Source organism: Stenotrophomonas sp. YJH_SMC_27 (assembly GCF_059369815.1).
Window position 1 is genome coordinate 165,538 of sequence record NZ_JCAFTA010000009.1, and the last position, 54,702, is coordinate 220,239.

Below are 54,702 nucleotides of genomic sequence, written 5' to 3' on the forward strand. Positions count from 1 at the left end.
GGCCGACAGCCCCTACCTGTCCCGTGACGATATCAAGGCGCTTTGCCGCACACCGCGGCGGAAGGGCCAGGCCGAGTTTCTGCGCAACAACGGGATCCGGCACTATCTGGACGCCCACGGGTGGCCAGTGGTGCTGTGGTCCGCGATCGAGGGCAAGCCGGAGCCGAAGACGCCGCCGGCGACCGATTGGAAACCGAACAAGGCCGCATGATGGGAAGGAAGCCGACAAAGCCCGGGGCGATCCCCCGGTTCCGCAAGCGCAAGCAGAAATCCGGCGTGGTGCACTACTACTACGACCACGGCGGCAAGCCGCGCAAGGAAACTGCGCTGGGCAGCGACTACGGCCTGGCCATCCAGAAATGGGCCGAGTTCGAGCGCGCGGCGGTGATCCCTCCCGACGCGAAGCTGACGTTCCGGCAGGCCGCCGAGCGCTACCGCGTCGAAGTGATCCCGACGAAGTCCGAGGGTACACAGCGGAACAACAACCGCGAGCTCGACTCGCTGATCCAGTTCTTCGACGACCCGCCGGGTCCGCTCGACGCGATCCGCCCGACGCACGTTTTCAACTACCTGCAGTGGCGCCGCAGTGCGCCGGTGGCTGCGAACCGTGAGAAGTCGCTGCTCTCCCACCTGTGGAACTGGTGCCGGCAGAAGGGCTACACAGACCTACCGAACCCATGCGCGGGCGTGAACCGATTCCGGGAGGACGGCCGCGACGTGTACGTGGAGGACGACATTCTGCAGCGGGTGTACGACGCCGCCGACCAGGTGCTGAAAGATGCGATGGACCTTGCCTACCTCACCGGCCAGCGGCCGACCGACATGCGCGAGCTGGACCGCCGCAACATCAAGGACGGGACGCTGGTGCTGCGCCAGGGCAAGACCAAGACGCCGGTGCGCATCGCGATCACCGGCGAGCTGAAGGTGCTGATCGATCGCCTGCTGTCGGTGAAGCGCCCGGATGATGCACCTATCAGCACGCGTCTGCTGCTGGGCGAGGACTGGCTGCCGATCGGCAAGGACGCTCTGCGTTACCGTTTCGATAAGGCCCGCGAGCGCGCCGGCATCCCGAAGAAGGAATTCCAGTTCCGCGACCTGCGCGCAAAGGCAGGCACGGACAAGGCAGACTCGGCCGGCGACATTCGCCAGGCGCAGCAGCAGCTGGGCCACAAGTCGGTGACCACAACCGAGATCTATGTGCGGAAGCGCCGCGGTGCGCTGACCAGCCCGACGAAGTGAATTGCGGAGCGGCCGATATTTTGCGGAGCGGGGGGTAAGGGCTGAAACCCTTGGTGCATATGGTGGGCCGTGAAGGATTCGAACCTTCGACCAAAAGATTAAAAGTCTTCTGCTCTACCGACTGAGCTAACGGCCCATTGCACTGCCCCAGCCTTTCGGCGGGGTGGGCATTCTACCCTACTTTGCCGGGCCGGGTGAAACCCTGCTGCGTCGAGGTTGCCGGCCAGCGGCCAGCACTACCCGATCTGGCGAGCCCGCTTAAACCTTCCGGGCCTCACGCGCATCCCAGCTGTGATTCCCGCCCGGAGCCACGGATGCGCCTGCCCTTCTGCCTCATTGCCGCCCTTCTGCTGCCCTGCAAGGCACTGGCCGCCCCGCCCCAGGTCGTCACCGACGACATCGGCCGCTTCTGGGCCACCTATGACGCGGTGCGCGCCGAGCCCGACGTTGAACGCCAGGTCGCACTCGTGCAGGAACGCTACATCGATCCAGGCAGCCCCGGCCTGCATGCGCTGATGCAGGTGCGCCGCTACACTGCCCGCGAATACGCCGAGGCCATGCGCGCGTGGCCGCGCTTCTGGACGTCGGTACGCCCATTGACCGCCAACGCGCAGCAGGCCAGCGCCACTCTGGAGCGGGACCTGGCCGCCTTCCGCACGCTCTACCCCGCCCTGCGTCCGGCCACCATCACCTACGCAGTCGGTGTGCTGCGCACCGGCGGCACCACGCTGGGTGACAAGGTGCTGATCGGTGCCGAGATGGCGCTGGGCGATGAGCGCGTGGACGTGAGCGAACTGCCCGAAAAGATGCGCGACCGGCTACGGATCTTCTACGACAGCCGTCCGGGGGCGAACAACGCGCAGAACAACCTGCACGAGTACGTGCATACCCAGCAGCGCGAGACCACCGGCAGCCTGGCGCAGTACGTGGTGCGCGAGGGTGTGGCCGAGCGGCTGAGCGGGCGTCGGCCGGCATTGCCGCTGTATGCCTACGGGCCCGCGCACGAGCCGGAAATCCGCACGCGCTTCATTGCCGAGATGGACGGGGGTAACCTCGACAACTGGCTCTACAACAGCGCCCGCAATCCATTCGGGGTGAGTGATGTGGGGTACTACGCTGGGTATCGCATCGCGCAGGAGTACATGCGCCAGCAGGCCGACGAGAAGGCCGGTATCGCGCGGATGATCGAGTTGGACTATGCCGATCCGAAGGCGGTGCGGGCGTTCATCGAGGCGTCGGGGTGGTTGCCTGATGAGGCTGCCGGCCAGCGGCCGGCACTACCAGACTCCAGCCGCCGGTAGCGCCGGGACAGAGAGTGCGAACCAACGGTTCGCACCCACCATTGGGGCATCAGCCCCATCACCTCAGACGTACAGCGTGGGGTCCGGCACGCCGGCTTCGGCGAAACCCTGCGCGCGCAGGCGGCAGGCATCGCAGTGGCCGCAGGCGGCGCCGTTGGCGTCGGCGTTGTAGCAGGACACGGTCAGGCCGAAGTCCACGCCCAGGCGCACGCCTTCGCTGACGATCTGGCCCTTGCTGAGGAACTGCAGCGGCGCGTGTACCTTGATGCCCGCACCTTCCACGCCCGACTTGGTGGCCAGGTTGGCCAGCGCCTGGAACGCGGCCACGAACTCGGGGCGGCAGTCCGGATAGCCGGAATAATCCACGGCGTTGACGCCGCAGAAGATGTCGTTGGCACCGAGCACTTCGGCCCAGCCGAGGGCCAGCGACAGCATGATGGTGTTGCGCGCCGGTACGTAGGTGACCGGAATGCCGGCACCGCCGGCCTCGGGCACGTCGATGTCATCGGTGAGCGCCGAGCCACCGATGCTGCGCAGGTCCACGTCCACGGTCTTGTGCGCGACCACGCTCTGGGCCTTGGCCACGCGGGCGGCGGCATCCAGTTCGGAGGTATGGCGCTGGCCATAGCGCACGCTCAGGGCATGCACGGCAAAGCCCTGTTCCTGGGCCATGGCGATGACGGCGGCTGAATCCATGCCGCCGGAGAGAAGCACGACTGCCTTCTTCATGGGTAAAACATCCGGTTGGGAGGGGAAAGCCAGCACGCTGTCCCGCGCCGGAGTTACATCAGGGAACGTTGCCTGGGCTCATCGGCCCGGCTCGTCGTTCCACAGGATTTTATGCAACTGCATCTGGAAGCGCACCGGCAGGCGGTCTTCGACGATCCAGTCGGCCAGCTGGCGCGCGGTGATCTCGCCCTTGCTGGGCGAGAAGAACACGGTGCAGCGCTTCACCAGCTCGTGCTCGGCGACCAGGGCCTTGGCCCAGTCGTAGTCCTCGCGGCTGCAGATGACGAACTTGATCTGGTCGCGTGCGGTCAGCAGCGGCAGGTTCTCCCAGCGGTTGCGCGCCACTTCGGCCGACCCCGGGGTCTTGATGTCGACCACGCGCGATACACGCGGGTCCACCGCGCTGACGTCCAGCGCGCCGGAGGTTTCCAGCGAGACGTCCATGCCGGCGTCGCACAGCTTCTGCAGCAGCACCAGGCAGCGTTTCTGCGCCAGCGGCTCGCCGCCGGTCACGCAGACGTGGCGCACGCCCTGGGCCAGCACCTCGGCCACGATGTCGTCGATGTCCCACCAGGTGCCGCCATGGAAGGCATAGGCCGTATCGCAGTACTGGCAGCGCAGCGGGCAGCCGGTCAGGCGCACGAACACGGTCGGCCAGCCGGCGGTATCGGCTTCGCCCTGCAGCGAGGTGAAGATCTCGGTGATCTTCAGGCGTGGCAGGGGCGACTGCACAATCTCACTGGGCGTGGCGGCGGCGCTGGACGGGGTAACGGCGGTCATGGCGGGCACTTCTTGGTGGGACACGTGGCGGGTGGGCTACCGTGGCCGGTAACGAAAGCAGCCGAGCATGGCTCGGCTCTACAACAGCAACCGGGCGGGTTTGCCGGTCCGGAAACGAAAGCAGCCGAGCATGGGCTCGGCTCTACAGGGCACACATTGTACGCCCGGTCAGCGGATCAGCGGATCTGCTTGCCCAGGCGGATGGACTGCAGACGGTCCTGCGCGGTGCGCGCGGCGTCCGAGCCGGGGTACTGCGCCACGACGGTCTCCAGCGTCTGCTGGGCCTGGTCGACCTTTCCCTCGCCGTACTGCGACAGGCCGATCTTGAGCAGGCCGCCCGCGGCCTTGTCGTGGGTCGGATAGCGCGAGAGCAGCTCTCGGAACTGGGTCTCGGCCATCGGGAAATTGCGGGTGGCGTAGTAGCTCTCGCCCAGCCAGTACAGCGCGTTCGGCGCGTAGACGCCGTTCGGGTACAACTCCAGGAAGCTCAGGAACAGCTGCGCCGAATCGTCGTACCTGCCGGCCTTCAAGGCATCGAAGGCAACGTTGTAGGAGGTGCGCTCGTCACCGGTGGCGGCGAGGCTGCCGGCATCACCATGGACGGAAGGCGGCCGCTCGGAAGTGGCCGCCACTGCGGGTTTTGCCGGGGCCGGTGCGGCCTTGGGCGCGCTCGCCGGAACGGGCGGCAGGGCCGGGGCGGCGTTGCCCCCTTCCAACCGGTTCAGGCGGCTGTCCAGATCCAGGTACTGGTCCTGGGCGGACTGCTTGAGCTGGGCGTTGTCGTGCTGCAACTGCTCGATCGAGGCCTGCAGGCTGGTGACCTGCTGCCGCAGCTGATTGATCTGGTTCAACAGGTCCTGGTTGGCACTGTTGTTGTACATCTGCTGCTCGAGCGCGCCGACACGGTCAGCCAGGCTCTGTCGCTGTGCGTGCGCCGGTGCGGCAGCCACGAGGGCTGCCGCAACGACCAGCATCAGTTTGATGCCAATGCGCATGGATTACTGCGCGGTGTAGACGATTTCGACGCGACGGTTCTGCGACCAGCAGGACTCGTTCGACTCGGTGCAGACCGGACGCTCTTCACCGTAGGACACGACGGTCAGCTGCGAAGCCGAACCACCGTTGGCCTGCAGGGCCGAGCTGACGCCGTTGCCACGACGCTCACCCAGGGCCTGGTTGTACGCGCGCGAACCGCGCTCGTCGGTGTGGCCCTGCAGGGTGATGCGCGAGGACGGACGGTCACGCAGGTACTTGGCGTGGCACGCCATGATGGCCTGGAATTCCGGCTTCACGTCTTCCTTGTCCAGGTCGAAGTAGACCACGCGCTGGCGCAGGCAAGCGTCGGTGTCCAGGTCGCCCGGGCCGTACAGGCCGGAGGTCGACGGACCGGTCGGGGTGGTGGTCGAGGTGCCGGTGTCGACCGGGGCTGCCGGCTCTTCCTTCACCTTCTTCGAGCAACCGGCCAGGACGGCCACAGACAGCAGGGAAACAAGCAGAACGCGGGTGGACTTGTTCATGGCGATACCTTTGTGGCTCCTAAGCCGATGAGGGGTTCAAGACAACGAAAATATTAACACTCTTTTAGCGCTGGGTACGGTATGGGGACCATGCCGGTTCGCGCACATCACCGTCAGCCAGGACCAGGCGCTGGCGAACCCGCGCATCGGCCGACACGGCATACAACACACCACGGCCACCTTCGCGGGCGGCGTACAGCACCATGCTTGCGTTGGGCGCAAAGCTCGGCGATTCATCCAGCGAACCCGGGGACAGCGTGCTCCAGCGCGGCGAGCCCAGCGAGCTGTCCATCATCGCGATCTTGTAGCTGTTGCCCGAGCCCTGGGCGACGGCGATCTTCTTGCCATCGTAGGACACCGACGGCTTGGCATTGTAGTTGCCCTGGAAGGTCACGCGCTCGGCGCTGCCGCCGCCGGCACCGACCTTGTAGACCTGCGGACGGCCGCCGCGATCGGAGGTGAAGTACACCGCGCTGCCGTCCGGTGCCCAGGTCGGCTCGGTATCGATGGCGAAGTGGTTGGTCAGCTGGGTCAGCTGCTTGCTGCCCAGGTCCATCACGTAGATTTCCGGGTTACCTGAGCGCGACAGGGTCAGGGCCAGCTTGCGGCCGTCCGGCGAGAACGCCGGGGCGCTGTTGATGCCGCGGAAGCTGGTGACCAGCTCGCGCGCACCGGTACCGATGTTCTGGATGTAGATGGCCGAATTGCCACGCTCGAAGCTGACGTAGGCCAGCTTGCTGCCATCCGGACTCCACGACGGCGACAGCAGCGGCTCGGCCGAACGCACGATGGTCTGCGGGTTGAAGCCGTCGGAGTCGGCCACCATCAGCGCATAGCGCATGGCGTCGCCCTTGCCGCTGGCAGTCACGTAGGCGATGCGGGTCCAGAAGGCGCCGCGGATGCCGGTGATCTTCTCGTAGATGGCGTCGGCCATCTGGTGGGCGACGTCGCGCATGGCGTTGCCGCGGGCAGTCATCGCCAGGCCCAGCAGGCGCTCGCCCTTGGGCACGTCGAACAGTTCGTATTCGACGCGGTAGGCACCGGCACCGGCGTCGAGTACGCGACCGACCACGATGTAGTTCTGCTTCAGCGCGCGCCAGGTGGCGAACTGGATGTCGCCGCCACGCACCGGCTTTTCGACGATCTGCGCTTCCGGCAGCGTGCGGAACTGGCCCGAACGCTCCAGGTCGGCACGGACCACGCCGGCGACGTCGGTCTGCGGAGCGGCCGACGAACCCTGGTAGGGCATCGGCACGATGGTGATCGGCAGCGCGGAGGCATTGCCGCCGATGATGTCGATATCCAGCCCCTTCTGCTGCGCGACGGCAGCAAAGGGCAGCAACAGGGCCGCAAACACGGCAAGCCAGCGAGGCATCTTTTTCATGGAGCGCTCAATAGGGGAAACCGGAACGAGGGATAGCAAAGCAGGAGTGAACCGCTTCGCAATCATGAACCAAGGGTACGTGAATTCCGGGTCAGTTCCAGCCCGTCCTCTCACGCACCGTTAACGTCGTGGCTAACATCGCACCTGCCTGCCCCGGTCACTCCGCCCAGCGGGGCGGTGTTCGACAGAAGCCTAAAGCCTGCCCGGCCGAAACCGAGCACACCAGAGGCAAGCGCGACATCCATGGGCAGGAGTGGCCCGAGCCCCCCCCCCTGCCCTGCCCGCCTCAGCGATCCTGGGCGGTAAAAGTGAAGTTGAGCGTGCGCGCGAACACCGACTCGAAGCCGCGGTACGGCAACGGCTGCGCATTGAGCACGGCGGCCTCGATCGAACGCTTGCCGGCCTCGTCGTACGGGCAGTTCGGGCTGACCTTGGCCTGCATCACTGTGCCACCCGGAATCTGGGTGATGGTGATCTGGCAGCGCTGGCCCAACGGCACCGTATCCGGACGCACCCACTGCGACAGCACCTTGGCCTGGATCGCGGCAGCGTACTTGGCCGATAGATCGTCGCTGTTACCGCCACCACCGGCGGCTGGCTGGGATGCACCGCTGGAACCGGCGGCGGCACTGCCGGCAGCATTGCGCGCGGCGGCGACCTCGCGCAGCTTCCGCTCGGCCAGCTTGGCTTCCTTCTCGGCCTGCTCGCGGCGGGCACGGATCTCGGCGATCTTCTTCTGCTTCTCGGCCTCGGCCTTGTCAGCCGCGACGCGCTCCTGCTCGGCCTGCTTCTTCTTCTCGTCCGCTTCCTGCTGCTTGGCCAGGCGCAGCTTCTGCTCCGCTTCTTCCTGGCGCTTGCGTTCGGTCAGGTCGATCTGCTCCTGGCGGCGCTTGGCTTCCTGTTCCTGCTTGGCCTTCTCCTGCGAGATGGCCAGTGCGCTCACCGCTTCCTGGTCCTTGGTGTCCGGCTGCGCGACGCGCTCCTGCGCCTGTTGCTGCTGGGGCGTGGGCGCGTCCTGCGGGCGCGGCTCGGGAATCGGCTGCGGCGGCGGAATGGTGTCTTCCGGCACCGGGATCGGCTCGGCCACCGGCGGCGGCAGGTCTTCCAGCTTTTCCGACTGGCGCAGGGCCTGGCGCGCGGCGGACGCCTCAGACGCGGACAGCGCCAGGCTGGCCTCCACCGAAGGGTCACCGGCAGCGGCATCGGTATTGCGCTCGGGCGACCAGAACCAGGCCACGATGAAGACCAGCGCGACCAGCAGGTGCACCAGCAGTGCCAGTGCCAGGGGCAGGCCCCAGCCGGGTTCGCGCTGCTGCGGAGGTGGCAGGGCGTCAGCGTGCATCGGTGGCCAGGCCTACCTTGTCTACCTTGGCGCGCTTGATCACATCCATCGCGGCGATGACCTTCTCATAGGCCACGGCACGGTCGGCGGCGACGATCACGCGCACGCCCTTGTCCTGGGCGGCAATGCCAGCCAGGCGGCCTTCCAGTTCCTCGGCCGACACGGCGGCCGGTTCCTTGGCGTCGGGCAGCTTCAGGCTGAGCTGGCCGTCCTGGCGCACCGAGACGATCACCGGGTCCTGCTTGCTTTCCAGCGCCTTGGCGTTGGATTGCGGCAGGTCGACGTCGAAGCTCAGGGTGAGCAGCGGCGCGGTGACCATGAAGATGATCAGCAGCACCAGCATGACGTCGATGTAGGGGACGACGTTGATTTCCGATTTCAGCTTGCGGCGCTTTCGGCGGCCGATGGCAGCGGACATGGCTTGGACTCCCGGGTCAGGCGCTTACTCGTCGCCAGCGCTCTGGCGCTGCAGGATGGAGCTGAACTCTTCGGCGAAGGTCTCGAACCGCACCGACATGCGCTCCACGCGGGTGGTGAAGCGGTTGTAGGCCCACACCGCCGGGATCGCCACGAACAGGCCGATGGCGGTGGCGAACAGCGCTTCGGAGATGCCCGGCGCGACGGCGGCGATACCGGCCTGCGCACCGCTGCTGATCATGTCGTGCATGGTCACCATGATGCCGAACACGGTACCGACCAGGCCCACGTACGGGGCAGTCGAACCGATGTTGGCCAGCAGTTCCAGGTTGCGCTCAAGCTGGTCCACTTCGCGGGTGTAGGTGGTACGCATGGCACGCTGCGCGCCTTCCAGCTGCGCACGGCCGTCCAGGCGGCGCTTGTCGCGCAGGCGGGTGTACTCGCGGAAACCGGCTTCGAAGATGGCTTCCAGGCCGGTCACGCTGCGGCTGCGGTCGGTGGCGGCGCTGTACAGCTTGCCCAGGTCGGCGCCGGACCAGAAGCGGTTCTCGAACTCGTCGGCTTCGCGGGTGGCCTGCTTGAACACGCGTGCCTTGCGGAAAATGATCACCCAGCTGACGAACGAGCCGACCAGCAGGAGCAGCACGATGATCTTCACCGGCAGGCTGGCCTTGGCCATCAGTTCGAGGTAGTTGATGCCGCCGCCGGTGGTGGCCTGGGCAAGGGTCTGTGTCGCGGCGTTGCTGACGTCGGCCGGCAGTGCCTCGGTGACCGTGGCCTGCAGGGCCAGGAGCGTTGCGATCATCCGTTGTTCCTCAGTGTTCAGATTCGGGGTGGAGGTGGGGTTGCAGCACGGCAAGGACGGCCTCGTCCATGCCACGCGGGCGGAAACTGGCCGCGTCCAGTGCGGCGATGCGGACCTGGGCCGACAGCAGCAACTCGCCGTCGCGCAGGATCTGCTGGTCGAAGACCATGCTGGCCTTCTTCAGCTGGACCAGACGGGCGCTCACCTGCAGGGTGTCATCCAGCCGTGCCGGCCTGATGAAATCCATCTGCATCGAGCGCACCGCGAAGACCATCCCATGCTCGGCGCGCATGCGCTCCTGGCCGTAGCCGAGCGCACGCATCCATTCGGTCCGGGCCCGTTCCATGAAGGCCACGTAGCGGGCGTGGTAGACCACGCCGCCTGCGTCGGTATCTTCCCAGTAAATGCGTGTCGGCCAACTGAATAGTGGCTCAACCAACATCGGGAACCTCCGCGAACAGGTCCTGCGGCGGGTTCTTCGGCTTCAGGCCCATGTGCCGGTAAGCCTTGTGGGTGGCCATGCGGCCACGCGCGGTACGCACCAGGAAGCCCTGCTGGATCAGGTAGGGCTCGACCACGTCTTCCAGCGTGCCACGCTCCTCGGACAGGGCCGCGGCCAGCGATTCGATGCCGACCGGGCCGCCATCGAAGTAGTCGACCATGGTCCTGAGCAGGCGCCGGTCGAGCTCATCAAAGCCCTCCGGGTCGACCTTCAGCATCTGCATCGCAGCCTGTGCCACGGCCTCGTCGATGTGGCCGCCCGCCTTTACCTGCGCGTAGTCGCGCACGCGGCGCAGCAGGCGGTTGGCGATACGCGGGGTGCCACGCGCGCGGCGCGCGATCTCCCCTGCCCCATCGGCGGTGCAGTCGATGGCCAGGATCGCCGCCGAACGGCGCACAATGCGGGTCAGCTCTTCGACGCTGTAGAACTCCAGCCGCTGGACGATGCCGAAGCGGTCACGCAGCGGTGCGGTCAACAGGCCGGCACGGGTGGTGGCACCGATCAGGGTGAACGGCGGCAGGTCGATCTTGATCGAGCGGGCAGCGGGGCCCTCGCCGATCATGATGTCGATCTGGAAATCTTCCATCGCCGGGTACAGCACTTCCTCCACCACCGGCGACAGGCGATGGATCTCGTCGATGAAAAGCACGTCGTGCGGCTGCAGGTTGGTCAGCAGCGCAGCCAGGTCGCCAGCCTTCTCGATCACCGGGCCGGAGGTCACGCGCAGGGCCACGCCCAGTTCGTTGGCAATGACGTGGCTGAGCGTGGTCTTTCCCAGGCCGGGCGGCCCGAAGATCAGCACGTGGTCGAGCGCGTCGCCGCGCCCCTTGGCCGCTTCGATGTAGATCTCCATCTGCTCGCGCACCGGGGCCTGGCCGAGATAGTCGGCCAGGCGCTTGGGGCGGATGCTGGCGTCGGCGGCGTCATCCTCGCGGGTGGCGCCGGCGCCGATGATGCGGTCGTCGGTCATGTGCTGATTATGCGGCAAAAGCGGGGTGATTCGGCCGGGCTGCGCCCGGCACCCGCAGAGGCAACGGCAACATCCAGAGCAACAGCCGAAGCGGGCTTCCTGGGGAATGGCGGGGTGGGTCCGGTTGCGGGGGACGCCGTAAATACGTCCATGTAGGCTCGGTCGCGCCATCCATGGCGCTCACGCACCCGCAACCGGACCCACCCCGCCTTCGACAGTTTCCTGCGGTCTGTCGGAACGGCGTTCTGCTTTGGCGGGGGCCGACCGTTGGTCCGCACGGTAGATCCACGCCATGCGTGGACGGATCTCTGGAGGAATCGACGGTGGAGATTAAATCTCCACCTGCGCGCCGAGTTCCACCAGCCGGTTACCCGGAATCCGGAAGAAGCCGGTCGCCGGCGCGGCATTCCGGTGCATCAGCGCGAACAGCTTGTCGCGCCAGATCGGCATGCCGCGGTTGGCGGTGGCCACGATGGTCTCGCGGCTGGCGAAGAAGGTGGTGTCCATCGGGTCGAAGTAGATGCCGCCGTGGTCGCACGAGCGCATCAGCGCCAGTGGGACGTCCGGGGTCTCCATGAAGCCGAAGCGCACATAGACCCGGTAGAACTCGTCGCCCACCGATTCGATCTTCAGCCGCTGCCCTTCCATCGCATACGGGATCGGCAGGGTTTCCACATGCAGGAACACGTTGCGTTCGTGCAGCACTTTGTTGTGCTTGAGGTTGTGCATCAGTGCGTGCGGGGCCACGGTCGGATCCGCAGTGAGGAACACGGCGGTGCCCGGCACGCGTACCGGCGGCGCCAGCATCAGGCCCGGCAGGAAGGTATCCAGGCGGATGCCGTCCTTGCGGATCTCATCGCGCAGCAGCTCGCGGCCCCGGCGCCAGGTACGCATCATGGTGAACAGGAAGATGCCCAGCACTACCGGGAACCAGGCGCCCTGCAGCAGCTTGGCGCCGTTGGCGATGACAAAGCCGAGGTCGATGATGAAGAACACCACGCACAGGGGCAGCAGCCAGGCGCGTGCCTTCGGCCACAACGAGCGGGCCACCAGGGCCAGCAGCAGGGTATCGATCAGCATGGTGGCCGACACCGAGATGCCGTAGGCCACGGCCAGGTTGGACGAGCTGCGGAAGGCCAGCACCAGGCCGATCACCATCACCGCGATGCCCCAGTTGATGCCCGGGATGTAGATCTGTCCGATGGTGTCATGCGAGGTGTGCTTGATGCGCATGCGCGGGATGTAGCCCAGCTGCATCGCCTGACGCGAGACCGAGAACGCACCGGTGATGACCGACTGCGAGGCAATCACCGCCGCCATGGTGGCCAGGATGATCATCGGGTACAGCGCCCACGACGGCACTGCCTCAAAGAACGGGTTCTTCAGCGCCTCGGGATGGTTGAGCACCAGTGCGCCCTGCCCCAGGTAGTTCAGCACCAGGCACGGCAGCACGAAGAAGTACCAGGCATGGCGGATCGGCTTGGCACCGAAGTGGCCCATGTCGGCGTACAGCGCTTCGCCGCCGGTCACCGCCAGTACCACCGCACCGAGAATGAAGATGCCATGCCAGCTGTGCTCCATGAAGAAGCGGATCGCCCACCACGGGTTGAAGGCTTTCAGCACTTCCGGCGCATCCACGATGTTGTAGATGCCGATCGCCGCCAGCGAAATGAACCAGACCGAGGTGATCGGGCCGAACGCCTTGCCGATCTTCTCGGTGCCGAAGCGCTGCGCCGCGAACACCATCAGCAGCACCACCACCGTGATCGGCACGATGAAGGCATGCAGGCCGGGCGCGGCCACCTCCAGGCCTTCGACCGCGCCAAGCACCGAGATCGCCGGGGTGATCACGCCGTCGCCGAAGAACAGCGAGGCGCCGAAGATGCCAAGGATGCCCACCACGTAGGCCGAGCGCGACCCGTTGCGCAGCGTGCGCTGGGTCAGCGCCATCAGCGCCATGATGCCGCCCTCGCCGTCATTGTCGGCGCGCATGATGATGGTCACGTACTTCAGCGTGACCACGATGTTCAGTGCCCAGAACGCCAGCGAGAGCACGCCCAGTACCGTGTCGTGGTCGCTGTTGAGCCCGTAGTGCGGCGAGAACGCCTCCTTCAGGGTGTACAGCGGGCTGGTACCGATATCACCGAAGACCACGCCGATCGCACCGATGATCAGCGCCAGGCCTCCGGCGGGAGGAGCGTGACCGTGGCCGCCGGGGGCAGCTGCGTGCGGGGTTTGACTGCTGGACATGGGACTCCTGGCGAGGCTCAGGCGGTTCGTTGAGAGAAAGGAAGCCGACTCAGCGCAGCGCGGACTGCAGCGCCTTGCGGATCACGGTGGCCACTTCATCGCCTTCAGTGAAGGCGTCGCGGGCCATGCGGGCCGCTTCAGCAGGCTTGTAGCCCAGCTGCTGCAGCGCCACGGTGGCATCGGAAAGCGGGTCGGCCGCGGCCGGGCCGCTGCCGGTGGGCAGCGCGCCGCCGGCACCGAACTGGGCGGCGCGGTCGCGCAGTTCCAGCACCATGCGCTCGGCGGTCTTCTTGCCGATGCCCGGAATGCGGGTCAGCGCGGTGATGTCACCGGCCTGGACCATGCGCGCGAATTCCTCGACGGTGACCCCGGACAGCACGGCCAGCGCGATCTTCGCGCCGATGCCACTGACCTTCTGCACGTCGCGGAACAGCCGCCGTTCGCCCTCGCGCAGGAAGCCGTACAGCGAGACGCTGTCTTCCTTCTGCGCGTAATGGGTGTACAGGGTGACCTCGCGGCCGAGTTCGGGCAGGTCATAGAAGGTGCTCATCGGCGCCTCCAGCTCGTAGCCCACTCCGTTCACGTCCACCACCAGCCACGGCGGCGCCTTGTAGGCGACGATGCCGCGCAGTCGACCGATCATTGCGTGCAGCTCCTCATTTGCGGCCCCACGCCTGGCGGGCACTGAGCCCCAGGCGGTTGGCCGTTGCCCTTACGTGGGCATGGGTGATCGCCACCGCCAACGCGTCGGCCGCGTCGGCCTGCAGCTTGGTTTTCAGGTTGAGCATGAGCCCGACCATGTGTTGAACCTGTTGCTTTTCGGCACCACCACGACCGACCACCGCCAGCTTGATCTCGCTGGCGGCATATTCATGCACCGGCAGGTCACGCAGCACAACGGCGGAAATCGCCGCGCCCCGGGCCTGGCCCAGCTTCAGCGCCGAATCGGGGTTGCGGGCCATGAACACGCGTTCGATGGCCACTTCCTGCGGCTGGAACTCGCGGCACAGGTCGGCCAGGCCGAGCACCAGCAGCTTCATGCGCTGCGGGAAATCGTCCGCGCCCAGCAGCACCAGCGGCTGGTGGTGCACGTAGGTGACGCGCCCGGCGGCGTCGACATCGATGATGCCGACCCCGGTCCGCTGTGAACCGGGGTCGATGCCGAGGATGCGGGTCATGCTGCGCTCCTGGCAGGGTGGAACGGGGTGCGCTGGCAGGCGTATGGGCTCATGACTGTCCGCGGTGACCGTTCAACGGCCCGCGCCCAGGCCGTCGAGGACGGCTCAGGCGTAGGCGTCGGCGCCCAGTTCGGCGTTGGAGTACACGTCCTGCACGTCGTCCAGATCTTCCAGCATGTCCAGCAGCTTCTTGACCTGCAGGGCGACCTCGCCCTCGACCTTGATGTCGTTGTCCGCGCGGAACGTGATTTCCGCGTGATCGGCGACATGGCCGGCGGCGGTCATCGCGTCCTTGACCGCGTTGAAGGCGTCAGGGCTGGTGACCACGTCGATCGAGCCGTCGTCCGGATAGACCACGATGTCATCGGCGCCGGCCTCGATGGCGGCTTCGGTGATGGCCTCCTCGTCGGCGCCCGGGGCGAAGCTGAGCACGCCCAGGCGCTTGAACATGAAGGCCACCGAGCCTTCGGTGCCCATGTTGCCGCCGCACTTGCTGAACGCATGGCGGACATCGGCCACGGTGCGCACGCGGTTGTCGGTCAGGCAGTCGACGATCACGGCCACGCCACCGGGGGCGTAGCCCTCGTAGCGGACTTCCTCGTAATCGACGCCTTCCAGTTCACCGGTGGCCTTCTTGATGGCGCGCTCGATCACGTCCTTGGACATGTTCACGGCCAGGCCCTTGTCCACCGCCACGCGCAGGCGCGGGTTGTTGTTGGGGTCGCCTCCACCGCCGCGCGCAGCGACGCCGATCTCGCGGATGATCTTGGTGAAAATCTTGCCGCGCTTCGCGTCGGACGCGTTCTTGCGGGCTTCGATGGAGGGGCCTCTACCCATGGGTGCTACCGTCTGGCTGCTTCAGGATCAAGGCGCGGATTCTACCTGATCGGGCGCTGCAACCGTGTCTAGGCCCGATGGATGCCGCTGCGCTCGCCGGGCATGGCCCGGCGCTACCGCTGGCGATCTGGTGGTGCTTTTCCCGGTAGCGCCGGGCCATGCCCGGCGAAGAGCGTGCGAACCAACGGTTCGCACCCACCCTGGTGCCGTTCGCACCCACCCTGGTGCCGTTCGCACCCACCCTGGCAGGCCGTTCGCTCCCACCAACTTACGCGGCGGCGGCGTCGCGGCTGTGGTCGAAACGGCCATGACGCAGGAAATGCGCGGTCTGCCGCGCGGCGTCGGGCGATACCACCAGGCCGCTGTGGCTGGTGCGCACCACGCAATGGTCGGCCAGCCCCGGCAGGCGGGTCTCGGCCAGTGCCACGGTGCCGTCGGAGGCATCGTCGATGGCACCCAGCAGGCTGCCCAGCCCATGCGGTACCGAGCCGGCGATCAGGCCAACCTCCGCCCGGCCCTGCCAGTCCGGCAGGCCATCGAGCAGCAGCTCGCTGCTGCGGCCCAGCGCCAGGCCCCAGCCGTGCTCGGACAACGAGCGTGCGGTACCACTGCCGCGCAGCGGCGAACCCAGGCAGACCACGCGCTGCACCGGCAGCTGCGGATTGCGCCGCAGCGCTTCCAGCGCCAGCAGCCCGCCCAGGCTGTGGCCGACCAAACTCAGCGGGCCGGCGTCGGCCAGCCGCTCCAGCAGCTGCGGTACGGCCACGTCCGGGCCACCGAACACCGAGGAATAACCAAACGCGTGCACCTGGAAGCCGCGCGCGCGCAGGCGCCAGGCCAGCGGCCCGACCCAGGCGCGGGCATTCCAGATGCCATGCAGCAGCAATACGGGGGGAGTCATGCAAACAGCCTGGCGGTCAGCGGGGCAGGAACGTACGGTGATTGAACACGCGCGCGCAGCAAGCGGCAGTGAACATCAGGCCGCGCGCGGTGCGCGGCGCAGGATGAATTCGAGATCGTTCGTGTCGCCCACCGGGAACAGGTATTCGCCGGCCTTCTCGAAACCGTAGCGGGCGTAGAAGCGCTGTGCGCCGAAGTTCTCCGACCACACGCCCAACCACAGGGTGCGCGGGCCCTCGTGTTCCAGCCAAGCCAGCGCGGTTTCCAGCAGGCGGCTGCCCCAGCCGCAGCTTTGCTGCGTCTTGATCAGGTACAGGCGCTTGAGTTCGCCGTCACCGGGCTTCACGTCCGGGTGCGGCAGGCCGCAGGGGCCGGCGGCGGCATGGCCGACCGCCTCCCCATCCAGTTCCAGCAGCCACACCGCGTAATCGGGGTGGGCCAGGATCACGCGCTGGCGCTCGACCGCGTAGGCCTCCTCCAGGAAGGCCTGCAGGTCCTGCGGCGGGTACAGATGGCCGAAGGTTTCAGTGAACGTGCGGGCGGCCAGCGCCGACAGGGTCGGCGCGTCGTCCACAGTGGCGCGGCGGATCGAATACATGCAGGAAGTTGACGCCAGGGCGAAGCAGGGGTCAAGCCTTTTCAGGCGACTCCGCTTCTTCTTCCCCGTCCTCTTCCTCGTACTCCTCTTCGTCCTCGTCCTCTTCTTCCTCGCCTTCCTCGTCCTCGTCGTACTCTTCCTCTTCGTCGTCCTCGTAATCCTCGACGCCGAAGTCTTCACCGTCCCAACGGCCTTCGCCGTCGGCGACGAAGGTCAGGGCCATCGCCGCCGGGTTGGTACCGACGCGGACCAGCCAACCACCGAACACCCGTGCACGCTCGGTGACCAGGTTGGCCTCGGAGCCTTCATTGCCCAGCTTTTCCCACTCCAGCGAAAACGCAAACTCGGTCATTGCCTGGATCTCCTGATCAGTTGGTCTTGGGGCGAACCTGGATGTGCACTTCGGCCAGCTGCGCGTCGACGATCGGCGACGGCGCGTCGGTCATCAGATCCTGTGCACCGGTAGTCTTCGGGAACGGGATGACGTCGCGGATCGATTCGGTGCCGGCCATCAGCGCGGCGATGCGGTCGATGCCGAAGGCGATGCCGCCGTGCGGCGGCGCGCCGTAGTTCAGCGCGTCGAGCAGGAAGCCGAACTTGGCGCGGGCCTCTTCGGCACCGATGCCGAGCAGCTCGAACACCGCGCTCTGCATGTCCGGACGGTGGATACGGATCGAACCACCGCCGATCTCATTGCCGTTGAGCACCATGTCGTAGCCGCGCGAAACGGCGGTACGGGCGTTGGCGCGCAGGTCGGCGATGTCGTCCACGGCCGGTGCGGTGAAGGGGTGATGCAGGGCGACGTAACGCTGTTCTTCCTCGTCCCATTCGAACATCGGGAAGTCGGTGACCCACAGCGGCGCCCAGCCGTCGGCGACCAGGCCGAAGTCCTTGCCGGCCTTCAGGCGCAGCGCGCCCATGAAGTCGGAGACCTTGTTGTAGCCACCGGCACCGAAGAACACGATGTCGCCGTTGCCGGCGCCAACATGGGCCACCAGCGCAGCGAAGGAGGCCTCGCTGAAGAACTTCTGGATCGGCGAGCTGATTTCGCCGTTGTCGGCGATCTTGATGTAGGCCAGGCCCTTGGCGCCGTACTTGGCGGCGTGCGCGGCGTACTCGTCGATCTGCTTGCGGCTCAGCGCTGCGCCGCCCGGGATCCGCAGCGCGGCGACGCGGCCTTCGGCATCGTTGGCCGGGCCGGTGAACACTGCGAACTCGCTGTCCTTGACCAGTTCAGCCACGTCGACCAGCTCCAGCGCGATGCGCAGGTCCGGCTTGTCCGAACCGTAGCGACGCATCGCCTCGGCCCAGGTCATGCGCGGGAAGCTGGCATCCAGCTGGACGTCGACCACTTCCTTGAAGATGGCGCGGATCATGTCTTCGACGAAGTCCTGCACGTCGCGCTCGCGCACGAAGGCGAATTCCATGTCCAGCTGGGTGAACTCCAGCTGGCGGTCGGCACGCAGTGCTTCATCGCGGAAGCAGCGCGCGATCTGGTAGTAACGGTCGAAGCCGGCCACCATCAGGATCTGCTTGAACAGCTGCGGGCTCTGCGGCAGGGCATAGAACTCGCCCGGGTGCATGCGCGCCGGCACCAGGAAGTCGCGCGCGCCTTCCGGGGTGGCCTTGGTCAGGATCGGGGTCTCGATGTCCTGGAAGCCCTTCTCGTCCAGGTGGCGGCGCAGGGCCTGCACCAGCTTGATGCGGGTGCGCTGCATGCGCTGCATTTCCGGACGGCGCAGGTCCAGGTAGCGGTACTTCAGGCGGGTTTCCTCGCCCGGGTTCTCGTGCGCGTGGAACGGCAGCGGCGCGGCCTTGTTCAGCACGGTGATGGCGGTGGCGATCACTTCCACCTTGCCGGTGCGCATCTTGTCGTTCACCGCGTGGCGTGCACGCACGACGCCTTCCACCTGCAGCACATCCTCATAGCCCAGCGACGCGGCCACGGCGAACACGTCGGCGTTGTCGACTTCCACGGTCACCTGCACGATGCCTTCATGATCGCGGAGATCGATGAAGCAGACGCCGCCCTGGTTACGGGCCACGTCGGTCCAGCCGGCGAGGGTGACAGTCTGGCCAATCAGGGTCTCATCGACCAGGCCGCAGAAGTGGGTACGCATGGGGGGAAGCTCCGCTGGAGAACGCCGGCACCGGATGGGGGCCGGAAAGCCTCGTATTCTGCGGCCGAGGCCCCGGCCGGGGCAAATCCGGCCAGTCACACCGGCTTGATCGCCTCCCTCCCTATAGTCGGGCACCTACCACCGTATGGGATGCCGCCATGAAACCGCTGTCCCTGGCCAGCCTGGCCGTAACCCTCAGCCTGGGTGCGCTGGGCACCCTGGCCCTGCCCACCCCTTCCGCGCATGCGCAGAGCGGCGTGGTCCGCTGCGAAAGCCAGAACAACCGCGAACGGGTCTGCAACACCGGCTGGCGCAATGCGCAGCTGGTCCGCCAGCTGTCCGGCAGCGCCTGCGACGAAGGCCGCACCTGGGGCAGCCGTAACGGCAGCATCTGGGTCAGCAACGGCTGCCGCGCGGAGTTCGTCGAGGCCCGTGGCGGCTGGGGCGGCGGCAACGGGGGCGGCTGGGGCGGCAACAACGGCCGGCCCGGCGAGACCATCCGCTGCGAGAGTCAGAACAACCGCGAGCGCAGCTGCCCGGTCGGCTGGCGCAATGCCCGCCTGGTCCGCCAGCTGTCCGGCAGCCCTTGCGACGAAGGTCGTACCTGGGGCGTGCGCAATGGCGCGGTGTGGGTCAGCAACGGCTGCCGTGCCGAATTCGCCGAGGCGCGCGGCTGGGGCGGTGGCGGCTGGGGCGGCGGCAACAGCAACTATTCCGTCACCTGCAGCAGCAACAACAACCGCTCGCAGACCTGCGACTGGGATGAGCGCCAGGGCCGGCCGGTGCTGCAGCAGCAGTTGTCGGGCAGCGCCTGCCAGGAAGGCCGCAGCTGGGGTTACTCGCGTGGCCAGGTGTGGGTGAGCAACGGCTGCCGGGCGCGTTTCGGCACGCGGTGAGGGGTAGCGCCGGGCCATGCCCGGCGAGCGCAGTGGCGCGGTCAACTGCAGAAAACCCGCCGGGCACGGCCCGGCGCTACCGGGCTGGCTGCGCGGCCTCATCACCCCAAGGTGGCGGTGGCAGGTCGACCGGCCTGCTCAGGTCGAACTGCACGCGGAAGCGGCGGCCGTCCGGGCGCGTCAGTTCGTAGACGAACGTCTGGTCCGGATCGATCTCCATCGCCCAGGTGTTGTGGGTCGACGCCAGCATGTCGGCGCGGCGGAACATCGCCACCGAATCGGCATCGGCCGGGAACTGCTGGCGCTCGGCGGTACCGGGCGGCGTGCTGTCGCCACCGTAGAGGGTGATCGCGTCGGGGCTGCCATCTTCGTGGCGGTGGTCGTGCTTCAGCCGCAGCCCGTTCGGCGTGCGGGTCAGCACCCAGGTCCGCGAGTGGTCATCACCCACGTGGAACGGGATGCGCAGCTCATGCGCCGGGTCGGCGCAGCCACGCACATGCATGACCAGGCGCTGCCCGGCGAACGGATCCTTGCCGGTCGGTGCCGGCGAGTCCTCCACCACCTTGCCGGCGTAGGCCTGGCCGCAATGTGCAGCGATGGCGGCCATGAAGGCGTCGGCAGGTGCGGTCGCCAGATCATGGGCGACCGTATCGGAGCGCTGCGTGCACGCAGCGAGGCTGAGCAGGAGGGCGGCGGTAGTGGCAACGGCAATCGATCTCATGCCCCAACCCTAACGGCCATGGACGATGGGCGCAAACCGCGCGCCAGTCCCGCTCAGCGCTCGGCAGACGGTGCTGTCGGCAGTGCTTCGATCGCCGCCACCGGTGCGGCCTCGCCCTGACCGGCCGGCTCCTGCTCCACCGGATCAACGTCAAACGGGGTACGGAACACCAGCGAAGGCAGCAGCGTAGTCAGCGCCGCGTACAGCAACAGCGCACCGAACAGCACCGCCGGGATCTGGAAGCGCTCGCGCATGATCGCCGCCAGCACCAGGGTGAAGATCAGCGTCGGTGCCAGCGCCAGCGAGACCCGCAGGCTGCTGCGGAAGCTCTCGCCGAACATCACCCGGCGCTGCAGCCAGACCACGCCGATGCGCAGCGGCAGCACCACCAGGGTGATCACGATGCCCAGCCCCAGCGCCTCGAAGCTGAGCGCTTCGCTGGGAACTTTGGTGCCGGCGTTGAAGAAGTAGAACGGCACGAAGAACGACGCGAACAGGCGCAGCGCGTGCAGGTTCTCGTGCGAGGCCAGCAGCGGCATGCGCTGGTGCAGCAGGCGCGCGACCAGGCCGGCGATGAACGCGCCAACCAGGTAGTACACGCCCAGCAGGTAGGTGATGTAGGCCGCCACCATGCCGACCATCACCAGCAGCGAGAATTCCGAGCCGGGCGCATGCGGTGCCACCCAGCGACCCAGCGCGATGAACAGCAACGGCAGGCCGACCATCATCGCCAGCAGCGCCAGGCTGGACAGCGCCATATGCCCCGGATCGCCGGCCTGCAGCACGATGAACAACGCCGCCAGCGCCAGCAGTTCGCCGGCGATGGCCTTGCTGGTCACCCAGAACCGCTCGTCCTCGCTCAGGCCCAGCCGCGACAGCGAATCCATGATGAAGCCCGTGGACGGCGTCAGCAGCGCCAACGCCAACAGGCCAGCGGCCTGCCACGGCAGCCCCGCATAGCGCCAAGCCAGCCAGCCCACGCCGAACAGCGTGCCGGTACGGATCACCAGGTGCGCCAGCAGCGGCCACATGCCACGGCGCAGCGCCTGCAGGTCCACTTCCAGGCCGGCGAACAGGAACAGCGAGGAAATGCCCAGGGTGGCCAGCAGTCCGATCACCGCATCATGTGCCTGATCCCCCAGCCAGAGCATGCCGATGATGCCGAACAGCAGGCAGGTCAGTGGTGCGGGCAGGCTGAAGCGCTGCAGCGCGCGCGGGATCACCAGCAGCGCGAAGATCAGCAGCAGGTAGATCAACTCATGGCTCATCGGGGTCTTCCGTGGGGTTCGAACGCGCGCAGGATGCGCGCGCCGAACCGATCCGGCAACCCACGTTTGAATGACCCCGGTTACCTCATCCGATCAACCGGTCGGCAATCCGCCCCACCTGTGCCAGCACGCTAGCGCGTTGCTCGTAGCTGATCGCGCCCGCCTGCAGATAAGCCGTCAACACCCACGGGGCGCCTCCGGCTACGGGCCACAGCACGGCGATGTCGTTGCGCGCGTCTTCACCATTGCTGCCGGTCTTGTCGCCCACGCGCCAACGCTTGCCCAGGCCCGCGCGCAGGCAGGCGTCGCCGGTTTCGTTGTCGATCAGCCAGTCGGCCAGCTGCTGCCGCGAAGCCGGTTGCAGTACCTCGCCCAACACCACGCGCTGCAGGGTCGCGGCCATCGCCGCCGGCGTGGTGGTGTCGCGCGGGTCGCCCTTGGCAAAGCTGTTCAGCTCCGGCTCCAGGCGGTCACTGCGGCTCACCGTATCGCCACTGGCGCGCAGGAACGCGGTCACTGCGGGCGGGCCACCGACCACGCCGAACAGCAGGTTGGCGGCGGTGTTGTCGCTGGTGATGATCGTGGCACGGCACAGATCGCGCACCGTCATGTCCTTGCCTGCATGGCGGCGGGTAACCGGTGCGTGCGAGAGCAGATCGGCCTCGCGCACCGGCACGCGGGTGTCCAGCAATGCCGGCGTGCGCTCGGCCTGGCTGAGCACGGTAGCCGCCAGCATGCTCTTGAAGGTGCTGCACATCGGGAAGCGCTCGTCCTGGCGATGACCGATGAGGCGACCGCTGGCAGTGTCCAGCAGGGTCACGCCGAGGCGTCCGGCGCAGGCCTTTTCCAGCGCGGCGAAGTCAGTGGCGGCGGTAATGGCGGCATCGGTGGGTGCGTTGGCGGTGGTCTTGCCCGCAGCACGTGCCAGCAGCGGCAGGGCAAGCGGAGAAGCCACGGCGGCACCACTGAACTGCAGGAATCGGCGACGGGCGAGCATACGGGTTCTCCTGGGGACCGCTCGATTATTGAAGCCGCTATCGGGGGCGACCAGCGCAAAAAATCAACAGGAGGCATGAAGTGAATTAATGCCTGACGTATTCAACCCCTTAATTTTCCGAAATCCATGGTTGAAGCGTTAGGATCAGCCATCACTCCAGCTCACGACTGCGCGATGTTGCACCCTACCCTGCCCCTGAACGCGCTGCGCGCCTTCGAGGCCGCCGCCCGCCACCAGAACTTCACCCGTGCCGCGCTGGAGCTGTGTGTCAGCCAGGCCGCGCTGAGCCACCAGATTCGCGGGCTTGAGGACCGGCTCGGCATCCGCCTGTTCCATCGCCTGCCGCGCGGCGTGGCGCTCACCGAAGAAGGCGCGGCGCTGTATCCGGTGCTCAACGAATCGTTTGAACGCATCTCGGCCAGCATCGCGCGTTACACCGGCGGACCTGCGCGTGAAGTGCTGACCCTGGGCGTGGTCGGCACCTTCGCCACCGGCTGGCTGCTGCCACGGCTGGCCGCGTTCGAGGCAGCGCACCCGGACATCGAGCTGCGCCTGCAGACCCACAACAACCGCATCGACCTGGCCGGCGAAGGCCTGGACCTGGCCATCCGGTTTGGTGATGGCGACTGGCAGGGCCAGGCCTGCACGGCGATCCTCGACGCGCCGTTCGCGCCGCTGTGCGCGCCGGCACTGGCGCGGCGGCTGAAACAGCCGCGCGACCTGGGCACGCTGCCGCTGCTGCGCTCCTACCGCAGCGACGAATGGCCGCGCTGGTTGCAGGCGGCAGGAGTGAGTGGCGTGGAAGCCCGCGGGCCGGTGTTTGATTCGTCATTGACAGTGGCGATGGCCGCGGCCGGTGGTGCCGGCGTGGCGCTGCTGCCGCTGCGCATGTTCGAGCAGGAGCTGGCCGAAGGCCGCCTGCTGCAGCCGTTCGGCACCACACTGGAGCTGGGACGCTACTGGCTGACGCGGCTGCGCTCGCGTGCAGAGCGCGAGCCGGCAAAGCGGTTCCGCGAGTGGCTGCAGGCGCAGGGATGAAACGCAGGGAACGTGGGTAGCGCCGGGCCATGCCCGGCGGCTTTTGCGATCCGTTGCGCTCGCCGGGCATGGCCCGGCGCTACCGATGGCATCAGGACTCGAGCAGTTCCATCCAGGCGGCTTCGGCCTTTTCCAGCTGCGCGGCGGCGGTTTCGCGGTCACGGCCAAGTACCGCCATGCGCGTGGCATCGGCGTAGTTGGCCGGGTCGGCCAGCTGCCGGTCCAGCTCGGCCAGGGCACCCTCCAGCTCGGCCACCTTGGCCTCGGCCGCGGCCAGCTTGTGCGGGTTCACCGGCTTCTTCTGCACCACCTGCGCCACCGGGGCGGTCTTGACCACCACCGGCTCTTCCACCTGTTCCATGCGCGCCTTGGTGCCCTGCGCCTGCGGGCGGGTCCGCAGCCACGCGGCGTAGGCATCCAGGTCGCCATCGAACGGCTCGACCACGCCATCGGCCACGCGCCAGTAGGTATCGCAGACCAGGCCGATCAGATGGCGGTCGTGCGAGACCATCACGATCGCGCCTTCGAAGGTGGCCAATGCTTCGGCCAGCGCTTCGCGCATTTCCAGATCAAGGTGGTTGGTCGGTTCGTCCAGCAGCAGCACGTTCGGCTGCTGCCAGGCGATCAGCGCCAGCGCCAGGCGTGCGCGCTCGCCACCGGAGAAGCCATCGACCGGCTCGAACGCGCGGTCACCCGGGAAGTTCCACTTGCCGAGGAAGTCGCGGAACGACTGGTTCGGTGCGTCCGGGGCGATCTCGCGGAAGTGCTCCATCGGCGACTGGCCTTCGTGCAGCGACTCCACCGTGTGCTGGGCGAAGTAGCCGATCTTCAGGTCCGGGTGCGCCATGCGCTCGCCGACGATCGGCGCCAGTTCACCCACCAGGGTCTTCACCAGGGTGGTCTTGCCGGCGCCGTTGGGGCCGAGCAGTCCGATGCGCTGGCCCGCTTCCAGGCCGAAGCCGACGTTGTGCAGGATCACCGCGTCCTTGCCGTAGCCGGCCTCGACGTGGTTCAGGCGGATCAGCGAGAACGGCAGCTTGGCCGGCGGCGCGAACTCGATACGGAACTCACGCTCGGCGCGCACCGCTTCGGTGCCGGCCAGCTTGGCTAGGCGCTTCATGCGGCTCTGCGCCTGCGCGGCCTTGCTGGCCTGCGCCTTGAAGCGGTCGATGAAACTCTGCAGGTGGGCACGCTCGGCCTGCTCCTTCTCGTGCGCGATCTGCTGCTGGCGCAGCTGTTCGGCGCGCTGGCGCTCGAAATCGGTGTAGCCGCCCGGGTAGAGTTTGGCGCCGCCACCGTGCAGGTGCAGGGTGTGGGTGGCCACGTTGTCGAGGAACTCGCGGTCATGCGAGATCAGCAGCAGGGTGCCCGGGTACTTCAGCAGCCACTGTTCCAGCCAGTACACCGCGTCCAGATCCAGGTGGTTGGTCGGTTCGTCCAGCAGCAGCAGGTCGCTGGGCATCATCAGCGCGCGGGCCAGGTTCAGGCGCACGCGCCAGCCGCCGGAGAACGAGGACACCGCGCGGTGATGGGTCTCGGCCGGGAAACCAAGGCCGTGGAGCAGCTTGCCGGCGCGCGCTTCGGCGTCGTAGGCCCCCATCTCGGCCATCTTGGTGTGTGCGTTGGCCACCGCCTCCCAGTCTTCGCGCGCGGTCGCCTCGGCCTCTTCGGCCAGCACCGCGGCCACCTCGGTGTCGCCGCCCAGCACGAAGCTCAGCGCCGGGTCCGGCAGTGACGGGGTTTCCTGGGCCACGCTGGCGATACGGACCTTGCCGGGCAGGTCGACGTCACCCTTGTCGGCCTCCAGCTCGCCCTTCACCGCCGCGAACAGGCTGGACTTGCCAGCACCGTTGCGGCCGACCACACCTACCCGGTAACCGGCGTGCAGGGTCAGGTCGACATTGGACAACAGCAGCCGCTCGCCGCGGCGCAAGGCGAAATTACGAAGGGAGATCATCGGGGGAGGGGTCCATATAACCGGATGGAATGTGCTGGTGAGCACTGTTCCTGCGACGCAATTCTAGCGTTAACGAATACTTGACGCGTCCCGGGATGCGCAGTGGCCGACGTTCCTCTCTCCCACGTCCCCGCCGCGCGCGTCCCGGGTCTCCTCCCCGCCGATGCCTGTCCGGGCTAAATGGTTGCTGCTGCAACGTTTTTTCCGATGACCGGCATTTGACAGGCACTGAATATCCCGTTAATTGCTGTATTGCGCACCGCAACAACCGCCGTCCGCCTCACCCCCGTGATGTCGATTCCGGTGCCGCCCCCGCCAACCGGAGCCCCATCCCGATGACCCGCAAGACCAGCCTGATCGCCGCCGCCGTCGCTGTCGCACTCGGTGGCTCTCCGTTCGGTGCCGCTGCCCAGCAGGCCGGCACCGCCGCCAACACCCTGGACACGGTGATCGTCACCGGCACCCGCGTGGCCGACCGCACGGTCGCCGAATCGCAGTCGCCGATCGACATCATCACCCCCGAGGTACTGCAGTCCACCGGCACCAGCGAACTGGCCACGGCGCTCTCGCGCGCGTTGCCCTCGCTGAACTTCCCGCGCCCGGCCTTGACCGACGGCACCAGTGGCGTGCGCCCGGCGCAGCTGCGCGGCCTGTCACCGGACCAGGTGCTGGTGCTGGTCAACGGCAAGCGCCGCCACACCTCGGCGATGATCAACGTCAACGGCAGCATCGGCCGTGGCTCGTCGGCGGTGGACATCAACGCGATCCCGATCGCCGCGATCGAGCGCGTGGAAGTGCTGCGCGACGGCGCGTCGGCGCAGTACGGCTCGGACGCCATCGCCGGCGTCATCAACATCGTGCTCAAGGGCAGCGGCCGTGGCGGCAGCCTGGCCGTGGACTACGGCCAGTACTCGGCCGGTGACGGCAACAAGTACCAGCTCTCCGGCGACACCGGCATCGAGTTCGGCAACGGCCACGGCCGGGTGCACGTGGCCGGCCAGATCAGCCAGCAGGACGAGAGCAACCGCGCCGGCCCGTACCGCGGCACCACGCCGAACACCGGCAACTTCCCCAGCATCGGCCAGAAGACCTTCATCGTCGGCGACCCGCGCGTGGATGCCACCGCCGCCTCGGCCAACGCCAGCTTCGACTTCAGCGACCACGTGACCGGCTACGCCAGCGCGCTGCTCAGCAACCGCGACATCACCTCGTTCGCGTTCTACCGTTCGCGCAACCACAGCGGACAGAGCGCGCTGCTGGCGCAGACCTACCCGGACGGCTACGTGCCGGAGATCAACCAGTACTCCAAGGACCGCTCGCTGGTGGCCGGGGTCAAGGGCAACACCGACAACGGCTGGACCTGGGACCTGAGCCTGAACCACGGCGAGAACACCCTCGACTTCCACACCCGCAACAGCATCAACTACAGCCTCGGCGCCACCAGCCCGCGCTCGTTCTACGACGGCACGCTGAAGTACCAGCAGGACATCTTCAATGCCGACCTGACCAAGTCACTGGACTGGGGCCTGGCCTACCCGGTCACGCTGTCCTTCGGCGGTGAGTACCGCAAGGAGAAGTGGGACCAGAACCCGGGCGAACTGAACTCGTACACCGGCAGCGGCGCGCAGGGCTTCGCGGGCTTCACCCCGACCAATGAAGTGCATGCCGACCGCCACAACTACGCGGTCTATGCCGGCCTGGAAGCGGACCTGACCGAGAAGTTCTCGGCCGGCATCACCGGCCGCTACGAGGACTACTCGGACTTCGGCGACCGCTTCTCCGGCAAGCTGTCGGCGCGCTATGCATTCACCGACAAGGTCGCGCTGCGTGCCACCGCCTCCAGCGGTTTCCGCGCGCCCTCGCTGGCGCAGCAGGGCTACCAGGCGGTGACCAGCCAGTTCCTCAATGGCGTGTTCGTCGAGCGTGGCACCTTCCCGACCACCAGCCCGGCCGCGCAGGCGCTGGGCGCCTCGCCGTTGAAGGCCGAAACCTCCACCTCCTACAGCCTGGGCCTGGTGCTGCAGCCGGTCGACCGCCTGTACATCACCGTCGACGCGTACCAGATCGACATTGATGACCGCATCGCGCTGTCGTCCAGCATCACCACCAACGCCGCCACCAGCGCACTGCTGGGCACCCTGGGCCTGCCGCAGGTGACCGCGTTCTCGTACTTCACCAACGGCCTGGATACGCGCACCCGCGGCGTCGACTTCGTGTCCAGCTATACGGTGCCGTTCAGCGCCAGCAGCCTGGAGCTGACCGCCGCCTACAGCTACAACGACACCGAAGTGCGCCGCGTGGGCGGCACGCCGGCGGTGTTTGGCACGCTGGGCCTGACCCAGTCACTGATCGGCCGAGATGAGATCGGCCGCATCGAGGACAGCTACCCGCGCGACAAGGCGATCCTGAGTGGCACCTGGCGTTCGGATCACTGGGAACTGGGCCTGGCCGCAACCCGCTACGGCAAGTTCACCGTGCGCAACTCGGCCACCGCGCTGCGCGACCAGACCTACGGCGATGCCTGGGTGGTGGATGCCTCGGCCAGCTACAAGCCGAGCAGCAACTGGACCCTGACCGTGGGCGCCGACAACCTGCTGGACAAGTACCCGGACCGCACCGAAGACCTGCAGAACTCCACCTTCGGCATGCTGCCCTACAGCAACTACTCGCCGTTCGGCTTCAACGGCGCGTATGTGTACGGGCGGATCAAGTACACCTGGTAAGCGGTAGTGCCGGCCGCTGGCCGGCAACTCCTAGCCACATCTCTCACACCCGCCGGAGTGATCCGGCGGGTGTTTTATTATGTGCTGCGGGCAAGATCAGCCGCGCGGCTGGCAATTGGACGTGCGATGACCTTCTGCGATCACACGGACAGACTCGAGACAGTTGTCCAGACTGTCAAAATTCACGCTCACTTGAAGACCAGGCAGCGACCACCTCGCGCTGCCAAACGTTCCTTCATCAAGCCAACGACTGGCTCGTTGATCCATGCGCTCTTCGAGAATGGACGGCGGATCATCGAATTGAAGGCCGAATGGCAGCGGCCCAGCCCAGGCTCTTGAGTTTCCCAGTCGATCGCGGACGAAACTGATGCCGGTGCATACCGGATGGCTACCGGGCACGCCCTGCCTACTGTCAAAGTAAAGGATGAAGCCATGCTCGTCGGCTCTATCAACGACCTCGCTGCTCGCCTCCGCCATCAGACTCGCAAGACCAAGGTCCCGGAACGCGACTTGGAAATCGGGGTCATTGGTCGATCTGCCGAGGACAGCGAGCACCTGCTCCGCCGAAGGGTACTCGCGCGTTGCCGGTGCGCAAGCCAATGGATGCATGGGAATTCCCAAGCTGATATCAAAGATCCCACACGCTCCTGCCTGTTTGATGCATCCAGCCTGATACGTCAGACGGATGCGGTAGTCAGGCAACCACCACGCGTCACGCCTGCCGGCGTGCAAGCTGCCCCCAAAGCCCGCCGTGGCGAGCCTTTCGCGCGCTGTCGTCCTATCGTCCTCCCATTGCAGGCCAAACAGCAGGTCGCCTTCGTACCTGCGCATGACATCCGGAATGCCGGCCGTCACCGCAACGTTGGTGAAGATCAGCTCACCGCTCTTGCCGTGCGAAGCAATGGATCGCCCGTTCCAGTAGTTGCGCTCGCTGAAGGAGAACAGCATGCCCCGCGCGCTCACACGCACAATCGCCTCGTAAGGGCTTTTTGCAGGATGGGCCAGCTCTGGCCTTCGCCTGACGCCAAGCGATTGCAGCACCGTTGTGACGGCTGGGTCAGTGGCGTTTCTGCCAAACAGCGCTGTTACTGCCTGGATGTGCACCATATTTGTTGGAAGAATCATGGAAGCCCCACTGTCCATTCGAGCGGGTTGCGCATACGCCGCGATTACGCTTGGCTATGAGTACGGTCCACCGGAATGCCAACGGATACGCAGCGAATCGAATCTCCGGGACCGGAAAAATCCACCGTAAGCTCCAGACCGCTGACCCACCAGATATCCACTTCTCCAGAAAAGCCCATCTCGACAGCGTTTCCTGCACCCAGAACGGCAAGTCGCTCCCTGACATGTGGACGCAGCATGGAAAAGCTCACTCCGTGGGGTAAAGACCCAGCGTAGGCCCGCTTGTTTTTCCTGACTCCCCAGAAGATCGCGTCGGTCAGCACCCATGGGCCATCGTCCAGATCGTGATACGGAATGTCCTTCAGTAGTCCGATGTCCTTGAATTCCAACTGCAGCGAACCCTCGCTGTCGGTCCATATTCGCCTTCCGGCCAAGTTGAACGGATAGCGACGGAAGTCGACCTCGCCGATTTCCAGTTCAAGGAGCAACCGGGACATGGAAGCAGAACTCGTGTCCTGGCCTACCGCCTGAATCACTACGTCAATGTCGGGAAGCTTCATGCGGTCATCCACCCCTGCAGTCTGAAGAGAGCAGGCCCCGCCTGGTTGGCAAGCAGAAGGGGCAATGAGCACATGGTGACGCGTGCGGGGCTCGGGAAAACTTCGGCCAGACCTCAGGCGTCCTGCCCAGAACGCGCGCCACCAGAATGACTTCCCACCCTCGTATATCATTGGATCGACTGAAAACCTTGGCGCACAGGGGCAAAGGGTCCTGCGATGGCACCGCCGCGTATCGAACCCATCCCCTTCCCGTGCCTTTCTCGGGTGGCGTCGGCCTGCCTGCGGTTCACGGTCCAGAGCCACTGGCCACCCCAAATAGGTCCGATCCCGACAGCGCCACCCTCGATCGCGCCGCACACGCCAGGCCGGACGCCGACCACTGATGGCTCCGCCCACGCAACGATCCGATACGCTGGCCCGGTTTGCCGTATGTGGCCGCATCGGTGAAAATCGGGGCATTCCCCCGATTTCCTGCGAGTGCCGATGCACCATGACACCGACCTGATCAACATCGTGGCCGTTGGCCTGGGGCTCGCCTTCATCTTCGGCGCGCTGGCCAACAAGCTCCGCTTGTCTCCCCTGGTCGGTTACCTGGTTGCTGGCATCTGCGTAGGCCCGTTCACCCCCGGCTTCGTCGCCGACCAGGCGCTGGCCAACCAGCTGGCCGAACTGGGCGTGATGCTGCTGATGTTCGGCGTCGGCCTGCACTTCTCGCTGAAGGACCTGATGGCGGTCAAGGCCATCGCCATCCCCGGTGCCATCGGCCAGATCGCGGTGGCCACCCTGCTCGGCTGGGGCGTGGCCTCGCTGATGGGCTGGCCCGCCATCCATGGCGTCATCTTCGGTTTCTCGCTAGCCACCGCCAGTACCGTGGTGCTGCTGCGGGCGATGGAGGAACGCCGTCTGCTGGAGACCATGCGCGGCAAGATCGCGGTCGGCTGGCTGATCGTGGAAGACCTGGCCTGTGTGCTGGCACTGGTGATGATGCCGGTGATGGCCGGTGTGTTCGGCCCCGACGCGGCCAAGGAGTCGCACTCGCTCGGCAGCGTGCTGGCCGACATCGGCTGGACCTTCGTGCAGCTGGGCCTGTTCGTGGCGGTGATGCTGGTGGTCGGGCGCCGGGTCATCCCGTGGATCCTCGAACGTATCGCCGGTACCGGCTCGCGCGAGCTGTTCACTCTGTCGGTGCTGGCGATCGCGCTGGGCGTGGCGTTCGGCTCGGCGATGCTGTTCGGCGTCTCGTTCGCGCTGGGCGCGTTCTTCGCTGGCATGCTGCTCAACGAATCAGAACTGAGCCACAAGGCCGCGCATGATTCGCTGCCGCTGCGCGATGCGTTCGCGGTGTTGTTCTTTGTGTCGGTCGGCATGCTGTTCGACCCCAACATCATCGTGCAGCACCCGTGGCAGGTGCTGGCCACGGTGCTGATCATCATGTTCGGCAAGTCGGCCGCCGCGTTCTTCATCGTGCGTGCGTTCGGCCACCCGACCAGCACCGCGCTGACCATCTCGGCCAGCCTGGCGCAGATCGGCGAGTTCGCCTTCATCATCGCCGGCCTCGGCGTGGCGCTGCAGATCCTGCCGAAGGAAGGCCAGTCGCTGGTGCTGGCCGGTGCGCTGGTGTCGATCATGCTCAACCCACTGGTGTTCGGCCTGCTCGACCGTTGGCAGGCCAAGCAGGAGCAGTCCCCGCAGGCACCCGAGCCGCCTGAAGCCATCGGCCCGTCACGGGACCTGCATGACCACGCCATCGTGATCGGCTATGGCCGGGTCGGCAGCGAACTGGCGCAGGTGCTGAGCGACCGTGGCGTGCCGGTGCTGGTGATCGATGACAACAAAGAGCACGTCGAGCAGGCGCACGCCAGGGGCCTGGCAGCGATCCGTGGAAGCGCCGCCGCCGACCGGGTGCTGGCCGAGGCCCATCCGGAGCGGGCCAAGATCGCAGTGCTGGCGATCCCACAGCCGCTGGAAGCCGGCGAGGCACTGGCCAAGCTGCGTGCGATCAACCCGGACCTGACCCTGCTGGCGCGCGCGCACAGCGATGCGGAAGTGAAGCATCTGCTGGAACACGGTGCCGATGGCACGGTGATGGCCGAACGTGAGCTGGCGTACTCGCTGGCGGAGATGATCATGTCCACACCGCCGTACCGGAATCTGGGGCAGCACAGTATCCCGGTGGTGTGAGAAGTGTGCTTGCGGCAGGGCTTGCAGCCCGGCACCTGCTGAAGCAACTTCAACTGCAACGGCAAAAGCAAAAGGAGGCATTCCGTGGGATGGCGGGGTGGGTCCGCCTTCGACAGTTCCCCGCTGCTGTTGGTGCATTGGGTCAAATCCGTTTTCCGCAGGAAAACGGATCTGACCCCGGAAACAAAAAAATCCCCGGTCGACCCGCATCGACCGGGGATCTGGATCGCCACGTTGCCACGCCTTGGAGAGGCAGTTCCACCGTAGCGCATCGCGCCACCGGTGGTGATCGCCTGTGGCGATATGCACCAAGCGCGCGGCTATCAGGCTGCGGCCAGGGCCTGCTCCAGGTCGGCGCGCAGGTCGCCGATGTGCTCGATGCCGATCGACAGCCGCACGGTGTCTTCACTGACGCCGGCCTTGGCCAGTTCCGCCGCATCCAACTGGCGGTGGGTGGTCGAGGCCGGATGGGTGGCCAGTGACTTCGCATCGCCCAGGTTGACCAGGCGGGTGAACAATTTCAGCGCGTCAAGGAAACGTGCGCCTGCCTCGCGCCCGCCCGGCAGGCCGAAGGTCAGCACGCCCGAGCCGTGCCCACCCAGATAGCGCTGCGCGGCGGCGTGCTCGGGGTCGTCGGCCAGTCCGGCGTAACGCACCCAGGCGACCTTGTCGTGCGCCTTCAGGAACTGCGCGACGGCCAGTGCATTGGCGTTGATGCGTTCCATGCGCAGGGCCAGGGTCTCGATGCCCTGCAGGATCAGGAACGCATTGAACGGCGACAACGCGGCACCGGTATTGCGCAGCGGGACCACCCGCGCGCGCCCGATGTAGGCCGCCGGCCCCAGTGCTTCGGTATAGACCACGCCGTGGTAACTGGGGTCGGGTTGGTTGAGGCGGGCGAAACGCTTCGGCTGCGCCGCCCAGTCGAAGCGGCCGGAGTCGATGATGGCACCGCCGAGGCTGGTGCCGTGGCCGCCCAGGTACTTGGTCAGCGAATGCACCACGATGTCGGCGCCGTGCTCGAATGGGCGCAGCAGGAACGGCGTGGCCACGGTGTTGTCGACGATCAGGGGCACGCCAGCGGCATGCGCGACCTCCGCAATCGCAGCGATGTCGGTGACGTTGCCACGCGGGTTGCCGATGGATTCGACGAACACCGCCTTGGTGCGCTCGTCGATCAGCGCGGCGAACGCAGAAGGATCAGCCGGATCAGCAAAGCGCGCTTGGATGCCGTACTGCGGCAGCGTGTGCGCCAGCAGGTTGAGGCTGCCGCCATACAGCGCGCTGGAGGCGACGATGTTGTCGCCGGCCTCTGCAATGGTCTGGATGGCATAGGTGATCGCGGCCTGCCCCGAGGCCAGCGCCAGCGCACCGATGCCGCCTTCCAGCGCAGCCAGGCGCTGCTCCAGTACGTCGGTGGTGGGGTTCATGATGCGGGTATAGATGTTGCCGGGCACCTTCAGGTCGAACAGGTCGGCGCCATGCTGGGTGTCATCGAAGGCATACGCCACCGTCTGGTAGATCGGCACCGCCACCGCGCGGGTGGTCGGGTCGGGACGGTAGCCGCCGTGCACGGCCAGGGTTTCCAGTTGCCACTGCGGGTCGCTCATCGGGCCAGGCTCCATCCGGGGAAACCGCCACCATAGGCCAGCCGTCGCCCGCCGCTGAAAGCTGCTGGCGATGACGCCCATACCGGGGGTTATCAGGTTGGCCGCGATTCAGGCAGCGGTCACGGGGCGTTGATAGGCTTCGCCGCCGGGCGCTCCTGCCCGGGCACGGAGGCCCCACGCGCATGCAGCCATCCCCCTGGACACCAACCGCCAACGGTACTCCGACGCAGGTCCTGCTGGTGGAGGACGACCGTCGCCTGGCCGAACTGGTCAGCGACTATCTCCACGAACATGGTTTCGCCGTGCAGCATGTGGCCCGCGGCGACCTGGCCGGCGCCGCCTGCCGCCAGCATGCGCCCGAGCTGGTGGTACTGGACCTGATGCTGCCCGGCCTCGGCGGCATCGACGTGTGCCGGCAGATCCGCAGTTTCTCCGACGTGCCGATCCTGATGCTGACCGCCTGCGAAGACGACATCGAGCAGGTGCTGGGCCTGGAATCGGGCGCCGATGACTATGTGCACAAACCGATCGAGCCGCGCCTGCTGCTGGCCCGCCTGCGCGCCCTGCTGCGCCGCCGCCATGGCAGCAGCAACACCGGCACACCCAGCCGTCTGATGCATGGCGAACTGCTGATCGACCGCATGCAGCGCGAAGTGCACCTGCACGGTCAGCCGGTCGAGCTGGGCACCACGGAATTCGAGATCCTGTGGCTGCTGGCCAGCCAGCCGGGGCAGATCCTGTCGCGCGACCATATCCTGCAGGCGGTGCGCGGCATCGGCTTTGACGGCCTGGACCGCAGTGTCGATGTCAGCATCGGCAAGCTGCGCCGCAAGCTCGGCGATGATGCGCGCGAGCCGCGGCGGATCAAGACCGTGTGGGGCCGCGGCTACCAGTTCAATCCGTCGGCCTGGACGGCATGAAGCGGCTGTTCCTGTGGTTGTGGTTTATCACGGGTGCCTGCTTCCTGGTGTCGGTGTTCTTCCTCAACCACATCCTGGACGGCATCTACACGCCCGTGCAGGATCGCGTCTTCGTCCAGCAGGTGCGCGGGCAGGTGTACGCCCTGCGCAGTGGCCTGGCCGGCCTGGATGCCGACCAGCAGCGTGAGCGCCTGCAGCAGTGGCAGCCACACTACGGCATCGCCCTGACCCTGCTCGACAAACCTCCAGCACTCGACGCGCAGGAACAGGTGGCCGTGAAGGCCGATGGTTTCATCGTGCGCGATCAATACCAGCAGGTCCTGCTGCCCATCGAGGGCAGCGATGGCCGCTGGCTGCACCTGCGCCTGCCTGGCGCGGTGCAGATGACGACGTACATGACCATCGCCGCCTACCTCAGCATCCTGCTGCTGGTGGGCGCCAGCCTGTACGCGTGGGTGCGCCTGCTCTGGCGCGACCTGGAAGCGCTGCGCCTGCACGCCGACCGCATCGGCGCTGGCGATCTGCAGGCACGTGCGCAGGTCTCGCCACGCTCGCAGATCCGGGTCATCGTCGACCACTCCAACCGCATGGCGGCACGCGTGGCCGAACTGGTGCAGCGCCAGCGCGACCTGACCCATGCGATCTCGCACGAGCTGCGCACGCCGATCGCGCGCGTGGCCTTCGGCCTGGACCTGATGCAGGACAGCGACGATCACGAACGCCGTGCACGGCTGGCACAGGGGCTGCACGGCGATCTGGCCGAACTCAACCGGCTGGTCAGCGAACTGCTGGCGTATGAGCGCCTGGAGCACCCCAGCGAAGGCGAACCGATGCAGCGTATCGAAGCCAACGACTGGCTGCAGGCCTGCCTGGCCGATGCGCGCCGCGATGCCGAACGTGCCGGCCTGGTGCTGCGCGTGCAGCCCAGTGCGTTGCCACGGGTGGATGCCGAACCACGCCTGCTGCAGCTGGCACTCAGCAATCTGGTCGGCAATGCGCTGCGCCATGCGCGCTCGCAGGTGGAAGTCTCGCTGGTCGGTGTCGGCGGCCGCGCCTGCCTGCGCGTGGATGACGATGGCCCCGGCATCGCCGAAGCCGATCGGGAGAAGGTGATGCGTCCATTCACCCGCCTGGACGACAGCCGCAGCCGCGACACCGGGGGCTTCGGCCTGGGCCTGGCCATTGTCAGCCGCATCGCCGCCCGCCACGGCGGCGAGCTGCGCATCAGCCGCGCCACGCTGGGCGGCGCACGCCTGGAAATGCACTGGCCGCTGGCTGCCAGCTGAACGCCCACGGGCGCAATTACAGTTGATTACAACTCCCGCACAACTGCGGACGGATCGGTCGCCGGCGTATCGCCACGCTAGCGACCCTGCAGCACTCGCCGGATGCGCGCGCTGCCTTCCTCCCATTGTCGAGAGTTTCCATGTCCCAGCTTCGCCGTTCCCCCGCCCTGCTCTGCCTGGCCCTGTTGCCGCTGTTCGCCGCACCGACCGCCTACGCCCAGGATGACCGCTGGACCTTCGAGCTCGCTGCCGGCGGTGGCGTGGCGCCGCGCTACAGCGGCAGCGAGGAGTATCGTGCGACGCCGTCGTTGTCCTTTGATGTCACCTCGCCGGGTGGATGGTTTCTGGGCACCAGTGGCATTGGCTGGGGCACCTCCATCGGCGAGCACACCCGCGTGCGCGCGTATGTCGGCGCCAGCGGCATCCGCAAGGAAAAGGACTCGCTGCTCGGCGGTTCCGACTTCCTGCGCGGCATGGGTGATATCGATACCCGTCCCCTGGTCGGCGTCTCGGCTGGTTATACGCTGGGCGAAGCCGTGCTGAGCGGCTCCTGGCAGTTCACCCGCAAAGACGAGGACAAGGCCGAGAACGGCCTGGCCACCCAGCAGGTGCACTTGAACCTGAGCATGCCGCTGTTCGACCTGGCCGGCGGCGTAGTCAGCGGCAGCGTGTCCACCGACTACGGCAACCGCGGTTACATGCAGACCTGGTACGGCGTCAGCCCGGAACAGGCTGCGCGTACCGGCTTTGCCGAGCACAAGCCAAAGGCCGGCCTGGTCAGTGCCGGTGTCGGCCTGAAGTGGAGCCACCGCGTGGGCCGCAACGGCAACTGGTACATCTCGGCCGAAGGCACGCGCCTGCTCGGTGATGCCGCCGACAGCCCGATCGTGCAGAAGGCGAACCAGTTCGGCTTGATGAGCGGCTATACGCACCGCTTCTGATGCATGAAGGGCGCCGCTGGGCGCCCTCTTCTGCTGCGATCAGCGGCAGGCCGGGGCGTCGCCGCTGCCGCACAAGCCAACCTCGCGCAGCCAGCCGATCCACTGCACGACGTCGTCCTTCTCCGGTTCGGCGCGGAACGACTTCTGCACGGTGTGGAAGCCCTGCCTGCCCTGCATGCCCTTGATCCAGGTGAACTCCGGTTTGCCGGTGCCGGGGTTCAGCGGGCAACTGAGCATCAGCAGCGCGAATGGCCGTCCGCCCTCCTCGCCTTCGCGGATCCAGTGGCTCTGCGCAGCCGGACAGGCCATGCGCCACCCCGCCTCGATGATGCCGAGGAACTCGCGCGGACTCACATGGCCACTGTTCGGCGCATCATTGACGGTAACCATGTCGGTCCAGTCCTGCACGGTCTGGCCCTGCGGCACGTACTCGGTGATGCGGTTGCCTTGTGCGTCGGTGCTCTGGTGGGCCTGCTGGTAACCCTTCATCGGCGGCAGCTGGACCTGTTCGACGGCTGCGGCGTGTCCAGCAACTGCAGCGAGCGCCAGCGCCAGCGCCAGCGCCACGCAGAGTGAAACCCTGCGGGTAACGTCCATGCGGTTCTCCTCGTCCTTGCGAAAGTAAAACGGGATCATTGTGCCTTGCTGAGGCGTTGGTGGCGCGCCAGCCATGGCAGGCGCGCCACCGGTTCAGGCCTTGGCGAAGACCAAATGCCCACCCTCATTGCCGACTTCGATGGTGTCACCGTTGACGAACGCGCCGGACAGGATCTGCTGCGCCAGCGGATTCTCCAGCTGCGACTGGATCGCGCGCTTCAGCGGGCGCGCGCCATATACCGGATCGAAGCCGACGTTGCCGAGCAGATCGAACGCCGCATCGGAGACCGACAGCTTCAACCCGCGCTCGGCCAGGCGCTTCTCCAGCCCGCGCATCTGGATGCGCGCGATCTGCTTGATCTGCTGCTTGTCCAGCGGGTGGAACACCACGATGTCGTCCAGGCGGTTGATGAACTCCGGACGGAAGTGCGCCTGCACCACGCCCATCACCGCCGCCTTCATCTGCGTGTAGGCCTCCGGACTGTCGTCGGCGCTCATGTCCTGGATCTGGTGCGAGCCCAGGTTCGAGGTCATCACGATGACGGTGTTGCGGAAGTCCACGGTGCGGCCCTGGCCGTCGGTCAGGCGGCCATCGTCCAGCACCTGCAGCAGGATGTTGAACACATCCGGATGCGCCTTCTCCACTTCGTCCAGCAGGATCAGCGAGTACGGACGGCGACGCACGGCCTCGGTCAGGTAGCCACCTTCCTCGTAGCCGACATAGCCCGGAGGCGCGCCGATCAGGCGCGCGACGCTGTGCTTCTCCATGAACTCGCTCATATCGATGCGGATCATCGCGTCGGCACTGTCGAACAGGAATTCGGCCAGCGACTTGCACAGCTCGGTCTTGCCGACGCCGGTCGGGCCGAGGAACAGGAACGAGCCGGCCGGGCGATTCGGATCGGACAGGCCCGCACGCGAACGGCGCACGGCATCGGAGACGACCTTGATCGCTTCTTCCTGGCCGACGACGCGGTTGTGCAGCACCTCTTCCATGCGCAACAGCTTGTCGCGCTCGCCTTCGAGCATCTTGTTGACCGGGATGCCGGTCCAGCGCGATACGACTTCGGCAATCTCCTCGTCGGTCACGCGGTCCTGCACCAGCTTGAAGTCCTTGTGCTCGGCTTCCTGGGCCGCAGCCAGCTGCTTTTCCAGTTGTGGCAACAGGCCGTACTGGATCTCGCTCATCTTGGCGAAATCCTGGCGGCGCTGCGCGGCTTCCAGCTCCAGCTTTGCCTGCTCGACCTGTTCCTTGATCTTGGTTGCGCCCTGCAGCGCGGCCTTCTCCGACTTCCAGATTTCATTGAGATCGGAGAACTCGCGCTCCAGCCCGTCGATATCGTTCTCCAGGTCGGCCAGGCGCTGCCGCGAGGCTTCGTCCTTTTCCTTCTTCAGCATCTCGCGCTGGATCTTCAGCTGGATCACCCGGCGTTCCAGGCGATCCAGCTCCTCCGGCTTGGAGTCGATCTCCATGCGCAGGCGTGAGGCGGCTTCGTCCATCAGGTCGATGGCCTTGTCCGGCAGCTGGCGGTCGGTGATGTAGCGGTTGGACAGCGTGGCTGCAGCCACGATGGCCGGGTCGGTGATTTCCACACCGTGGTGCACGGCGTACTTTTCCTTCAGCCCGCGCAGGATCGCGATGGTGTCCTCCACCGTGGGTTCGCCGACGAACACCTTCTGGAAGCGGCGCTCCAGCGCAGCGTCCTTCTCGATGTACTTGCGGTATTCGTCCAGCGTGGTGGCGCCGATGCAGTGCAGCTCGCCGCGCGCCAGCGCTGGCTTCAGCATGTTGCCGGCATCCATCGCGCCATCGGCCTTTCCGGCACCGACCATGGTGTGCAGTTCGTCGATGAACAGGATGATCTGGCCTTCGTTCTTGGCCAGGTCGTTGAGCACGCCCTTCAGGCGTTCCTCGAATTCACCGCGGAACTTGGCACCGGCGATCAGCGCACCCATGTCCAGCGACAGCACGCGCTTGCCGCGCAGGCCTTCGGGCACCTCGTCGTTGATGATGCGCTGGGCCAGCCCTTCCACGATCGCGGTCTTGCCCACGCCGGGCTCGCCGATGAGCACCGGGTTGTTCTTGGTCCGGCGCTGCAGCACCTGGATGGTGCGGCGGATTTCCTCGTCGCGGCCGATCACCGGGTCGAGCTTGCCGCTCTCGGCGCGCGCGGTCAGGTCGATGGTGTACTTCTCCAGCGCCTGCCGCTGCTCCTCGGCATTCTCCGACTGCACGTTCTCGCCGCCGCGCAGCTTGTCGATGGCCGCCTGCAGGCGGGTCTTGTCGGCACCGGTGGCGCGCAGCGCCATGCCCAGCGTGCCACCATCCTCCAGCGCCGCCAGCACGAACCACTCGCTGGCGATGAAGGCGTCACCATGCTGCTGGGCCAGCTTGTCGGTCTGGTTCAGCAGGCGCCCCAGATCGTTGCCCATCGAGACGTTGCCGGCCTGGCCGGATACCTTGGGCAGTGCGTCCAGCGCCTCGGTCAGGCGCTCGCGCAGGACCGGTACGTTCACCCCGGCCTGGGCCAGCAGCGGGCGCGTGCTGCCGCCCTGCTGGTCCAGCAGCGCGCTGAACAGGTGAACCGGTTCGATGATGCTGTTGTCGCGGCCCACGGCCAGCGACTGTGCGTCTGCCAGCGCCTGCTGGAAACGCGAGGTGAGCTTGTCCATCCGCATTGCGAATCCTCATCGGTCATCAGGGCCGGCCCGCGCCGGCGATGCTGGGAAGATGCGGTTGCCCCACCCCGTTTCAAGGGTGGCTGCGACTGCACCCCGGGGCCAGTCAGCCTGCGGCCAGCATGCCGGAACGGGTGTGGTCGGCGCGTTGATCCCGATCAGTTCGGCACGGTGGACGGGCTCAGCGGGTGATCGCGCTGCGGATCGCCCGCAGCTGCTGCTTGATCGCCCGCGCCTGTGCAGGATCCATGCGTAGCAGGGCCTTCTGCCCGATCGAGCGTGACTGCAGGGTGGGATCGACGAAGCGGTAACGGCCGCGCTCATCGCGCTGCACCAGAGGCGCCTGGGCCAGTTCCGGGGTATCAAGCAGATGGTCGATCACCGCGACCAGGCGATCATTGAAATATCCGTCGGGCCGGCCCAGGTCGACGTAGGCCTGCTGGATCAACGGATAGAAGCGCTTGTAGGCCGTTGCCGTTGCTGCCGGATCCAGCGCGGTGAAGGCCTGCACATAGGGCGCATAGCGCGCCGCGTTGCTGGCGGCGGTGCGATCACCGCCTTCGCCGGGCTCGACCTGGAGGTTGCCCGGCAGCGGCCGTGCGGCCAGCGCAGTGGGCGGCACGCTGGGCCTGTCCAGGTTGTCGACCTGGGTGACCAGGCGCTGGATCAGGTGATCGCGCAGCAGCAGGGTCAGCGGCCCTTCGCCCTGGAACAGCTGGCTCAATGCACCCCAGGCAGCCGTATCGCTGTCAGCCAGCTTCGGCAGTGCCGGATCAGCGGCGGCCTCGGTATCCAGCGGATGCCTGATCGTCGGTGGCGCTGGCGCGGGTTCCGCGGCCGCCTGCGGTTGTGGCGCTGCGCTGGTACTGACGGCAGTTGACTGCACCGGCACCGAAACACCATCTGCCAAGTGCTTCAGCTGATCCCGGAACAACCAACCTCCCGCGCCGCCGATCACCACCACACCCAGCACCCAGGGCCATACCGCCTTTGCACTCTGCATGATGCAGCACCTCGTTTCACACGCATGGAGAAGGTGTGACCCCACCGATTGCAGCCGGTTCCCCGCCTGTTCCGCTGCCGTTCGGGTTGAGACCTGCAGCAGAGCCGCGCTCACGCCTGCTTTGCATGCTCCGCGCGACGCTGTGGGTCTTTTCCTGTGGAGGCACCGCCATGCAGTACGCGCTGTACTACTGGACCGGCATTCAGGGCCGTGGCGAGTTCGTGCGGCTGGCGTTGGAAGATGCCGGCGCCGACTACATCGACATGGCACGGGTGCACGGCGATGCGGTGATGCAGCCGTTCCTGGAGGGCCACAGCGAAGGCCCGCAGCCCTTCGCGCCGCCGTTCCTGAAGGCCGGCCGCCAGGTCATCGCGCAGGTCGCGGCGATCCTGGATTTCCTCGGCCCGACGCTGGACCTGGTGCCACAGGCGGCCTCGCGGCGGATGCAGGCGCTGCAACTGCAGCTGACCATCGCCGACCTGGTGGCCGAGGTGCACGACACCCACCATCCGATTGCCGCATCGAAGTACTACGAAGCGCAGAAGACCGAGGCCAAGGCACGTGCCGCGTCGCTGCGCAGCGAGCGCCTGCCGAAGTTCCTGGACTACTTCGAACGGGTGCTGGCCGCCAACGGTGGCCGCCATGCACTGCGCGAGCATTCGTACGTGGATCTGTCGCTGTTCCAGCTACTGAGTGGGCTGGACTACATGTTTCCACGCCGCATGCAGGCACTGGCGTCCACCCTGCCCCTGCTGCGCGCGCTGCAGGCGCGGGTGGCGAAGCGGCCGAACATCGCCGCCTATCTGGCCTCGGAACGACGTCTGGCGTTCAACACGAATGGCATCTTCCGCCACTACCCGGAGCTGGACGCCGAACGGTAGTGCCGGCCGCTGGCCGGCAGAGCGCGCTGTAAGCATTCGCCGCCTGCAACACGCCCCTGTAGGGCCGAGCCATGCTCGGCTCAGAGCAGCCGAGCGCAGGCTCGGCTCTACAGAGCACCAGAAGTGGAAGGAGCGGTAGCGCCGGGCCATGCCCGGCGTCACCGGTCAATGATCGGTGCGATCAGCCAGCGGTTGCACCGGCTGCTTCTGCAGCGACAGCAGGCCCAGCAGCACCGCCAGGGCCACGTAGGCGCCGGCAAACTGCAAACTGATGATGCGCGCCAATCCTTCCAGGTCCCACGGCAGGTAGATGCCGCCGCGCGGATCCACCGAGTGGATCAGCCCGAACAGTGTCAGCAGCGCAGCCACCAGCAGGAACCCGCAGGCACGGCGCAGGCGGCCATCGACCATCGCCGCCACCGCCGAAATCCACAGCATCGAGGTGATGATGAAGCCGTTGCCGAGAGTGAAGATCACCGCCAGCTCCGGCAGGCCGTGGCCGTCGAGCTTGGTCAGCAGCTGCGCCAGCTGATCCGGTGCGATCCAGCCGGGTGCCTTGATCGCCAGCAGGTAGGCCACCGACGGCAGGAAACCGAGCACCATCGCGCCGGCATGGTGGCGCGGCGTGGCCTGGAACGCCTGCGTGGTGATGTCGATGGCCACGTACACGATGATCGGTGCCAGCACCGCCAGCGGCAACCACTGCACCAGCCCGGAGATGATACCGAGCATGCCGCCGATGCCGACGAACAGGCCGGTCAGCAGCGTATAGCCGCTGCGCGCACCCATGTGCTTGTAGGCGGGCTGGCCGATGTACGGCGTAGTCTGCGCGACGCCGCCACAGACGCCTGCCACCAGCGTAGCCACCGCTTCCACCAGCAGGATGTCGCGGGTGCGGTAGTCATCGCCGGCCGCACGCGCGCTTTCAGAAACATTGATGCCGCCGACCACCATCAGCAGGCCGAACGGCAGCAGCAGCGGCAGGTAGGTCATCGCGGTGGGCAGGCCGTCGAGGAAGCCCAGTGTCGGCAGCGGCAGCACCACCTGCGGCGGCACCCACTCCGGTACATGGAAGCCGGGGGCGCCCAGCCCGGCCAGGCCCAGGCCGTAGTACAGCGCGGTGCCGAACACGAAGGCCAGCAGCACGCCCGGGCCTCGCACCGGCAGCTTGCCCTTGGCGATCAGCACATACAGCAGCAGGCCCAGCGTGGTGAAGCCGACCAGCGGCGAGCGCAGCGTCTCCAGCAGCGGCAACAGGCCCATCAGGACCAGCGCGATGCCGGCGATGGAACCCAGCAGCGCGGCACGCGGCAGCGCACGGGTGACTGCTTCACCGAAGAACGACAGAACGAACTTGAGCACGCCCATGATGACCAGCGCCGCCATGCCCAGCTGCCAGGTGGCGATGCCCGCCGCGTGCGGGTCCATGCCCTGCTGCTTGAAAGCGATGAAGGCCGGGCCGAGCACCAGCAGGGCCATGCCGATGCTGGTCGGGGCATCCAGGCCGAGCGGCATAGCGGTGACATCGTCGCGGCCGGTGCGCGCGGCCAGCCGGCGCGCCATCAGGGTGTACAGCAGGTTGCCGATCAGCACGCCGAAGGCCGTGCCGGGGAACATGCGGCCGAACACCACGTCGGCGGGGAACTGGAAGATCCCGACCAGGGCCATGGCGATGAAGCCGAGGATGGAGAGGTTGTCGACGACCAGGCCGAAGAAGCCGTTGAAGTCGCCGGCGACGAACCAGCGACGCGGTGCGGCGGAAGCGGGAGCGGACATGGAAGGGGCGGTGGGGGTGGGGACCGCCGATGGTAGGCCCAGCGGGGCCGGCGCGCCAATTCCGTCGTGGAATGATGGGTTCCAGCCAACGGCGGGGCCCTCGTGGCTGGGTTGGTCGCGGACAGCGGACCTCAGCGGGTGGGCCGGGCGGGTAGGCTGCGCAGGGGTCGCTGCAAGTACGTCCCTGTAAGCTCGGTCGCCGCTTGCTCGTGTGCGCAATCCTGCGCACACGAGCAAGCGGCGACCGAGCTTACATGGGTGAGGGCGCTTTGCTTGCGAAGCACTGCTTCGCAAGCGCCCGAACGCACAGCCGCCAGCGGCTGGGCCGGGCCCCGGAGGGGGACTTGCAGCGCCCCCCGCAACCGGACCCACCCCGCCTACTCACGGCAAACCTGCTTTTGACCTTGCTTCGGCGGTTGCGGTGGTGTCGGCGGGTGCAGGGCGCAGCCCTGCATCGACTCCCCCTACTTCTTCAGGAAGTTGTCCACCAGCAGATGCTTCACGTCGTCGAAGCGGCCGTTCAACACCGCCTTGGCCGCGTACAGCGCCGTGCCGGCGACCTGCTTGGCCTCGATCTGCGGCGGCATCACCAGCTCGGCGCGGCTGGTGTGCACGTCCAGCAGTGCCGGGCCGCGCTGCGACAGGAAATCCTGCACCGCTTCCTCCAGATCCTCACTACGGGTCACCGTGCGGCCGTGGAAGCCGATCACCTCGGCCAGGCGCCCGAAGTCCGGGTTCTTCAGGTCGGTGTAGTTGTCCAGCAGGCCTTCCACCTTCTGCTCCAGCTCGACGAAGTTGAGCGAGCCATTGTTGAACACCACCACCTTGATCGGCAGGTTTTCCTGCACCGCGGTCAGCAGGTCACCCAACAGCATCGCCAGGCCACCATCGCCGGACAGCGAAATCACCTGCCGGCCGGGGAACGCCTTCTGCAGGCCCAGGGCCTGCGGCATTGCATTGGCCATCGTGCCGTGCAGCAGGCTGGTCAGCGTGCGGCGGCGACCGTTGACGCGGATATGGCGCAGCACCCAGACCATCGGCGAGCCGCCGTCAGCGGTGAACAGTGCATCCTCGGTAGCGTGCTTCGAGAGCAGCGCGGTCAGGTGCTGCGGGTGGATCAGCTCGCCCTCGCCCGGCTGCTCCTCCTGTTCGCGCTTCTTCAGCGCCTTGTCGCGATGCTCGATGCACTCGTCCAGGAAACTGCCGTCCTCGCGCGGCGGCAGCATCGGCAGCAACGCATCCAGCGTGGGCGCGATATCGCCGACCACGCCGAGGTTCACCGGGTGGCGGCGGCCAAGGTGGCTGCCATCACGGTCGACCTGGATGATCGTGGCCTTGTCGGGGTAGAACTGGCCCCAGGCGAAGTCGGCGCCGAGCAGCAGCAGCGTGTCGCACTCCATCAGCGTGTGGAAGCCGGATTCGATGCCGAAGATGCCGGTCATGCCCATGTTGTACGGGTTGTCCGGCTCGACGAAATCCTTGGCGCGCGAAGTATGCGCAACCGGCGCCTGCAGGCGCCGGGCCAGTTCCAGCAGCTGCGCGTGCGCGCCCTGGCAACCGGCACCGGCATAGATGCCGATACGCTTGCCCTGCCCCAGCAGCTCGGCAATGCGCTGCAGTTCGGCGTCGGACGGGCGCAGCACCGGCTGGGTGTAGTGCACCGAGAACGGCACATCGTGCTTCACCTCAGCCTGGCTGATGTCGGCCGGCAGGATCACTACCGCCACGCCACGCCGGCTGATCGCCGCCTGGCAGGCCAGGGCCACCACGCGTCGCGCCTGCTCCGGGCTGTGCACCTGCTCGCAGAACACCGTGCAGCTGCCATAGACCGCCTTGAAATCCACTTCCTGCGGGAATTCCATGCCCAGCTCGCTGGTCACCACCTGGCTGGCGATCAGCACCATCGGTGCACGGTTGCGGTTGGTCTCGAACACACCGTTGATGAAGTGCAGGCCACCGGGACCACAGGAGCCCGCACAGGCGGTCAACTCGCCGCTCACCAGCGAATCGGCGCCGGCGGCGAACGCTGCCACTTCTTCATGGCGCACGTGCACCCAGGCGATCTCGCTGCCATGCATCGCATCGGTCACATGGTTGAGCGTATCGCCCACGATGCCGTAGCAACGGCGGACACCAGCCTGCTGCAGGGCGTCCACCACGATTTCGGCCACGCGCTTGCTCATCGGATACATCCTCGAACGGGGGAACGTCCGAGGCTAGACCCGATGAAGTGATGCCCCCGTGGGCAAGTTGCCCATTGCCTCGATGTGCAAACTGCGGGTAGACGTCTCGTCAATCATTGACGTTGATCCAACCCTCCACCGCACCGCTTTTCGGGTTGCGGTAGCGCAGCTTCACCCAGCCGTCCTGTTCATCCAGCAGTTCCACGCGATCCCCCTGCACCAGGTAACGCTTGGTGCTGGACGCGCCGGGTCGGTCGAAGAGGAACAGGCGCGCGGGCACCACGGTGGCCTGCTGGCCACGCAACGGTCCATCCGGCGGTGCACCCAGGCCATCGGCGATGGCACTTTCCAGCACCCGGCCGGCGGCATCATAGGTGCGCCAGACGGCAAGCGGGCCCTGCTCGCCGGTCTGTTCCCACTGCAGCGCGGCGTTCAACGTATCGCCCAGCATCAGCACGCTCTCAGAGCGGTACAGATGGAGCTTCGCGCCTGCAAACCGGTACTGGTCGGTGTACCACATCGGGCCGCTGCGGCAACTGCTGGTGAGGGTGCGGGTGGCAACGTCCACGCTCAGCCCCATCAGGTCACCACAACTGTCCTTGCCGTGGGTACCGGCCTGCAGCGCGCGGAAACCGGCACTGGTCGGATCGAAGCGGTACACCGCCACCGCCTCGTTGACCATGCCGACCGGGGCGCGCGCGACCAGTTCCGGGTAGCCATCGAAATCGACGTCTTCCAGACCCCAGCGCGAATTGCCGTCGGCATCGGCCGCGCCCGCCAGCGTCTGGCGCTTGCCCGACGGTGACAGCTGCACCACGATGCTTCCGTCCTGCTGGGGATCGGCATGCGCCTGCACATGAGCGGCCACCTGGAAGCGTAGCGTTTCGCCGTCGTCCCCACCCGCCTGCGCCGGCGGTGCCAGCACGCCCACCAATACCAGGCCCAGCAGGCATTCCCTGTAGTTCATCATTGCTCCCTGCGGCACCGCGGCGGCGCCTTCAACTCAGAACGATACCTCGACCGGCTGCCGCGACCACAGCACCGACTGATGCCTGGTCTGCTGCTTCCACGCCAGGCGGATCGCTTCGATATCGGCGCGGCGCTGCGGGGTGTCCTCATGCAGCACCACCAGCACCTTCGTGCGCAGGCGGTTGGGCGCGGCATCGCCGCGGAACAGCCACTGGCCGTAGGCATCGAACACGGTCAGGCCATCCGGGAAGCGCGGGGTCACTTCCTTGTCCAGGAAGGTGCGCCACTGCGCGTCGCTGATGGTGTCGGCCTGCGGGCGGTTGCCGGCGCCCTGCTCCTCGCCCACGCCGAAGTACAGCTCGCTGCGCACCCAGCCGTGCGCGGAAGACGGGCGCGCGGCGTCGCCCTTCAGTTCGGCGGTAGTGGCCGTGGCATAGGCGCTGGGCGCTTGCGATGAGAGGCTGGCGCAGCCGCTGGTGGCCAGCAGCACGGCGAAGACGAGGCCAAGGTGTTTCATCGGTACAGCTCCGGAGAAGGGGGGACAAGGCGAGCCAGCAGCGTACAGCGCCACCGGCCCGGCGTGCTGATGCCAACCGGGCATCAGCTCATGCCGGACCGGCAGGGGCTTGCATCCGCACCGGTCATCACGCGAAGATAATATATCGCTTCATCCGGATGGATGTAAGTGAAACTATCTCCCCTTCCCCGTCGTCGTTGTTGCTGGAGCCCCCATGTCCACCCGCCTGCCCGCGTCGCCGCTCGGCCTCGCCATCGCCCTCTCGCTTTCCTCCGCCGCCGTCCCGGCCCTGGCTCAGGACGCCACCAACCTGGACACGGTGATCGTCACCGGCACCCGCGCCGCCGATCGCACCGTGCTTGAGTCAACCTCGCCGGTGGACGTGCTCACCGCCGAGGACATCCGCAAGGCCGGCGTGGTCAACGGCGAACTGGGCAGCGCACTGCAGGCGCTGCTGCCCTCGTTCAACTTCCCGCGCCAGTCCAACTCCGGTGGCGCCGACCACGTGCGCGCGGCACAGCTGCGCGGCCTGTCACCGGACCAGGTGCTGGTACTGGTCAACGGCAAGCGCCGCCACCACACCGCGCTGGTGAACACCGACAGCAAGATCGGCAAGGGCACCACCCCGGTCGACTTCAATTCGATCCCGGTCAGCGCGATCAAGCGTATCGAAGTGCTGCGCGACGGCGCCGGCGCGCTGTACGGCTCGGACGCCGTGGCCGGCGTGATCAACGTGATCCTCGACAACGGCGGCGACGGCGGTGAGATCGAGGCCAGCTATGGTGCCAACCACACCGACCTCAAGCCGATCGGGCGCACCCTCACCGATGGCCAGACCGGCAACTTCAGCGCCAAGGTCGGCACAGCGCTGGGCGAAGACGGTGGCTTCCTGCGCGTCGGCCTGGAATACAAGCACCGCAACGGCACCAACCGCGCCGGCTTCGACGAGATTCCGCCGTGGGACCAGACCCCGGGCAACCTGGCGCTGCAGGGCAAGCGCAACTATGTGCTGGGTGATGGCCAGAGCAAGGACATCAACCTGTGGCTGAACACCGAGATTCCGGTCGGCCAGACCTCGACGTTCTACGCGTTCGGCACCTTCAACCAGCGCGATACCGAAGGCGCGAACTACTTCCGCTACCCCGATGGCGATGCCAACTGGAAGCAGGTCTATCCGAACGGTTACCGGCCTGTCTCAGAAGGCGAGAACCGCGACGTGCAGGCCGTGGCCGGCGTGCGTGGCCAGTGGGGCGAATGGAGCTACGACGGCAGCGTCGATTACGGCCAGAACGACTTCACCTACCGCCTGCGTGATTCGCTCAACGCGTCGCTGGGCCCGACCAGCCCGACCCGCTTCAAGACCGCCGACTACGAGTACGCGCAGACCGTGGGCAACCTCGACCTGAGCCGCGTGTTCACCCAGAGCGAGAGCATCAGCCACACGCTGGGCCTGGGCGTGGAAGCGCGCCATGAGCGCTACCAGACCCGCCCCGGCGACCCGGCCAGCTATGCGGCGGGCCCGTACACCGACCGCCCGACCGGCTCGCAGGCCGGTGGCGGCCTGACCCCACAGGACGCCGCCACCCTGTCGCGCGACGTGGCCAGCGCCTATGCCAGCCTGTCCAGCCAGTTCGGCGAGAAGTTCTCCACCGATCTGGCCGCGCGCTACGAGCATAACGACGACTTCGGCGGCGAGCTGACCGGCAAGCTCGGCCTGCGCTACGAGTTCACGCCGGCGTTTGCATTGCGCGGTGCCATCTCCAACAACTTCCGCGCACCTTCACTGGCGCAGATCGGCTACGAATCCACCTCCACCGGCTATAACGCTGGTGGCCAGCTGGTGCAGGGCCGACTGCTGTCGGTCAACAATCCGATCGCGCGTGGCCTTGGCGCGCAGGACCTGAAACCGGAAAAATCCCTGAACACGTCGCTGGGCTTCACCAGCCGCATCGGCGAACACTTCGACCTCTCGCTGGACTTCTTCCAGATCGACATCGACGACCGCATCGCACTGTCGGAGAGCATCACCGGTGATGCACTGACCGGCTACGTGGCAGCCAACTACGGTGTCAGCGGCCTGCAGAGCGCCAGCTTCTTCGTCAACGCCGCCGATACCCGCACCCGTGGCGCCGAGCTGGTGAGCAACTGGCGCCAGTCGCTGGGCGATGGCCAGCTGCTGTTGACCGGCACCTATGCGTATACCAAGACCACGCTGAAGAACGTGCTGGCCACGCCGGCCCAGCTGCAGGCGCTGGACCCGGATTATGTGCTGTTCGGGATTGAAGAGACCAACACGCTGACCGATGCCACACCGCGTACACGTGGCAGTTTCTCGGCTGCCTGGAGCAACGACCACTGGTCGCTGAGCAGCCGCGTGAACCGCTACGGCAGCGCCACCCGCGTGTTCAACTTCGGTGATGGCAACATCCCGCGCCAGACCTACCAGGCCGAGTGGCAGCTGGACGCGGAAGTCGAATACCGCATCACCCCGCAGTGGAGCGTGGCCATCGGCGGGCAGAACCTGACCGACAACTACCCGGATCGGTCCAACAGCGATATCCACTACTTCGGCAACCTGCCGTATGACGTGCTGTCGCCGATCGGCAGCAATGGCGCGTACTACTACGGCCGCGTCCGCTATACCTTCTGATTGCTCTGGGTGTAATTGCCTTGGGTGGGTGCGGACCGTTGGTCCGCACTGCCCGGGTTCAATGCAGGCTGACCCTTTGTGCCAACCAACGGTTGGCACCCACCGGAAGTGATCGCTCTCGGTGGGTGCGGACCGTTGGTCCGCGCTGTTTGGGCTGGATGCAGGCTGACCTGCCGTGCCGACCAACGGTCGGCACCCACCGAAGCTGATCCGTAGCCTGCCCTCGACCCCACGTACACGCCCACGCTGGCAAGGTGGGCCGCATGGCTGAACCGCTCCCCCTGCGTCCGCCACCGCCATTGCTGGACGACGCCTGTGCGTTGTTCCTCGATGTCGATGGCACCCTGATCGAGTTCGCTGCGCGCCCGGATGCCGTGCAGCTGCTGCCGGATGTGCGTGACGCCATCGGCCGCATCAGCGACCGCCTGGAAGGTGCCGTAGCACTGGTCAGTGGTCGCCCGCTTGAGCAGCTCGATCAACTGTTCGCTCCCCTGCAACTGCCTGCCGCGGGCCTGCATGGCCATGAATTGCGCGGCGAGGACGGTCGTGTGCTGCGCGAGGAGCACGACGACGACACCGCCGAGTGGCTGCACGCGCTGCACCAGCAGGCGATGCGCTTCGCCCATGGCCACCCCGGCGTGCTGGTGGAAGACAAGGGTGTGGGCCTGGCGCTGCACTGGCGCGGCGCGCCGCACGCCGCCAGCGATGTGCGCGCCTTCGCCGACCGCCACGTGCGCGGCCGTTCCAGTTACCGCCTGCAACCCGGCGACCACGTGGTCGAGTTCGTCCCGGTTGGCAGCGACAAGGGCCGTGCGGTACGGAGGATGATGCAGTACCTGCCCTTCCGTGGCCGCCTGCCCGTCTTCCTCGGTGACGACCTCACCGACGAATTCGGCTTCGACGCTGCCAACGGCCAGCATGGCTGGAGCGTGCTGGTGGGCGAACGCGAACCCAGCGTGGCCGTGTTCGCGCTGCCCGACATACGCAGCGTGCACGCCTGGCTGCGTGAGAATGCCTATTGACCCGGCCCCCCCACGGCCGCAACCGAGATGTACCGCGTGATGACCCAACCCGATCTTGATCTGGGCGTGGTCGGCAACGGCAGCTTCGGCGCCCTGGTCGACAAACGTGCCCGCGTTGTCTGGAGCTGCCTGCCCACCTTCGACGGCGACCCCACCTTCTGTGCCCTGCTCGGCCCCAACCAGCAGACCGGTGGTGACTTCGCCATCGAGCTGGAAGACTTCGCCAGCAGCGAGCAGGAGTACCTGACCAATACGGCGATCCTGCGCACCGTCCTGCGCGACACGCACGGCGGCGAACTGGAGATCCTCGACTTCGCGCCCCGCTGGCGGCAGAACGACCGCTTCTACCGGCCGGTCAGCCTGATCCGCCAGGTGCGCCCGCTGGCCGGTAGCCCACGCATCACCGTGCGCGCCCGCCCGCTGGCCGATTGGGGCGCGCGCGTGCCGGAGTCCACCTGGGGCAGCAACCATGTGCGCTGGATCCTGCCCGAGCACGTGCTGCGGCTGACCACCGATGTGCCGGTCCGCTTCGTGCGCGACGGCCTGCCGTTCGTGCTCAGCCATCCCGTCCACCTGATCCTGGGCGTGGACGAATCGCTCAACCGCTCGATCAGCGGCTACGTGCAGGAAGCCTTCCAGCGCACCCGCGACTACTGGCGCGAATGGGTGCGCTACCTGTCCATTCCCCTGGAGTGGCAGGACGCGGTGATCCGCAGCGCGATCACGCTGAAGCTGTGCCAGTACGAGGACAGCGGTGCGATCATCGCGGCGATGACCACCTCCATTCCGGAAGCACCCGGCAGCGTGCGCAACTGGGACTACCGCTACTGCTGGCTGCGTGACGCAGCTTTCGTGGTGCGCGCGCTGAACCGTCTCGGCGCAACGCGCACGATGGAACAGTTCCTCGGTTACATCTTCAACCTGGCCACCACCGACGGCACGCTGCAGCCGCTGTATGGCATCGGCTTTGAAGCCAAGCTGGACGAAGACGAAGTGCCGAGCCTGTCCGGCTACCGCGGCATGGGCCCGGTGCGCCGCGGCAACCTGGCCTGGGTGCAGCGCCAGCACGACGTGTACGGCAGCGTGGTGCTGGCGTCCACGCAGCTTTTCTTTGACCGTCGCCTGCAGGATCCCGGCGACGCGCACACGTTTGCCCGCCTGGAACCCCTGGGCGAACAGGCCTTCGCCCTGCACGACGTCCCCGATGCCGGCCTGTGGGAATTCCGCGGCCGCACCGAAGTGCACACCTACACCAGCGCGATGTGCTGGGCTGCGTGCGACCGCCTGTGCAAGATCGCCGTGCGCCTGAAGCGTGATGACCGCGCACACTACTGGCGCGAGCGCGCCGACACCATCCACGCCCGCATCATGGCCGAATCCTGGAGCGAGGAGCTGGGCCACTTCACCGATACCTTCGGCGGCCATCGCCTGGATGCCTCGCTGCTGCTGCTGGCCGACATCGGCTTCATCGACGCGATGGACGCCCGGTTCATTGCCACCGTCGATGCCATCGGCCGCGACCTCAAGCACGGCAATTCGCTGTACCGCTACGTCGCGCCGGATGACTTCGGCGAACCGGAAACCAGCTTCACCATCTGCACCTTCTGGTACATCGATGCGCTGGCGGCAATCGGGCGCATGGACGAAGCACGCGAGATGTTCGAGCTGCTGCTGAAGCAGCGCAACCATCTGGGCCTGCTGTCGGAGGATCTGGCCTTCGACAGTGGCGAGGCCTGGGGCAATTTCCCGCAGACCTATTCGCACGTCGGCCTGATCACCGCCGCGATGCGCCTGTCGCGGTCCTGGCAGGAGGCATCGTGAGTCGTCTGGTCGTGGTTTCAAACCGTGTGGCCGTGCCCGGCGAGAACCGCGCAGGCGGCCTGGCGGTCGGCCTGTTGGCCGCCCTGAAGGAGCGCGGCGGCCTGTGGTTCGGCTGGAGCGGCAAGACCGTAAAGGAAGGCAGCGGCACGCTGCACCGGCAGAAGGACGGTGACATCGACTACGTCACCATGGACCTGAGCAAGCGCGAGGTCGATGGCTACTACAACGGCTTTGCCAACCGCACGCTGTGGCCACTGCTGCACTTCCGCCTGGATCTGGTCGACTATGACCGCGGTACCCGCGAGACCTACCACAAGGTCAATGCGCTGTTCGCCGACAAGCTCGCGCCATTGCTGCGCGAGGATGACATCGTCTGGATCCATGACTATCACCTGATTCCGCTCGGCGCACTGCTGCGCGAGCGCGGCATCGGCTGCCGCATCGGCTTCTTCCTGCACATCCCGATGCCGTCGGCGGACCTGCTGCAGGCGATGCCCGATCACCTGCGGTTGTTCTCCGCGCTGTACGCCTACGACCTGGTCGGCTTCCAGACCCAGCGCGATGCCGATCGCTTCCAGACTTACCTGCGCCTGTTCGGCGGCGGGCGCGTGCTCGACAACGGCGAGCTGGAAGCGCCGGGCGGGCGCCGCTTCCGTGCAGCAGCCTTCCCGATCGGCATCGACACCGAGCTGATCGCACGCCAGGCCGGCACAGCCGCCACCAAGACCGCCGTGAAGAATCTTCGCGCCAGCCTGCGCGACCGCCAGCTGGCAATCGGCGTGGATCGCCTGGACTATTCCAAGGGCCTCCCCGAGCGCTTCCTTGGCTTCGAGCGCTACCTGCAGCGCCACCCTGACCAGCGCGGCTCGTTGACCTACCTGCAGATCGCCCCGGTCTCGCGCGGTGATGTCACCGAGTACCGGCAGTTGCGCAGCCAGCTGGAGCAGATCGCTGGCCACATCAACGGCGGCCATGCCGAGCCGGACTGGACGCCGCTGCGGTACGTCAACCAGAACTTCACACATGCCACGCTCACCGGCTTCTACCGGGCGGCGGCGGTCGGCCTGGTCACGCCGCTGCGCGATGGCATGAACCTGGTGGCCAAGGAATACGTGGCGTCGCAGGACCCGGAGGATCCGGGCGTGCTGGTGCTGTCACTGCTGGCTGGCGCCGCCGACGAACTGAAGCAGGCACTGCTGGTGAACCCGCATGATCTGGACGGCGTGGCCGATGCGATCGCCACCGCAGCCACGATGTCGCTGAGCAGGCGCAAGGAGCGCTGGCACGCGATGATGGAGCACCTGCGCACCTACGACATCAACCACTGGCGCCGCAGCTACCTGGACGCGCTGGAGGGTTGAAGCACGCGTTCCTGTAGAGCCGAGATCCTATGTTCGCGGTCAAGCCTGCTGGAAGCAGGCTTGACCCACTTTCAGCATGGCTGGGTCAAAGTCCCGACCGCTCTTGAAGACGCCCCAGGCGATCTTGGCCAGCTTCCTGGCCAGGATGTTA

Annotated in this window: 47 protein-coding genes, 1 tRNA gene and 1 pseudogene (1 of these 49 only partly in view); 15 read left to right on the forward strand and 34 right to left on the reverse strand. The window is 66.8% G+C overall.

Annotation, left to right across the window (positions count from 1 at the left end; all coding sequences use genetic code 11):
* Window positions 1-211: the 3' portion of a DUF4224 domain-containing protein gene (locus AC5P7R_RS14775; protein WP_087786648.1), read on the forward strand. Its footprint begins 2 nt before the window's first position; only the last 211 of its 213 coding nucleotides appear in the window; only part of the start codon is in view: it crosses the left edge, with 1 base visible at window position 1; it ends in the stop codon at window positions 209-211.
* On the forward strand, window positions 211-1,239 hold the full coding sequence (locus AC5P7R_RS14780; RefSeq protein WP_495214011.1) for a site-specific integrase: 1,029 nt from the start codon (window positions 211-213) through the stop codon (window positions 1,237-1,239). Before AC5P7R_RS14775 ends, AC5P7R_RS14780 begins: the two co-directional genes overlap by 1 nt.
* Before the next feature lie 60 nt (window positions 1,240-1,299).
* On the opposite strand, the gene AC5P7R_RS14785 is transcribed toward AC5P7R_RS14780, so the two are convergent.
* Window positions 1,300-1,375 (reverse strand) — tRNA-Lys (locus tag AC5P7R_RS14785).
* Window positions 1,376-1,553: 178 nt separating this feature from the next.
* Here AC5P7R_RS14785 and AC5P7R_RS14790 point away from each other — a divergent pair.
* Window positions 1,554-2,540: a DUF2268 domain-containing putative Zn-dependent protease gene (locus AC5P7R_RS14790; RefSeq protein ID WP_227854162.1), complete on the forward strand. Its 987-nt coding sequence runs from the start codon at window positions 1,554-1,556 to the stop codon at window positions 2,538-2,540.
* 63 nt (window positions 2,541-2,603) lie between these two features.
* Here the strand turns inward: AC5P7R_RS14790 and queC are convergent, their stop codons facing one another.
* The 18 genes from queC to aspS all read right to left on the reverse strand — a co-directional run bounded on the left by queC (window position 2,604) and on the right by aspS (window position 18,869).
* The gene (gene queC / locus AC5P7R_RS14795; RefSeq protein ID WP_227854163.1) at window positions 2,604-3,269 is read right to left on the reverse strand and encodes a 7-cyano-7-deazaguanine synthase QueC; all 666 of its coding nucleotides are present in this window, start codon (window positions 3,267-3,269) and stop codon (window positions 2,604-2,606) included.
* 78 nt (window positions 3,270-3,347) lie between these two features.
* Window positions 3,348-4,049: a 7-carboxy-7-deazaguanine synthase QueE gene (queE, locus tag AC5P7R_RS14800; RefSeq protein ID WP_019660124.1), complete on the reverse strand. Its 702-nt coding sequence runs from the start codon at window positions 4,047-4,049 to the stop codon at window positions 3,348-3,350.
* 176 nt (window positions 4,050-4,225) lie between these two features.
* Window positions 4,226-5,044: a tol-pal system protein YbgF gene (gene ybgF / locus AC5P7R_RS14805; protein WP_227852996.1), complete on the reverse strand. Its 819-nt coding sequence runs from the start codon at window positions 5,042-5,044 to the stop codon at window positions 4,226-4,228.
* 3 nt (window positions 5,045-5,047) lie between these two features.
* Window positions 5,048-5,566, reverse strand: a complete 519-nt coding sequence (gene pal / locus AC5P7R_RS14810; RefSeq protein ID WP_005418510.1) for a peptidoglycan-associated lipoprotein Pal — start codon at window positions 5,564-5,566, stop codon at window positions 5,048-5,050.
* Between the two features lie 64 nt (window positions 5,567-5,630).
* Window positions 5,631-6,950: a Tol-Pal system beta propeller repeat protein TolB gene (tolB, locus tag AC5P7R_RS14815; RefSeq protein WP_087802765.1), complete on the reverse strand. Its 1,320-nt coding sequence runs from the start codon at window positions 6,948-6,950 to the stop codon at window positions 5,631-5,633.
* A gap of 286 nt (window positions 6,951-7,236) precedes the next feature.
* Window positions 7,237-8,292: a cell envelope integrity protein TolA gene (gene tolA, locus AC5P7R_RS14820; RefSeq protein WP_478436010.1), complete on the reverse strand. Its 1,056-nt coding sequence runs from the start codon at window positions 8,290-8,292 to the stop codon at window positions 7,237-7,239.
* A complete protein-coding gene (tolR, locus tag AC5P7R_RS14825) occupies window positions 8,282-8,710 on the reverse strand; it encodes a protein TolR (protein ID WP_006438804.1) in 429 nt (142 codons plus the stop codon). The genes tolA and tolR overlap by 11 nt, the downstream gene beginning before the upstream one ends.
* Before the next feature lie 24 nt (window positions 8,711-8,734).
* Window positions 8,735-9,514 carry a protein TolQ gene (gene tolQ, locus AC5P7R_RS14830; RefSeq protein ID WP_005410752.1) on the reverse strand — a complete coding sequence of 260 codons (780 nt, stop codon included), beginning with the start codon at window positions 9,512-9,514 and terminating at the stop codon, window positions 8,735-8,737.
* Between the two features lie 10 nt (window positions 9,515-9,524).
* Complete coding sequence (gene ybgC / locus AC5P7R_RS14835; RefSeq protein WP_019660128.1) at window positions 9,525-9,956, reverse strand: tol-pal system-associated acyl-CoA thioesterase; 432 nt, start codon at window positions 9,954-9,956, stop codon at window positions 9,525-9,527.
* Window positions 9,946-10,986, reverse strand: a complete 1,041-nt coding sequence (gene ruvB, locus AC5P7R_RS14840; protein ID WP_019660129.1) for a Holliday junction branch migration DNA helicase RuvB — start codon at window positions 10,984-10,986, stop codon at window positions 9,946-9,948. The genes ybgC and ruvB overlap by 11 nt, the downstream gene beginning before the upstream one ends.
* 330 nt (window positions 10,987-11,316) lie before the next feature.
* Window positions 11,317-13,236 (reverse strand): potassium transporter Kup, encoded by a 1,920-nt coding sequence (locus AC5P7R_RS14845; RefSeq protein WP_021203145.1) that lies wholly within the window; start codon window positions 13,234-13,236, stop codon window positions 11,317-11,319.
* Window positions 13,237-13,285: 49 nt separating this feature from the next.
* On the reverse strand, window positions 13,286-13,879 hold the full coding sequence (gene ruvA, locus AC5P7R_RS14850) for a Holliday junction branch migration protein RuvA (RefSeq protein WP_019660131.1): 594 nt from the start codon (window positions 13,877-13,879) through the stop codon (window positions 13,286-13,288).
* A gap of 13 nt (window positions 13,880-13,892) precedes the next feature.
* Window positions 13,893-14,414, reverse strand: coding sequence for a crossover junction endodeoxyribonuclease RuvC (ruvC, locus tag AC5P7R_RS14855; protein ID WP_019660132.1), 522 nt, complete (start codon window positions 14,412-14,414; stop codon window positions 13,893-13,895).
* 105 nt (window positions 14,415-14,519) lie between these two features.
* Window positions 14,520-15,251, reverse strand: coding sequence for a YebC/PmpR family DNA-binding transcriptional regulator (locus AC5P7R_RS14860; RefSeq protein ID WP_019660133.1), 732 nt, complete (start codon window positions 15,249-15,251; stop codon window positions 14,520-14,522).
* 268 nt (window positions 15,252-15,519) lie between these two features.
* On the reverse strand, window positions 15,520-16,152 hold the full coding sequence (locus AC5P7R_RS14865) for an esterase/lipase family protein (RefSeq protein WP_019660134.1): 633 nt from the start codon (window positions 16,150-16,152) through the stop codon (window positions 15,520-15,522).
* 75 nt (window positions 16,153-16,227) lie between these two features.
* Window positions 16,228-16,749, reverse strand: coding sequence for a GNAT family N-acetyltransferase (locus tag AC5P7R_RS14870; protein ID WP_021203144.1), 522 nt, complete (start codon window positions 16,747-16,749; stop codon window positions 16,228-16,230).
* 31 nt (window positions 16,750-16,780) lie between these two features.
* Window positions 16,781-17,101: a hypothetical protein gene (locus AC5P7R_RS14875; RefSeq protein ID WP_019660136.1), complete on the reverse strand. Its 321-nt coding sequence runs from the start codon at window positions 17,099-17,101 to the stop codon at window positions 16,781-16,783.
* 16 nt (window positions 17,102-17,117) lie between these two features.
* The gene (gene aspS, locus AC5P7R_RS14880; protein WP_111098900.1) at window positions 17,118-18,869 is read right to left on the reverse strand and encodes an aspartate--tRNA ligase; all 1,752 of its coding nucleotides are present in this window, start codon (window positions 18,867-18,869) and stop codon (window positions 17,118-17,120) included.
* A 158-nt stretch (window positions 18,870-19,027) separates the two neighbouring features.
* Between aspS and AC5P7R_RS14885 the strand changes: the two genes are divergently transcribed.
* Window positions 19,028-19,765: a DUF3011 domain-containing protein gene (locus AC5P7R_RS14885; RefSeq protein WP_111098901.1), complete on the forward strand. Its 738-nt coding sequence runs from the start codon at window positions 19,028-19,030 to the stop codon at window positions 19,763-19,765.
* 76 nt (window positions 19,766-19,841) lie between these two features.
* Here the strand turns inward: AC5P7R_RS14885 and AC5P7R_RS14890 are convergent, their stop codons facing one another.
* The 3 genes from AC5P7R_RS14890 to blaL2 all read right to left on the reverse strand — a co-directional run bounded on the left by AC5P7R_RS14890 (window position 19,842) and on the right by blaL2 (window position 22,751).
* On the reverse strand, window positions 19,842-20,486 hold the full coding sequence (locus AC5P7R_RS14890; protein ID WP_134731900.1) for a hypothetical protein: 645 nt from the start codon (window positions 20,484-20,486) through the stop codon (window positions 19,842-19,844).
* A 53-nt stretch (window positions 20,487-20,539) separates the two neighbouring features.
* The gene (locus AC5P7R_RS14895; protein ID WP_227854166.1) at window positions 20,540-21,754 is read right to left on the reverse strand and encodes a cation:proton antiporter; all 1,215 of its coding nucleotides are present in this window, start codon (window positions 21,752-21,754) and stop codon (window positions 20,540-20,542) included.
* Window positions 21,755-21,839: 85 nt separating this feature from the next.
* Window positions 21,840-22,751 carry a L2 family extended-spectrum class A beta-lactamase gene (blaL2, locus tag AC5P7R_RS14900; RefSeq protein WP_227854167.1) on the reverse strand — a complete coding sequence of 304 codons (912 nt, stop codon included), beginning with the start codon at window positions 22,749-22,751 and terminating at the stop codon, window positions 21,840-21,842.
* Window positions 22,752-22,925: 174 nt separating this feature from the next.
* Between blaL2 and ampR the strand changes: the two genes are divergently transcribed.
* Window positions 22,926-23,789: a LysR family transcriptional regulator AmpR gene (gene ampR / locus AC5P7R_RS14905; RefSeq protein WP_019660142.1), complete on the forward strand. Its 864-nt coding sequence runs from the start codon at window positions 22,926-22,928 to the stop codon at window positions 23,787-23,789.
* A gap of 91 nt (window positions 23,790-23,880) precedes the next feature.
* Here the strand turns inward: ampR and AC5P7R_RS14910 are convergent, their stop codons facing one another.
* Window positions 23,881-25,746: an ABC-F family ATP-binding cassette domain-containing protein gene (locus AC5P7R_RS14910; RefSeq protein WP_019660143.1), complete on the reverse strand. Its 1,866-nt coding sequence runs from the start codon at window positions 25,744-25,746 to the stop codon at window positions 23,881-23,883.
* A 335-nt stretch (window positions 25,747-26,081) separates the two neighbouring features.
* Between AC5P7R_RS14910 and AC5P7R_RS14915 the strand changes: the two genes are divergently transcribed.
* Window positions 26,082-28,469, forward strand: coding sequence for a TonB-dependent receptor plug domain-containing protein (locus tag AC5P7R_RS14915; RefSeq protein ID WP_021204720.1), 2,388 nt, complete (start codon window positions 26,082-26,084; stop codon window positions 28,467-28,469).
* A 96-nt stretch (window positions 28,470-28,565) separates the two neighbouring features.
* Here the strand turns inward: AC5P7R_RS14915 and AC5P7R_RS14920 are convergent, their stop codons facing one another.
* Together AC5P7R_RS14920 and AC5P7R_RS14925 are read right to left on the reverse strand one after the other, a co-directional pair.
* Window positions 28,566-29,594 carry a hypothetical protein gene (locus AC5P7R_RS14920; protein ID WP_495214010.1) on the reverse strand — a complete coding sequence of 343 codons (1,029 nt, stop codon included), beginning with the start codon at window positions 29,592-29,594 and terminating at the stop codon, window positions 28,566-28,568.
* Window positions 29,595-29,638: 44 nt separating this feature from the next.
* On the reverse strand, window positions 29,639-30,154 hold the full coding sequence (locus AC5P7R_RS14925) for a hypothetical protein (protein WP_019338704.1): 516 nt from the start codon (window positions 30,152-30,154) through the stop codon (window positions 29,639-29,641).
* Between the two features lie 483 nt (window positions 30,155-30,637).
* Between AC5P7R_RS14925 and ybaL the strand changes: the two genes are divergently transcribed.
* Window positions 30,638-32,335, forward strand: a complete 1,698-nt coding sequence (gene ybaL, locus AC5P7R_RS14930; RefSeq protein WP_021204723.1) for a YbaL family putative K(+) efflux transporter — start codon at window positions 30,638-30,640, stop codon at window positions 32,333-32,335.
* Window positions 32,336-32,658: 323 nt separating this feature from the next.
* Here ybaL and AC5P7R_RS14935 read toward each other — a convergent pair whose 3' ends face one another.
* Entirely contained in the window at window positions 32,659-33,945 is a 1,287-nt protein-coding gene (locus AC5P7R_RS14935) for an O-acetylhomoserine aminocarboxypropyltransferase/cysteine synthase family protein (RefSeq protein ID WP_197575570.1), read from the reverse strand.
* Window positions 33,946-34,127: 182 nt separating this feature from the next.
* Here AC5P7R_RS14935 and AC5P7R_RS14940 point away from each other — a divergent pair, with 182 nt between their 5' ends.
* The 3 genes from AC5P7R_RS14940 (at window position 34,128) to AC5P7R_RS14950 (ending at window position 37,092) form a co-directional block, all read left to right on the forward strand.
* Window positions 34,128-34,865, forward strand: a complete 738-nt coding sequence (locus tag AC5P7R_RS14940; protein ID WP_019660148.1) for a winged helix-turn-helix domain-containing protein — start codon at window positions 34,128-34,130, stop codon at window positions 34,863-34,865.
* Window positions 34,862-36,151, forward strand: coding sequence for an ATP-binding protein (locus tag AC5P7R_RS14945; protein ID WP_207050046.1), 1,290 nt, complete (start codon window positions 34,862-34,864; stop codon window positions 36,149-36,151). Before AC5P7R_RS14940 ends, AC5P7R_RS14945 begins: the two co-directional genes overlap by 4 nt.
* A 140-nt stretch (window positions 36,152-36,291) precedes the next feature.
* Window positions 36,292-37,092 carry a MipA/OmpV family protein gene (locus tag AC5P7R_RS14950; protein ID WP_288040785.1) on the forward strand — a complete coding sequence of 267 codons (801 nt, stop codon included), beginning with the start codon at window positions 36,292-36,294 and terminating at the stop codon, window positions 37,090-37,092.
* 39 nt (window positions 37,093-37,131) lie between these two features.
* Here the strand turns inward: AC5P7R_RS14950 and AC5P7R_RS14955 are convergent, their stop codons facing one another.
* From AC5P7R_RS14955 to AC5P7R_RS14965, 3 genes are all read right to left on the reverse strand, one after another.
* Entirely contained in the window at window positions 37,132-37,728 is a 597-nt protein-coding gene (locus tag AC5P7R_RS14955; RefSeq protein WP_258392475.1) for a hypothetical protein, read from the reverse strand.
* A gap of 54 nt (window positions 37,729-37,782) precedes the next feature.
* Window positions 37,783-40,368, reverse strand: a complete 2,586-nt coding sequence (clpB, locus tag AC5P7R_RS14960) for an ATP-dependent chaperone ClpB (protein ID WP_111104408.1) — start codon at window positions 40,366-40,368, stop codon at window positions 37,783-37,785.
* Between the two features lie 181 nt (window positions 40,369-40,549).
* Window positions 40,550-41,371: a DUF3014 domain-containing protein gene (locus tag AC5P7R_RS14965; protein WP_111098910.1), complete on the reverse strand. Its 822-nt coding sequence runs from the start codon at window positions 41,369-41,371 to the stop codon at window positions 40,550-40,552.
* Window positions 41,372-41,541: 170 nt separating this feature from the next.
* On the opposite strand from AC5P7R_RS14965, the gene AC5P7R_RS14970 reads away from it, so the two are divergent.
* On the forward strand, window positions 41,542-42,252 hold the full coding sequence (locus tag AC5P7R_RS14970) for a glutathione S-transferase (protein ID WP_227854173.1): 711 nt from the start codon (window positions 41,542-41,544) through the stop codon (window positions 42,250-42,252).
* 165 nt (window positions 42,253-42,417) lie between these two features.
* On the opposite strand, the gene AC5P7R_RS14975 is transcribed toward AC5P7R_RS14970, so the two are convergent.
* The 4 genes from AC5P7R_RS14975 to AC5P7R_RS14990 form a co-directional block, all read right to left on the reverse strand.
* Complete coding sequence (locus tag AC5P7R_RS14975) at window positions 42,418-44,028, reverse strand: SulP family inorganic anion transporter (protein WP_206621694.1); 1,611 nt, start codon at window positions 44,026-44,028, stop codon at window positions 42,418-42,420.
* A gap of 464 nt (window positions 44,029-44,492) precedes the next feature.
* A complete protein-coding gene (locus AC5P7R_RS14980) occupies window positions 44,493-46,211 on the reverse strand; it encodes a thiamine pyrophosphate-dependent enzyme (protein ID WP_478436017.1) in 1,719 nt (572 codons plus the stop codon).
* Window positions 46,212-46,320: 109 nt separating this feature from the next.
* Window positions 46,321-47,178, reverse strand: a complete 858-nt coding sequence (locus tag AC5P7R_RS14985) for an SH3 domain-containing protein (RefSeq protein ID WP_478436018.1) — start codon at window positions 47,176-47,178, stop codon at window positions 46,321-46,323.
* 36 nt (window positions 47,179-47,214) lie between these two features.
* On the reverse strand, window positions 47,215-47,697 hold the full coding sequence (locus AC5P7R_RS14990) for a DUF3574 domain-containing protein (protein ID WP_021202058.1): 483 nt from the start codon (window positions 47,695-47,697) through the stop codon (window positions 47,215-47,217).
* Between the two features lie 214 nt (window positions 47,698-47,911).
* On the opposite strand from AC5P7R_RS14990, the gene AC5P7R_RS14995 reads away from it, so the two are divergent.
* The 4 genes from AC5P7R_RS14995 to otsA all read left to right on the forward strand — a co-directional run bounded on the left by AC5P7R_RS14995 (window position 47,912) and on the right by otsA (window position 54,551).
* Window positions 47,912-50,347: a TonB-dependent receptor plug domain-containing protein gene (locus tag AC5P7R_RS14995; protein ID WP_478436019.1), complete on the forward strand. Its 2,436-nt coding sequence runs from the start codon at window positions 47,912-47,914 to the stop codon at window positions 50,345-50,347.
* A 263-nt stretch (window positions 50,348-50,610) separates the two neighbouring features.
* Complete coding sequence (gene otsB, locus AC5P7R_RS15000; RefSeq protein ID WP_021202060.1) at window positions 50,611-51,369, forward strand: trehalose-phosphatase; 759 nt, start codon at window positions 50,611-50,613, stop codon at window positions 51,367-51,369.
* 39 nt (window positions 51,370-51,408) lie between these two features.
* On the forward strand, window positions 51,409-53,190 hold the full coding sequence (locus tag AC5P7R_RS15005) for a glycoside hydrolase family 15 protein (protein ID WP_031269310.1): 1,782 nt from the start codon (window positions 51,409-51,411) through the stop codon (window positions 53,188-53,190).
* Window positions 53,187-54,551 (forward strand): alpha,alpha-trehalose-phosphate synthase (UDP-forming), encoded by a 1,365-nt coding sequence (gene otsA, locus AC5P7R_RS15010; protein WP_021202062.1) that lies wholly within the window; start codon window positions 53,187-53,189, stop codon window positions 54,549-54,551. The genes AC5P7R_RS15005 and otsA overlap by 4 nt, the downstream gene beginning before the upstream one ends.
* Before the next feature lie 39 nt (window positions 54,552-54,590).
* Here otsA and AC5P7R_RS15015 read toward each other — a convergent pair.
* A pseudogene (locus AC5P7R_RS15015) lies at window positions 54,591-54,702 on the reverse strand (IS110 family transposase); the annotation flags it as partial.

What these genes read in the sequence shown, in the direction of transcription:
- ybgC (WP_019660128.1), bottom strand. Translation starts at nt 9,956, where the DNA reads ATGTTGGTTGAGCCACTATTCAGTTGGCCGACACGCATTTACTGGGAA.
- blaL2 (WP_227854167.1), bottom strand. Translation starts at nt 22,751, where the DNA reads ATGCTCGCCCGTCGCCGATTCCTGCAGTTCAGTGGTGCCGCCGTGGCT.
- AC5P7R_RS14945 (WP_207050046.1), top strand. Translation starts at nt 34,862, where the DNA reads ATGAAGCGGCTGTTCCTGTGGTTGTGGTTTATCACGGGTGCCTGCTTC.
- AC5P7R_RS14965 (WP_111098910.1), bottom strand. Translation starts at nt 41,371, where the DNA reads ATGCAGAGTGCAAAGGCGGTATGGCCCTGGGTGCTGGGTGTGGTGGTG.
- ybaL (WP_021204723.1), top strand. Translation starts at nt 30,638, where the DNA reads ATGCACCATGACACCGACCTGATCAACATCGTGGCCGTTGGCCTGGGG.
- AC5P7R_RS14915 (WP_021204720.1), top strand. Translation starts at nt 26,082, where the DNA reads ATGACCCGCAAGACCAGCCTGATCGCCGCCGCCGTCGCTGTCGCACTC.
- aspS (WP_111098900.1), bottom strand. Translation starts at nt 18,869, where the DNA reads ATGCGTACCCACTTCTGCGGCCTGGTCGATGAGACCCTGATTGGCCAG.
- tolB (WP_087802765.1), bottom strand. Translation starts at nt 6,950, where the DNA reads ATGAAAAAGATGCCTCGCTGGCTTGCCGTGTTTGCGGCCCTGTTGCTG.
- queE (WP_019660124.1), bottom strand. Translation starts at nt 4,049, where the DNA reads ATGACCGCCGTTACCCCGTCCAGCGCCGCCGCCACGCCCAGTGAGATT.
- tolA (WP_478436010.1), bottom strand. Translation starts at nt 8,292, where the DNA reads ATGCACGCTGACGCCCTGCCACCTCCGCAGCAGCGCGAACCCGGCTGG.
- tolR (WP_006438804.1), bottom strand. Translation starts at nt 8,710, where the DNA reads ATGTCCGCTGCCATCGGCCGCCGAAAGCGCCGCAAGCTGAAATCGGAA.
- AC5P7R_RS14910 (WP_019660143.1), bottom strand. Translation starts at nt 25,746, where the DNA reads ATGATCTCCCTTCGTAATTTCGCCTTGCGCCGCGGCGAGCGGCTGCTG.
- queC (WP_227854163.1), bottom strand. Translation starts at nt 3,269, where the DNA reads ATGAAGAAGGCAGTCGTGCTTCTCTCCGGCGGCATGGATTCAGCCGCC.
- ruvC (WP_019660132.1), bottom strand. Translation starts at nt 14,414, where the DNA reads ATGACCCGCATCCTCGGCATCGACCCCGGTTCACAGCGGACCGGGGTC.
- AC5P7R_RS14925 (WP_019338704.1), bottom strand. Translation starts at nt 30,154, where the DNA reads ATGAAGCTTCCCGACATTGACGTAGTGATTCAGGCGGTAGGCCAGGAC.
- AC5P7R_RS14980 (WP_478436017.1), bottom strand. Translation starts at nt 46,211, where the DNA reads ATGAGCAAGCGCGTGGCCGAAATCGTGGTGGACGCCCTGCAGCAGGCT.
- AC5P7R_RS14865 (WP_019660134.1), bottom strand. Translation starts at nt 16,152, where the DNA reads ATGACTCCCCCCGTATTGCTGCTGCATGGCATCTGGAATGCCCGCGCC.
- AC5P7R_RS14895 (WP_227854166.1), bottom strand. Translation starts at nt 21,754, where the DNA reads ATGAGCCATGAGTTGATCTACCTGCTGCTGATCTTCGCGCTGCTGGTG.
- AC5P7R_RS14780 (WP_495214011.1), top strand. Translation starts at nt 211, where the DNA reads ATGGGAAGGAAGCCGACAAAGCCCGGGGCGATCCCCCGGTTCCGCAAG.
- AC5P7R_RS14955 (WP_258392475.1), bottom strand. Translation starts at nt 37,728, where the DNA reads ATGATCCCGTTTTACTTTCGCAAGGACGAGGAGAACCGCATGGACGTT.
- AC5P7R_RS14845 (WP_021203145.1), bottom strand. Translation starts at nt 13,236, where the DNA reads ATGTCCAGCAGTCAAACCCCGCACGCAGCTGCCCCCGGCGGCCACGGT.
- AC5P7R_RS14860 (WP_019660133.1), bottom strand. Translation starts at nt 15,251, where the DNA reads ATGGGTAGAGGCCCCTCCATCGAAGCCCGCAAGAACGCGTCCGACGCG.
- clpB (WP_111104408.1), bottom strand. Translation starts at nt 40,368, where the DNA reads ATGCGGATGGACAAGCTCACCTCGCGTTTCCAGCAGGCGCTGGCAGAC.
- ampR (WP_019660142.1), top strand. Translation starts at nt 22,926, where the DNA reads ATGTTGCACCCTACCCTGCCCCTGAACGCGCTGCGCGCCTTCGAGGCC.
- AC5P7R_RS14790 (WP_227854162.1), top strand. Translation starts at nt 1,554, where the DNA reads ATGCGCCTGCCCTTCTGCCTCATTGCCGCCCTTCTGCTGCCCTGCAAG.
- AC5P7R_RS14970 (WP_227854173.1), top strand. Translation starts at nt 41,542, where the DNA reads ATGCAGTACGCGCTGTACTACTGGACCGGCATTCAGGGCCGTGGCGAG.
- AC5P7R_RS15005 (WP_031269310.1), top strand. Translation starts at nt 51,409, where the DNA reads ATGACCCAACCCGATCTTGATCTGGGCGTGGTCGGCAACGGCAGCTTC.
- tolQ (WP_005410752.1), bottom strand. Translation starts at nt 9,514, where the DNA reads ATGATCGCAACGCTCCTGGCCCTGCAGGCCACGGTCACCGAGGCACTG.
- AC5P7R_RS14890 (WP_134731900.1), bottom strand. Translation starts at nt 20,486, where the DNA reads ATGAGATCGATTGCCGTTGCCACTACCGCCGCCCTCCTGCTCAGCCTC.
- pal (WP_005418510.1), bottom strand. Translation starts at nt 5,566, where the DNA reads ATGAACAAGTCCACCCGCGTTCTGCTTGTTTCCCTGCTGTCTGTGGCC.
- AC5P7R_RS14885 (WP_111098901.1), top strand. Translation starts at nt 19,028, where the DNA reads ATGAAACCGCTGTCCCTGGCCAGCCTGGCCGTAACCCTCAGCCTGGGT.
- AC5P7R_RS14995 (WP_478436019.1), top strand. Translation starts at nt 47,912, where the DNA reads ATGTCCACCCGCCTGCCCGCGTCGCCGCTCGGCCTCGCCATCGCCCTC.
- AC5P7R_RS14935 (WP_197575570.1), bottom strand. Translation starts at nt 33,945, where the DNA reads ATGAGCGACCCGCAGTGGCAACTGGAAACCCTGGCCGTGCACGGCGGC.
- ruvA (WP_019660131.1), bottom strand. Translation starts at nt 13,879, where the DNA reads ATGATCGGTCGACTGCGCGGCATCGTCGCCTACAAGGCGCCGCCGTGG.
- AC5P7R_RS14975 (WP_206621694.1), bottom strand. Translation starts at nt 44,028, where the DNA reads ATGTCCGCTCCCGCTTCCGCCGCACCGCGTCGCTGGTTCGTCGCCGGC.
- AC5P7R_RS14950 (WP_288040785.1), top strand. Translation starts at nt 36,292, where the DNA reads ATGTCCCAGCTTCGCCGTTCCCCCGCCCTGCTCTGCCTGGCCCTGTTG.
- AC5P7R_RS14940 (WP_019660148.1), top strand. Translation starts at nt 34,128, where the DNA reads ATGCAGCCATCCCCCTGGACACCAACCGCCAACGGTACTCCGACGCAG.
- AC5P7R_RS14985 (WP_478436018.1), bottom strand. Translation starts at nt 47,178, where the DNA reads ATGAACTACAGGGAATGCCTGCTGGGCCTGGTATTGGTGGGCGTGCTG.
- ruvB (WP_019660129.1), bottom strand. Translation starts at nt 10,986, where the DNA reads ATGACCGACGACCGCATCATCGGCGCCGGCGCCACCCGCGAGGATGAC.
- ybgF (WP_227852996.1), bottom strand. Translation starts at nt 5,044, where the DNA reads ATGCGCATTGGCATCAAACTGATGCTGGTCGTTGCGGCAGCCCTCGTG.
- AC5P7R_RS14875 (WP_019660136.1), bottom strand. Translation starts at nt 17,101, where the DNA reads ATGACCGAGTTTGCGTTTTCGCTGGAGTGGGAAAAGCTGGGCAATGAA.
- AC5P7R_RS14920 (WP_495214010.1), bottom strand. Translation starts at nt 29,594, where the DNA reads ATGATTCTTCCAACAAATATGGTGCACATCCAGGCAGTAACAGCGCTG.
- AC5P7R_RS14990 (WP_021202058.1), bottom strand. Translation starts at nt 47,697, where the DNA reads ATGAAACACCTTGGCCTCGTCTTCGCCGTGCTGCTGGCCACCAGCGGC.
- AC5P7R_RS14870 (WP_021203144.1), bottom strand. Translation starts at nt 16,749, where the DNA reads ATGTATTCGATCCGCCGCGCCACTGTGGACGACGCGCCGACCCTGTCG.
- otsB (WP_021202060.1), top strand. Translation starts at nt 50,611, where the DNA reads ATGGCTGAACCGCTCCCCCTGCGTCCGCCACCGCCATTGCTGGACGAC.